The organism is Streptosporangium sp. NPDC053982, from assembly GCF_055585205.1.
In genome coordinates this window covers 111,901-154,944 of sequence record NZ_JBVJKQ010000010.1, presented here as the reverse complement: position 1 = coordinate 154,944, position 43,044 = coordinate 111,901, and the positions used below count along the sequence as shown (strand labels likewise).

43 protein-coding genes (1 of these 43 only partly in view) are annotated in these 43,044 nt (G+C 72.9%); 20 read left to right on the top strand and 23 right to left on the bottom strand.

Annotation, left to right across the window (positions count from 1 at the left end; translation table 11 throughout):
* Positions 1-599 precede the first annotated feature (599 nt).
* Positions 600-1,922 (bottom strand): MFS transporter, encoded by a 1,323-nt coding sequence (locus ACZ6W9_RS19760; protein ID WP_389968171.1) that lies wholly within the window; start codon positions 1,920-1,922, stop codon positions 600-602.
* A gap of 376 nt (positions 1,923-2,298) precedes the next feature.
* Here ACZ6W9_RS19760 and def point away from each other — a divergent pair, with 376 nt between their 5' ends.
* Entirely contained in the window at positions 2,299-2,778 is a 480-nt protein-coding gene (def, locus tag ACZ6W9_RS19755; protein WP_362937184.1) for a peptide deformylase, read from the top strand.
* A gap of 217 nt (positions 2,779-2,995) precedes the next feature.
* Positions 2,996-3,199, top strand: coding sequence for a cold-shock protein (locus ACZ6W9_RS19750; protein ID WP_179828083.1), 204 nt, complete (start codon positions 2,996-2,998; stop codon positions 3,197-3,199).
* A 151-nt stretch (positions 3,200-3,350) separates the two neighbouring features.
* Here the strand turns inward: ACZ6W9_RS19750 and ACZ6W9_RS19745 are convergent, their stop codons facing one another.
* Positions 3,351-3,878 carry an MBL fold metallo-hydrolase gene (locus ACZ6W9_RS19745; RefSeq protein WP_389968174.1) on the bottom strand — a complete coding sequence of 176 codons (528 nt, stop codon included), beginning with the start codon at positions 3,876-3,878 and terminating at the stop codon, positions 3,351-3,353.
* 182 nt (positions 3,879-4,060) lie between these two features.
* On the opposite strand from ACZ6W9_RS19745, the gene ACZ6W9_RS19740 reads away from it, so the two are divergent.
* Genes ACZ6W9_RS19740 through ACZ6W9_RS19730 form a run of 3 tightly spaced genes read left to right on the top strand, consistent with a single transcriptional unit; the run spans position 4,061 to position 6,301 of the window.
* Positions 4,061-4,990 (top strand): alpha/beta hydrolase, encoded by a 930-nt coding sequence (locus tag ACZ6W9_RS19740; RefSeq protein ID WP_470118954.1) that lies wholly within the window; start codon positions 4,061-4,063, stop codon positions 4,988-4,990.
* Positions 4,991-5,023: 33 nt separating this feature from the next.
* Positions 5,024-5,479: a GbsR/MarR family transcriptional regulator gene (locus tag ACZ6W9_RS19735; protein ID WP_189249131.1), complete on the top strand. Its 456-nt coding sequence runs from the start codon at positions 5,024-5,026 to the stop codon at positions 5,477-5,479.
* A gap of 9 nt (positions 5,480-5,488) precedes the next feature.
* Positions 5,489-6,301: a class I SAM-dependent methyltransferase gene (locus ACZ6W9_RS19730; RefSeq protein WP_470118952.1), complete on the top strand. Its 813-nt coding sequence runs from the start codon at positions 5,489-5,491 to the stop codon at positions 6,299-6,301.
* A 76-nt stretch (positions 6,302-6,377) separates the two neighbouring features.
* Here the strand turns inward: ACZ6W9_RS19730 and mshC are convergent, their stop codons facing one another.
* The 4 genes from mshC to ACZ6W9_RS19710 all read right to left on the bottom strand — a co-directional run bounded on the left by mshC (position 6,378) and on the right by ACZ6W9_RS19710 (position 9,773).
* The gene (mshC, locus tag ACZ6W9_RS19725) at positions 6,378-7,601 is read right to left on the bottom strand and encodes a cysteine--1-D-myo-inosityl 2-amino-2-deoxy-alpha-D-glucopyranoside ligase (RefSeq protein WP_389968181.1); all 1,224 of its coding nucleotides are present in this window, start codon (positions 7,599-7,601) and stop codon (positions 6,378-6,380) included.
* Positions 7,602-7,724: 123 nt separating this feature from the next.
* The gene (locus ACZ6W9_RS19720; RefSeq protein WP_362937164.1) at positions 7,725-8,486 is read right to left on the bottom strand and encodes an SCO1664 family protein; all 762 of its coding nucleotides are present in this window, start codon (positions 8,484-8,486) and stop codon (positions 7,725-7,727) included.
* Positions 8,483-9,064, bottom strand: a complete 582-nt coding sequence (locus ACZ6W9_RS19715) for a DUF3090 domain-containing protein (protein ID WP_389968184.1) — start codon at positions 9,062-9,064, stop codon at positions 8,483-8,485. The genes ACZ6W9_RS19720 and ACZ6W9_RS19715 overlap by 4 nt, the downstream gene beginning before the upstream one ends.
* A 10-nt stretch (positions 9,065-9,074) precedes the next feature.
* Positions 9,075-9,773 (bottom strand): histidine phosphatase family protein, encoded by a 699-nt coding sequence (locus tag ACZ6W9_RS19710; protein ID WP_389968186.1) that lies wholly within the window; start codon positions 9,771-9,773, stop codon positions 9,075-9,077.
* Between the two features lie 65 nt (positions 9,774-9,838).
* On the opposite strand from ACZ6W9_RS19710, the gene ACZ6W9_RS19705 reads away from it, so the two are divergent.
* Entirely contained in the window at positions 9,839-10,783 is a 945-nt protein-coding gene (locus ACZ6W9_RS19705; RefSeq protein WP_389968188.1) for an aldo/keto reductase, read from the top strand.
* Positions 10,784-11,026: 243 nt separating this feature from the next.
* Positions 11,027-12,037: a hypothetical protein gene (locus ACZ6W9_RS19700; RefSeq protein WP_389968189.1), complete on the top strand. Its 1,011-nt coding sequence runs from the start codon at positions 11,027-11,029 to the stop codon at positions 12,035-12,037.
* Between the two features lie 156 nt (positions 12,038-12,193).
* On the opposite strand, the gene fabI is transcribed toward ACZ6W9_RS19700, so the two are convergent.
* Positions 12,194-12,958 carry an enoyl-ACP reductase FabI gene (gene fabI, locus ACZ6W9_RS19695; protein ID WP_389968191.1) on the bottom strand — a complete coding sequence of 255 codons (765 nt, stop codon included), beginning with the start codon at positions 12,956-12,958 and terminating at the stop codon, positions 12,194-12,196.
* A 2-nt stretch (positions 12,959-12,960) separates the two neighbouring features.
* A complete protein-coding gene (fabG, locus tag ACZ6W9_RS19690; RefSeq protein WP_389968193.1) occupies positions 12,961-13,665 on the bottom strand; it encodes a 3-oxoacyl-ACP reductase FabG in 705 nt (234 codons plus the stop codon).
* 77 nt (positions 13,666-13,742) lie between these two features.
* Between fabG and ACZ6W9_RS19685 the strand changes: the two genes are divergently transcribed.
* Both ACZ6W9_RS19685 and ACZ6W9_RS19680 read left to right on the top strand, forming a co-directional pair.
* Complete coding sequence (locus ACZ6W9_RS19685) at positions 13,743-15,242, top strand: TldD/PmbA family protein (RefSeq protein WP_389968195.1); 1,500 nt, start codon at positions 13,743-13,745, stop codon at positions 15,240-15,242.
* On the top strand, positions 15,239-16,606 hold the full coding sequence (locus ACZ6W9_RS19680) for a metallopeptidase TldD-related protein (RefSeq protein ID WP_470118947.1): 1,368 nt from the start codon (positions 15,239-15,241) through the stop codon (positions 16,604-16,606). Before ACZ6W9_RS19685 ends, ACZ6W9_RS19680 begins: the two co-directional genes overlap by 4 nt.
* Positions 16,607-16,655: 49 nt before the next feature.
* Here ACZ6W9_RS19680 and ACZ6W9_RS19675 read toward each other — a convergent pair whose 3' ends face one another.
* Positions 16,656-16,868, bottom strand: coding sequence for a dodecin (locus tag ACZ6W9_RS19675; RefSeq protein WP_389968199.1), 213 nt, complete (start codon positions 16,866-16,868; stop codon positions 16,656-16,658).
* An 83-nt stretch (positions 16,869-16,951) separates the two neighbouring features.
* On the opposite strand from ACZ6W9_RS19675, the gene ACZ6W9_RS19670 reads away from it, so the two are divergent.
* Positions 16,952-17,263 carry a DUF3099 domain-containing protein gene (locus ACZ6W9_RS19670; RefSeq protein WP_362937134.1) on the top strand — a complete coding sequence of 104 codons (312 nt, stop codon included), beginning with the start codon at positions 16,952-16,954 and terminating at the stop codon, positions 17,261-17,263.
* 280 nt (positions 17,264-17,543) lie between these two features.
* Here ACZ6W9_RS19670 and ACZ6W9_RS19665 read toward each other — a convergent pair whose 3' ends face one another.
* The 5 genes from ACZ6W9_RS19665 to ACZ6W9_RS19645 all read right to left on the bottom strand — a co-directional run bounded on the left by ACZ6W9_RS19665 (position 17,544) and on the right by ACZ6W9_RS19645 (position 21,933).
* Positions 17,544-17,795, bottom strand: coding sequence for a DUF6457 domain-containing protein (locus ACZ6W9_RS19665; protein WP_470118945.1), 252 nt, complete (start codon positions 17,793-17,795; stop codon positions 17,544-17,546).
* On the bottom strand, positions 17,792-18,370 hold the full coding sequence (gene mobA, locus ACZ6W9_RS19660; protein WP_470119104.1) for a molybdenum cofactor guanylyltransferase: 579 nt from the start codon (positions 18,368-18,370) through the stop codon (positions 17,792-17,794). Before mobA ends, ACZ6W9_RS19665 begins: the two co-directional genes overlap by 4 nt.
* Complete coding sequence (moaA, locus tag ACZ6W9_RS19655; RefSeq protein ID WP_470118943.1) at positions 18,367-19,356, bottom strand: GTP 3',8-cyclase MoaA; 990 nt, start codon at positions 19,354-19,356, stop codon at positions 18,367-18,369. The genes mobA and moaA overlap by 4 nt, the downstream gene beginning before the upstream one ends.
* Positions 19,357-19,653: 297 nt before the next feature.
* Complete coding sequence (locus tag ACZ6W9_RS19650; RefSeq protein WP_470118941.1) at positions 19,654-20,841, bottom strand: RtcB family protein; 1,188 nt, start codon at positions 20,839-20,841, stop codon at positions 19,654-19,656.
* Between the two features lie 195 nt (positions 20,842-21,036).
* The gene (locus tag ACZ6W9_RS19645; RefSeq protein ID WP_470119102.1) at positions 21,037-21,933 is read right to left on the bottom strand and encodes a UbiA family prenyltransferase; all 897 of its coding nucleotides are present in this window, start codon (positions 21,931-21,933) and stop codon (positions 21,037-21,039) included.
* Between the two features lie 161 nt (positions 21,934-22,094).
* On the opposite strand from ACZ6W9_RS19645, the gene ACZ6W9_RS19640 reads away from it, so the two are divergent.
* From ACZ6W9_RS19640 to ACZ6W9_RS19630, 3 genes are read left to right on the top strand one after another with little or no spacing between them, the layout of a single operon-like run.
* A complete protein-coding gene (locus ACZ6W9_RS19640; protein WP_470118939.1) occupies positions 22,095-23,234 on the top strand; it encodes a type III polyketide synthase in 1,140 nt (379 codons plus the stop codon).
* A gap of 6 nt (positions 23,235-23,240) precedes the next feature.
* The gene (locus ACZ6W9_RS19635; RefSeq protein ID WP_470118937.1) at positions 23,241-23,798 is read left to right on the top strand and encodes an isoprenylcysteine carboxyl methyltransferase family protein; all 558 of its coding nucleotides are present in this window, start codon (positions 23,241-23,243) and stop codon (positions 23,796-23,798) included.
* Positions 23,795-24,808, top strand: a complete 1,014-nt coding sequence (locus ACZ6W9_RS19630) for an NAD(P)/FAD-dependent oxidoreductase (RefSeq protein WP_470118936.1) — start codon at positions 23,795-23,797, stop codon at positions 24,806-24,808. The genes ACZ6W9_RS19635 and ACZ6W9_RS19630 overlap by 4 nt, the downstream gene beginning before the upstream one ends.
* A gap of 96 nt (positions 24,809-24,904) precedes the next feature.
* On the opposite strand, the gene ACZ6W9_RS19625 is transcribed toward ACZ6W9_RS19630, so the two are convergent.
* Positions 24,905-25,720: a hypothetical protein gene (locus ACZ6W9_RS19625; protein WP_389968215.1), complete on the bottom strand. Its 816-nt coding sequence runs from the start codon at positions 25,718-25,720 to the stop codon at positions 24,905-24,907.
* A gap of 163 nt (positions 25,721-25,883) precedes the next feature.
* Entirely contained in the window at positions 25,884-27,719 is a 1,836-nt protein-coding gene (locus ACZ6W9_RS19620) for an AMP-dependent synthetase/ligase (protein WP_389968217.1), read from the bottom strand.
* 271 nt (positions 27,720-27,990) lie between these two features.
* Here ACZ6W9_RS19620 and ACZ6W9_RS19615 point away from each other — a divergent pair, with 271 nt between their 5' ends.
* Together ACZ6W9_RS19615 and ACZ6W9_RS19610 are read left to right on the top strand one after the other, a co-directional pair.
* Positions 27,991-29,499 carry a peptide MFS transporter gene (locus tag ACZ6W9_RS19615; RefSeq protein WP_389968219.1) on the top strand — a complete coding sequence of 503 codons (1,509 nt, stop codon included), beginning with the start codon at positions 27,991-27,993 and terminating at the stop codon, positions 29,497-29,499.
* 40 nt (positions 29,500-29,539) lie between these two features.
* Entirely contained in the window at positions 29,540-30,160 is a 621-nt protein-coding gene (locus tag ACZ6W9_RS19610; RefSeq protein ID WP_362944126.1) for a trimeric intracellular cation channel family protein, read from the top strand.
* A gap of 28 nt (positions 30,161-30,188) precedes the next feature.
* Here ACZ6W9_RS19610 and yczR read toward each other — a convergent pair whose 3' ends face one another.
* Positions 30,189-31,622: a MocR-like transcription factor YczR gene (gene yczR / locus ACZ6W9_RS19605; protein ID WP_389968222.1), complete on the bottom strand. Its 1,434-nt coding sequence runs from the start codon at positions 31,620-31,622 to the stop codon at positions 30,189-30,191.
* Positions 31,623-31,699: 77 nt separating this feature from the next.
* On the opposite strand from yczR, the gene yczE reads away from it, so the two are divergent.
* From yczE to ACZ6W9_RS19585, 4 genes are all read left to right on the top strand, one after another.
* Entirely contained in the window at positions 31,700-32,305 is a 606-nt protein-coding gene (gene yczE, locus ACZ6W9_RS19600; RefSeq protein WP_389968224.1) for a membrane protein YczE, read from the top strand.
* Between the two features lie 90 nt (positions 32,306-32,395).
* Positions 32,396-32,968 (top strand): IS607 family transposase, encoded by a 573-nt coding sequence (locus ACZ6W9_RS19595; protein ID WP_389968421.1) that lies wholly within the window; start codon positions 32,396-32,398, stop codon positions 32,966-32,968.
* A gap of 10 nt (positions 32,969-32,978) precedes the next feature.
* Entirely contained in the window at positions 32,979-34,112 is a 1,134-nt protein-coding gene (locus tag ACZ6W9_RS19590; protein ID WP_389968226.1) for a hypothetical protein, read from the top strand.
* A 19-nt stretch (positions 34,113-34,131) separates the two neighbouring features.
* Entirely contained in the window at positions 34,132-35,901 is a 1,770-nt protein-coding gene (locus tag ACZ6W9_RS19585; protein WP_389968228.1) for a glycoside hydrolase family 15 protein, read from the top strand.
* A gap of 108 nt (positions 35,902-36,009) precedes the next feature.
* Here the strand turns inward: ACZ6W9_RS19585 and ACZ6W9_RS19580 are convergent, their stop codons facing one another.
* Complete coding sequence (locus ACZ6W9_RS19580) at positions 36,010-36,933, bottom strand: hypothetical protein (protein WP_389968230.1); 924 nt, start codon at positions 36,931-36,933, stop codon at positions 36,010-36,012.
* Positions 36,934-37,029: 96 nt separating this feature from the next.
* A complete protein-coding gene (locus ACZ6W9_RS19575; protein WP_389968232.1) occupies positions 37,030-38,004 on the bottom strand; it encodes a S66 peptidase family protein in 975 nt (324 codons plus the stop codon).
* Between the two features lie 30 nt (positions 38,005-38,034).
* Between ACZ6W9_RS19575 and ACZ6W9_RS19570 the strand changes: the two genes are divergently transcribed.
* Positions 38,035-38,916 (top strand): sulfotransferase family protein, encoded by an 882-nt coding sequence (locus ACZ6W9_RS19570; protein ID WP_389968234.1) that lies wholly within the window; start codon positions 38,035-38,037, stop codon positions 38,914-38,916.
* Positions 38,917-39,016: 100 nt separating this feature from the next.
* Here the strand turns inward: ACZ6W9_RS19570 and ACZ6W9_RS19565 are convergent, their stop codons facing one another.
* The 4 genes from ACZ6W9_RS19565 to abc-f all read right to left on the bottom strand — a co-directional run.
* Entirely contained in the window at positions 39,017-40,888 is a 1,872-nt protein-coding gene (locus tag ACZ6W9_RS19565; RefSeq protein WP_389968236.1) for an ABC transporter ATP-binding protein, read from the bottom strand.
* 51 nt (positions 40,889-40,939) lie between these two features.
* Complete coding sequence (locus tag ACZ6W9_RS19560) at positions 40,940-41,749, bottom strand: enoyl-CoA hydratase/isomerase family protein (RefSeq protein WP_470118930.1); 810 nt, start codon at positions 41,747-41,749, stop codon at positions 40,940-40,942.
* 132 nt (positions 41,750-41,881) lie between these two features.
* Positions 41,882-42,097, bottom strand: a complete 216-nt coding sequence (locus tag ACZ6W9_RS19555) for a helix-turn-helix domain-containing protein (protein ID WP_030904785.1) — start codon at positions 42,095-42,097, stop codon at positions 41,882-41,884.
* A 114-nt stretch (positions 42,098-42,211) separates the two neighbouring features.
* Positions 42,212-43,044, bottom strand: the 3' portion of a protein-coding gene (gene abc-f / locus ACZ6W9_RS19550; protein WP_389968240.1) for a ribosomal protection-like ABC-F family protein. Its footprint extends 763 nt past the window's final position; only the last 833 of its 1,596 coding nucleotides appear in the window; the start codon falls outside the window, past its right edge; the stop codon is at positions 42,212-42,214.

The following is a 43,044-nucleotide window of genomic DNA, read 5'->3' as shown; positions in this document are numbered from 1 at the left end:
CTCCGCCGCTCCGCTCCCTGCTGATGGCGACACTGCGTGTCGCGGCTCGGGGCTCTGGATCCGGTGTCTTCCCTCGTCACTCCGTCGCTCCGCTCCCTGCTGATGGCGACACTGCGTGTCGCGGCTCGGGGCTCTGGATCCGGTGTCTTCCCTCGTCACTCCGCCGCTCCGCTCCCTGCTGATGGCGACACTGCGTGTCGCGGCTCGGGGCTCTTGATCCGGTGCCTTCCCTCGTCACTCCGCCGCTCCGCTCCCTGCTGATGGCGACACTGCGTGTCGCGGCTCGGGGCTCTGGATCCGGTGTCTTCCCTCGTCACTCCGTCGCTCCGCTCCTGCGTTCCTCAGTCCAGACACCGGCGCCCCTCGCGGCGCCCCTCAGTCCAGACACCGGCGCCCCTCGCGGCGCCCCTCAGTCCAGACACCGGCGCCCCCTCGCGGTATCCGCCCTCACAGGCGCGGGAGCGGCGGGTGAGATCGTCATGTGTCCGATGGTGCTTTCAGGCGGTTTCACCGCTGGGTCCCCTCTGTTACTGGTGTGCTACAAGCCGCCAACGCGGTTCACATCGGCGATCGACGGGTGTGAACCCTCCGTGGGCGGCTCAGACCCGGGCGGTGGCCAGGCCCGTCACCGGCCCGGCCGACCGCAGGTAGCAGGCCCACGTCAGCAGCGCGCACACCGCGTAGAAGCCGGCGAAGGCGGCCAGCGCGGCGCCCGCGCCGCCGGTCCCGGCGATCGAGCTGCCGAACCCGCGGTTGATGAAGAAGCCGCCGAACGCGCCGATCGCGGAGATGATCCCGACCGCGGCCGAGGCGTCACGCCGACCGGCTGCCAGGGCGGCCTCGTGGGCGGGGGTCCCGGGTGCGAGCCCCGCCGTGGCCTTGGCCCGGAAGATCGCCGGGATCATCCGGTAGGTGGAGCCGTTGCCGACCCCGGTGGCGGCGACCAGGAGCAGGTAGGCGCCGAAGAACAGGAGGAAGTCGTGCCGGGCCAGGCCCTGCCACACCAGCGCGGCCGCCGCCGCCATCGCGGCGAAGTTCACGAGCGTCACCCGTGCCCCGCCGAGCCGGTCCGACAGCCACCCGCCGGCCGGGCGGACCAGCGAGCCGAGGAGCGGGCCGAGGAAGGCCAGCCAGACCAGGGAGGCCCGCTCCGGGAACTGGCTCTTGATCAGGAGCGGCAGCGCGGTGGAGTAGCCGATGAAGGAGCCGAAGGTACCGATGTAGAGGAGGGACATGATCCAGGTCTGGGCCCGTCCGGCGATTCTCAGCTGCTCGCGCGCCGGGGCCCGGGCGGCCGACAGGTTGTCCATGAAGAAGAACGCGCCGAGCGCGGCGGCGACGATGAAGGGGATCCAGAACAGCCCGGCGGCGGCCAGCCCGAAGGCGCCGATCACCAGGGGCATGAGGAGCTGGACGGAGCTGACGCCGATGTTGCCGCCGGCCGCGTTGAGGCCGAGCGCCGCGCCCTGCCGTTCCTGGGGGTAGAAGTGGGTGATGTTGGCCATGCTGGAGGCGAAGTTGCCGCCGCCCAGGCCCGCGGTGGCCGCGATCACCAGGAACATCCAGTACGGCGTGGCCGGGTCGCTCACCGCGACGGCCAGCAACACCGCGGGGACGAGCAGGAGCAGCACGCTGACCACGGTGAAGTTCCGGCCGCCGAACCTCGCCGGGCCGAAGGTGTAGGGAAGGCGCAGCGCCGAGCCCACCAGGTTGGGCAGGGAGACGATCCAGAAGAGCTGGTCGGTGGAGAACCGGTAGGAGCCGAGCTGCACGGCGACGATGCTCCACACCGTCCAGAGTGTGAAGCCGAGATGCTCGGCGAAGATCGAGAAGACGAGGTTGCGCCGCGCGATCCTCCGCCCCCTATCGGCCCAGAACCCGGGGTCGTCGGGCCGCCACTCGGCGATCCAGCGGTTCGCCATCGTTCCTCCTGCTCGCTTCTGTCCTGTCGGACCGCCGGACGCGGTTCGTCCGGCAAGATCAGCCAGCATCCTAGGAGGGTTGGTTACTCACTTTCGTGACTCGGGATAGTGAGCCGGTTAAATACGGCTAACCGTGGAAATGCGCAACGCACGAGCCGCACGGATGAAACATCCCGGAAACCCGGCGGCGGTAGGGCCCGCCACCCGGCGGGCCGTGCCGGGCCGGAGCCGGATGCCGGGCGCGCGCGGAGAGGACGACCGGCGGGGGTTCGGCGGACCGCGGGGAGGACCCGGTGATCCGCGGTTGAGACGACGCCGGAGCGGGAATCGTCCGCCTGACCTTCCGCCTGTCGTTTCGCCGCCCCGGGGAGTGCGCGTGGCCGTCCAGCCGATCCGACTGTTCGCCGATCCCGTCCTGCGCACCGCCGCCGAGCCGGTGACCGCCTTCGACCGGTCCCTGCGGGAGCTGGTCAAGTCGCTCCAGGCCACGCTGCGCGCAGGCGCCGGCCGGGCGGGCCTGGCCGCCCCGCAGATCGGTGTCCCGCTGCGGGTCTTCGTCTACGACGTGGACGGCCGGTCCGGCCACCTGGTCAACCCGCGCGTCGAGGCGTCCGAGCGAACGGTGCTGGCCGACGAGGCGTGCCTGTCGGCGCCCGGCGTCTGGTGGCCGCTGGAGCGTTCCTACATGGTCACCGCCCGCGGGCGCGACATGTACGGCAAGCCCGTCACCCTCCGCGGTCTGGGCACGCTCGCGCGGGTCCTGCAGCACGAGGCCGACCATCTCGACGGCGTCCTGTTCGTCGACCGCCTGCCCGATGACGAGCGCGAACGATTCCTGCAGGAGATCTCCTCCTGAGTGTCGGTATCGTTCGCCGCCGGGAGCATGTAGAGTTGTGGTGTTGCAGTCGCAGTTCTTGATGACGCTTGACGACGTTTGTCAGCTCAGGTGTTCCGGGAAGCCGCCGACAACGGGCGCCCCATTTTCTCCGGTGATTCTGGCGGATACGAGGTGGTCCGCGCAGCCCCGAGCCGTCACCTGACGGATCGGTGAGACTAGATCAGGAGAAAAAGTTTTGTCTGAGGGCACCGTCAAGTGGTTCAACGCCGAAAAGGGCTTCGGATTCATCGCGCCGGATGACGGCAGCGCCGACGTCTTCGTGCACTACTCGGCCATCGCCTCCAGCGGCTACCGCAGCCTGGAGGAGAACCAGCGTGTCAGCTTCGTCACCACTCAGGGCCAGAAGGGCCCGCAGGCCGAGCAGGTTCAGCCTCTCTAATCAGGGCTGACCGCGCTCGACCGGTCTGGGCCCTGCTTCTGTGGATCCTCACCACGGTGAGGATCCACGAGAACAGGACCTGAGGGGGCCATGGGCTTCCATCCGGGCCCGCACCGCTTCGGCGGTGCGGGCCCGGACTCGTTCTCCGGCATCAGAGGGCGACGACGGCGCTCCGGCCGGGGCTCAGCAGGGTGAGCCGGTCGGCGAGTCCGGCCTGGCTGAACGCCTCACGCAGTTCGTCGCCGCCCTCGGTGAAGTGGCTCCAGCCCTCGAAGCGCAGCGGAACCACGTGCCGGGCGCCGAGGAGGGCCGCCGCCTCGGCGGCCTGGGCGCCGGTGAGCGTGCGGTGGCCGTCGATCAGCGCGGTCCGCGCCGCGCCCGCGAAGAGGACCGCCACGTCGATCGGGCCGGTCCGCGCGGCCATCTCGCGCACGATCCGGAGAGAGGCGTTGTCCCCGCCGACGTAGACGGTCGGCGGGTCCTCCCCCGACAGCACGAACCCGGCGACCTCGCCGACCAGGTGCTCGCCGCCCTCAGCCCCTCCCCGGCCCGAGCCGGCGGCCGGAACGGACGTCAGGGAAAGGGCGGATGGCGAGGTGCGGTGGTTCATGCCGACGATCGTCCCGTTCGACCGTGGTGCCCCGGGAGCGGCCTGAAAGCCATCCTGCAATAGGTTCACGCCACGCGAGAGCCGTGCGGGGACCGTGCGAAGGCTCGTTCCCCGTCACTCGTGGACACCGCCGATGCGCCGAGGTGACCAGCGGCGCGCAGCCCTCTTCCGTGGACGCAGCCTTCCGGATTGACATTGCTAGCTATTTCAGTCATGTTTGAAATAACTAGCCAACAAGCACGGAGCAGGCCATGGAACACGTGACCTTCAACAGCCTCGGCACCCGCTGCGCGGGCGATCTCTACCTGCCCGAGACGAGCGGCCCGGCCCCCGGGCTGGTGCTCGGGCACAGCGGGGTGATGGTCAAAGAGGCGCTGGCGTTCTTCGCGCCGCACTTCGTCAAGGCCGGCTTCGCGGTGCTGGCCATCGACTACCGCACGGTCGGCTCCAGCGAAGGCGAGCCGCGCGGCCTGGACCACCCGGAACGGCAGGTGGAGGACTTCCGCAGCGCCGTGTCCTACCTGCAGACCCGTCCCGAAGTGCAGCCGGAGCGGATCGGGGTGTGGGGGGTGAGCATCGGCGGCTCGGTGGCGGCCCAGGCCGCCGTGCTCGATCGGCGCATCAAGTGCGTCGTGGTGCAGAGTCCCAGCCTGTGGAACGGATGGCGGTACACGGAACGCCTCCTGGGTCGTGCCGGTGTCCACGCGCTGCGCGACCGGCTGCAGCAGGACTGGCAGCGGCGCTACGAAGGCGGGCAGAGCGCCCGCGTGCCGCACCTGACGCTGGAGGGCGACAGCGTGAAGGACACCCCGGACATGTCGACCCACCTGTTTCCCGCCTATCGCAACGAGAAGACCCTCGACTCAGCCGAGCACCTGCTCACCTTCGCACCGGAGAACCTCATCCACCGGCTCGCGCCGACGCCGCTGCTGATGATCGCCAACGGCGGCTGGGACCCGTACCACATGCTCGAGGAGGCGCAAAGCGCCTTCGCCAAGGCGGGCGAGCCCAAGCGGCTCGCGGTGCTGCCCTACGACGTGCTCGGCCTCTACACCGGTCCGGGCCTGGAGGAGGCGATGGCGCTCGCGATCGACTGGTTCGACCTCTACCTGCGCAGGACCCGGCTCGCGGACATCACCCCGGCACCCACCTACGAGTCGGTGGCCGCCATGACACAGTGAACCCGCACGCGATCGACAACGGAGGATGCGACGATGAGCACTGAGGAACAGCAGGACCGGCTGCTCCGCTGGGTGGAGCGGGTGGCCGCCTTCTGCGTCGAGGAGTGGGGGCTGCCGCCCATCACCGGACGCATCCTCGGCTGGCTCATGATCTGCGATCCGGCCGAGCAGTCCGCCGGGCAGATCTCGGAGGTCATCCAGGCCAGCCGGGCCTCGCTCACCTCGAACATGCGGTTTCTCACGGCCATCGGCCTGGTCAAGAAGGTGAGAAGACCCGGCGATCGCGTCTCCTACTACCGCATCGAAGACGACGCCTGGCAGAAGGTCATCCAGCGCAAGCTCGAAAGCCTGAGCGCGTTCGGCGAGATCGCCGACGAAGGGTTCGGCATCGCGGGCGGCGAGGGACACCGCACCGAGCGCATCAAGGCCGCCCACGACTCCCTGACGTGGCTGCAGAACCTCGCGGCCCGTCATCCGCTACGCCGTTGAGGAATCCCCATGCACCGCTGGCGACCCGAGCTCGGGCTGATCCAGGAAACGCTGCTGCTCACCCTCCACGCCAGAGCCCTGGACGCCGGGCGGCCCAGCCCGATCCTCGGCGACACGTTCTCCGCCGATCTGGCCGGCAAGATCGATTACGACTTCGCCAGGCTGCGGGTCAAACCCAGCCTCGTCCTCACCACGGCACTGCGCGCCAAGAAGCTCGACGGTGTCGTCCGCGCCTACGTCGCCGCTCACCCCGGATGCGTGGTGCTCGACCTGGGCTGCGGCCTGGACACCAGGATGCTCCGCTGTGATCCCCCGCCCGGCGTCGACTGGTACGACATCGACTTCCCGGAAGTGGTGCACCTGCGGGCCGGATGTCTGCCCGGCCGTTCCTACCTGGTCGGAGCCGACCTCACCCGCTCCGACTGGCTCACGGCCATCCCCGGTGACCGGCCGGCGATGATCGTCGCCGAGGGGCTGCTCCCCTTCATGCCCGGCGACTCCTTCCAGGCGATGACCCGCGCGCTGGCCGGCCGTTTCCCTTCGGGCGAGCTCGCGCTCAACGGCTACACCCGCTTCGCCGCCTGGGCCATGAAGTACCACCCGACCATCAAGGCGCTCGGCATCAAAGCCGCCCAGGGCTTCGACGACCCGCACGAACCGGAGTCCTGGGACGCCGGCCTCGAACTGATCGAGGAGCAGATCCTCACCCGCGCACCGGAAGTGGCCCGGTTCCCGCAACCCCTACGCGCGCTCACCCGTCTCACCGCCCGCAGTACGGCCTTGTCGCGGCAAGGGGCCCGCATTCTCCGCTACCGATTCTGACCGCCCCGGTCCCGCGCGGCGTCCGCGCGCGGGACCGGCGAGGCCGGTGTCAGCCCGGCCGGCCGGCGAGGCGGCTTCAGAGGGCGACGCCCAGCAGGGCGTCGGCGAGGTCGCGGACCAGGGCGGGCGCCTGCGGCTCGGCCCCGCCGCCCGCCAGGGCCTCCTCCACCCAGGCGTCGACCGCGGCGAGCGCCCCGGGGGTGTCGAGGTCGTCGGCCAGGCGGGCGCGGACCTCGCCGAGCAGGGCCAGGGCGTCCGGACCGGCGGGCAGCGCCGCGGCCGAGCGCCAGCGGGCCAGCCGGGCCTCGGCGTCCGCGAGCTGGCCGGCGGTCCACTCCCAGTCGGCGCGGTAGTGGCGGGCCAGCAGGGCCAGCCGGATGGCCATCGGGTCGGTCTCCTCGCGCAGCCGCGAGACGAACACGAGGTTGCCCTTGGACTTGGACATCTTCTCGCCGTCGAGGGCGACCATCCCCGCGTGGACGTACGCCCTGGCGAAGGGCCACTCGCCGCAGGCGACGTGCCCCTCGTGGGCGCCGCACTCGTGGTGCGGGAAGATCAGGTCGGAGCCGCCGCCCGCGACGTCGAAACCGCTGCCGAGGTTGTCCAGCGCGATCGCGGTGCACTCGATGTGCCAGCCCGGCCGGCCCGGCCCGAACGGCGAGGGCCACGAGGGCTCGCCGGGACGCTCGGCGCGCCAGAGCAGCCAGTCGAGGGGGTGCTTCTTGCCCGCCCGGCCGGGATCGCCGCCCCGCTCGGCGGACAGGGCCAGCATCGTCTCCTCGGAGTACCCGGAGACGGCGCCGAACTTGGGGGCGGCGGCGACGTCGAAGTAGACGTCGCCGTCGAGGTCGTAGGCGGCGCCCTTGTCGCGCAGGGTCTCGATGAGCTCGACGACCTGGCCGATCGCCTCGGTCACGGCGACGTACTCGCGCGGCGGGATGATCCGCAGCGCCTCCATGTCGGTGCGGAACAGCCGGATCTCCCGCTCGGCCAGGTCACGCCAGTCGACGCCGGTCTTCTCGGCGCGCTCCAGCAGCGGGTCGTCCACGTCGGTGGTGTTCTGGGTGAAGTGCACCTCGTGCCCGCCGTCCCGCCAGACGCGGTTGACCATGTCGAAGGCGAGATAGGTGTTGGCGTGGCCGAGGTGGGTCGCGTCGTAGGGCGTGATGCCGCAGACGTACATCCGCGCCGTGGGGCCCGGCCGGGTGGGGACGACCTCTCCCGCGGCGGTGTCGAACAGCCGCAACGGGACACCGGCACCGGGGAGCGGAGGGACCTTCGGCGCAGACCACGATTTCATATGACGAACCTATCCAGCAGACAGACCGCCCCGATCGCCTCGGGGCGGTGGACACACAAAGGGCAATGATGTCAACCGCGGTGACGCACCGGCTCATTCCGGCCGGGGCGGCATCGGGCGGCGTCAGATGGGGGGCCAGGGGATGGCGGGCCAGTCCTGGGAGGGCAGCGGGTGCAGGCCGGTGTCGAGGAGCCTGCGGACCCTGACCCAGGTGGCCTCGACCTCGGCGAGGGTGAGCAGCTCACGCAGCCGGCGGCCGAGGCGGCCCTGCTCCAGGTCGCGCTCCAGGCGGGCCAGGACGTTCATGGCCTCGCGCGACAGGGGCTTGCCGCGCCACTGCCACAGCACGGTGCGCAGCTTGTCGTCGGTGGAGAAGCAGACGCCGTGGTCGACGCCGTAGACGTGCCCGTCGGGCAGCGGGAGCAGGTGCCCGCCCTTGCGGTCGGCGTTGTTGATGACGGCGTCGAAGACGGCCATCCGGCGCAGGGCCGGCTGGCGTCCGCGGATCAGCGCCATCAGGTCGGCCTCGGGGTCGGCGTCGACCCACAGCTGGCACATGCCGGGGCCGAAGGGGCCCTCGCGGTAGACGGTCGGCGGCACGATCCGCCAGCCGGTCGCCGCCGACACCTCGAAGGCGGCCACCTCGCGGGCCGCCAGGGTGCCGTCGGGGAAGTCCCACAGGGGACGCTCCCCCCGCACGGGCTTGTAGACGCAGGCGGCGGTCAGCCCGCCGTGCCGGATCGAACAGTAGAGCGTCATGTTGGTCGCCTCGACCAGCCGCCCGGCGATCTCCATATGCCCCTCGCGGAGCAGACGCAGCGCGGTCTCGTCGTCCATTCCCGCCGTGGACGCCGCGCTCAGCGCAGGCTCGCTCTCGGCACTCATTCGCCTCCCTCGCCCGGTGAAACGCTCCTACCCCGATAACCGTTGAGACGCACGCAGATATGCCCCTCGGCGTCGAGAGGCTGGCCGCACAGCGGGCACGGCGGCCGCCCGGCCGCGACGAGGGCCAGGGCGCGCTTGCTGAACGCGCGGGCCGCACCGGGGGTGATGTGCACCCTCAGCAGGGCCGGCTCGGCGAGTTCCTCCTCGAACACCTCGCCCTCGGCGCCCTCGGCGGTGACCTCCTGGGCCTCGATGACCACCATGGAGGCGTCGGCGTCCCAGGCGAGCGCCATCGTGCCGACCCGGAAGTCCTCGCTGATGGGCATGTCGAGCGGGTCGTTGTCGGTGAGCGCGAGCGGCGCGGCGGCGGGCACCTCCGCGGTGCCCCCGCTGCGCCGCAGCACCTCGTCGAGAAGCTCGTCCAGGCGATCGGCCAGGGCCGTGACCTGGAATTTCTCCAGGGAGACGGTGGTCAGTCTGCCCTGTGCCCTGGCCTGGAGGAAGAAGGCGCGTGACCCCGGCTGCCCAACGGCACCGGCCACGAATCTGTCGGGCGGGTCGTAGTCGAAGACCGGCATAGTCCTGACCTTACGTCGTTCCGGCTCCGCCGCCGACGGCGGCGTCGCTTCCGGACGGGTTTTCTCCTCCGCCGGCGTCGTCCGCGCCCTCCGGGGGCCGCAGGCCGGCCACGTCTCCCCCGAGGTCGTTGAGCCTGAGCACGAAGGGACGCATGGGGGTGTAGCGGATCGCGGTGAGCGACGCCGGGTCGGCGGATATCCGCTGGAACTGGTCCAGGTGGAGCCCCATGGCGTCGGCCACGATCGCCTTGATGACGTCCCCGTGGCTGCAGACGAGGTAGACGGCCTTCGGGCCCAGCCGCTCGTTCCACTCCCTGACGGCGCTCACCGCGCGGTGCTGGACCGCCGCGAGGGACTCGCCGCCGGGGAAGGTGACGGCGCTGGGGTGGTTCTGCACGACCGGCCAGAGCGGGTCCTTGGCGAGCTCGCCGAGCGGGCGCCCGGTCCAGTCGCCGTAGCGGCACTCGCCGAACCGCTCGTCGGTCCGCACCGGCGTCTCCCGGCCGGCGGCGACCGCCAGGGCCGTCTCCTGGCAGCGTTCCAGGGGACTCGAGACGATCGCGTCGAGCTCCAGGGCCGAGAGCCGGGAGGCCAGCGCCCCGGCCTGTTCTCGGCCCCTGTCGCTGAGGTGGACTCCGGGGGTCCATCCGGCCAGCACCGGGCCGGTGAGGTGGGTGAGGCCGTGTCTGGCCAGCAGCAGGGTCGTCACGCGGCCAAGTCTTGCAGGCGGTGCTCCACTACTTTTAACTGGCCGGACGGTAACCTGGCCGGATCATGGAGCAGCGCTATGTGGGCCGGAGCGGGCTGTCGGTCTCCCGCCTCGGACTGGGGACGATGACGTGGGGGAGCGACACCGCCGCCGAGGAGGCCGCGGCCCAGCTCCGCGCCTTCGCCGAGGCCGGGGGCACGCTCATCGACACCGCGGACGTCTACACCGGCGGCGAGGCCGAGAAGCTGCTGGGGCGGCTGCTCCGCGACACGGTGCCGCGGTCGCGGCTGGTGCTGTCCACCAAGGCGGTGCTCACCCCGGCCGGCCGCCGGCCCCGGGACGCCTCCAGACGGCACCTGATCGCCGCCGCCGACGCCTCGCTGGCCCGTCTCGGCGTGGACGAGGTGGACCTGTGGCAGCTGCACGCCTTCGACCCGGAGGTGCCGCTGGAGGAGACCCTGGCCGCGGTGGACACCATCGTGGCGTCCGGGCGGGCGGCGTACGCGGGGGTGTGCGACTACACGAGCTGGCAGCTGGCGGCGGCCGCGGCCGGGCAGCGGGCGGTCCACGGCCGGGCGCCGATCGTCGCGGCGCAGGTCGAGTACTCCCTGCTGGCCAGGGACGCCGAGCGGGAGCTGATCCCGGCGGCCGAGCACTCGGGCGCCGGCGTGCTGGCCTGGTCCCCGCTCGGCAGAGGCGTCCTGACCGGCAAGTACCGCACGGGCGTCCCCGCCGACTCCCGGGCGGCGACCCCGCACTTCGCCGACTTCGTCAAGCCGTACCTCGACGAGCGGTCGCGCCGGGTCGTGGAGTCGGTGGCGACCGCGGCCGAGGGCCTGGGCGTCTCGCCGCTCTCGGTCGCGCTGTCCTGGGTGCGCGACCAGCCGGGGGTCGTCGCGGCCATCGTCGGCGCCCGGACCTCCGCCCAGCTCGCCGGAGCGCTCCAATCCGAGGAGCTGACGCTGCCGCTGGAGATCAGGGAGGCGCTGGACGACGTCTCGGCCGACTGAGGCCCGCCGGAGCGGGCACCGGCCGGGCACCGCGTGCGACGCCTCCCCGGGCCGGAGATCGGTGATGACGGCCCGCGCGGAACGGACGCCGACGAGTAGAACAAGAATCGATCTCGTTTATCACGCGTCAATACCGAATCGTCCCTTCATCTGGCGAGACCGGCCCTTCCCGCAAAACTGTCGATTAGCGCATCGGGAGGGGAGCCCGGTGGCCAGCGAGGCGTCGTCGAGCGAGGGGGACCGTTGCGAACTGCGATCTCGGCCGGTGCGCTCGTGCTCGCACTGATCGGGGCCGTCCCCCTGGCCGCCGCGGCGCCCGCGGGGGCCGCCGTGTGGCCGGCGCAGCCGGGCTGCGAGCACCGGGGGCCGCTGGGCGGCGTGACCGGCGGGCTGTGCGAGACCCTCGGCACCGTCGGCGACACCGTCGGCAGGACGGTGGACGGCGTCGGCGAGGCGGTGGACGGCGTGGGCGAGACGGTGGGCGGCGCCGTGGACCGCCCAGGCGAGACGGTGGACACCGGACGGTTCGGCGTCACCGCCGAGACCACCACCGGCACCGGTTCCGGCACCGGCGACACCGGTCTCGGCGTCGAGGTCGGCGTCACCACCGGCACCCGTACCACCGGCCCGGACACCGGCGCCGGGACGAAGACCTCCGACGCCGCTCCCCGGTCCGCCGGACCGGGCGACGACTCCTCTCCACCGGGAGACGGCGCGGCCGGACCCGCCACCGCCGCGCCGCGGGCCTCCGCCGGCCCCTGCGCCCCAGCGGTCTCCTCCCCGTGCGCGGAGGAGGCCGAGCGCTCCGGCCGGAAGCCTCCCCTCGGCAAGGTCCCGCCGACCGCGAGGCCGCTCCCCCGCCCCTCGCGGAGCGACGAGCCCGAGCAGGCCGTACGGCGGGACACGTCGTACGGCCCGCCCCGCCCGGAGGCGACCCCGCCCGTCCGCGACACGGACGCGGGGCCGGTGACCGCCGAACCGTCCCCCCCGGTGGCCGATCCCGAGGCTCCGCGGGTGGAGCTGCTGTGGCCGGGCGCCGGGATGCACGAGTTGCGCGACCGGATGCCCACGGACCGGCCCGTCAGGCCCACCCGGTCGTCCGACCCGGCCGGCACGGCGCTCACCACCGTGCTGCTCGTCGTGGCGATCCTCGCGGTCCGCCTGCTGTACGTCCGGCGGGGCGGCAGGGAGTCGATGCCCTTCGAGCCGCTGAGACTCGGCCGGCACCGGACGGCGCCGGCCTCCCGGCTCTGAGCGGCCCAGGGCTCCGCAGGGATCCCGCCGGATCCGGGCGGTTCACCGGCTCCCGACGCCGGAGAGCCCCGGAGACGTGGGTCCGCGAGACGCCGGAAAGCACGGGGGCCGGCGCCATGGACGCCGGCCCCCCGCTTCGGCACGCCGTACGGCCCGTCAGCCGCCGATCGCGTGCACGCCCCCGTCGACGTGCACGATCTCACCGGTCGTGGCGGGGAACCAGTCGGACAGCAGCGCCAGGCACGCCTTGGCCGCGGGCACGGTGTCGCCCAGGTCCCAGCCGAGCGGCGCCTTGCCGGGCCAGCTGTCCTCGAACTCGGCGAAGCCCGGGATGCTCTTGGCCGCCATGGTCCGCAGCGGCCCGGCCGCCACGAGGTTGACCCGGATGCCGTGCCCGCCGAGGTCACGGGCGAGATACCGGGAGCAGGACTCCAGGCCGGCCTTGGCCACGCCCATCCAGTCGTAGACGGGCCAGGCCTTGCTGGCGTCGAAGTCGAGGCCGACGATCGAGCCGCCCTCCTTCATCAGCGGCAGGCAGGCCTGGGCGAGTGCCTTGAACGAGAAGGTGGAGACGTGCAGGGCGGTGGAGACGTCCTCCCATGAGGTGTTGAGGAAGTTGCCGCCCAGGCAGCTCTGCGGGGCGAAGGCGATGGAGTGGACCACGCCGTCGAGCCCCCCGACGTGCTCGCCGACCCGGTCGGCCAGCGAGTCGAGGTGCTCGGTGTTCTGCACGTCCAGCTCGATCACCGGCGGCGGCTCGGGGAGCCGTCTGGCGATCCGCTCGACCAGGCTGAGCCGGCCGAAGCCGGTCAGCACGACCTGTGCCCCCTCCTCCTGGGCCAGCTTCGCCGCGGAGAAGGCGATCGAGGCGTCGGTCAGCACTCCGGTGACCAGGATGCGCTTGCCTTCGAGGATTCCCATGCTCAGTGCCCCATTCCCAGGCCGCCGTCGACGGGGATGACCGCCCCGGTGATGTAGGCGGCGTCTTCGCTCGCCAGGAACCTGACCACGCGGGCGACCTCGTCGGCGCTCGCGTAGCGGCCCAGCGGGATGTTCTTGCGGATCATTTCCTGGTGCGCCTCCTCCAGCTCCGCCGTCATGTCGGTCTCCACGAAACCCGGGGCGACGACGTTGACGGTGATGCCGCGCGAGCCGAGCTCACGCGCCGCGGAGCGGGCGAAGCCGATCATGCCGGCCTTGGAGGCGGCGTAGTTGGTCTGGCCGGCGGAGCCCAGCATGGCCACCACCGAGGAGATCAGCACCATCCTGCCGCGCCTGAGGCGCAGCATGCCGCGGGTGGCCCGCTTGACCACCCGGTACGCGCCGGTCAGGTTGGCGTCGATGACGTCGGTGAAGGTCTCCTCCTTCATCAACGGAAGCAGGGTGTCGCGGGTGATGCCCGCGTTGGCGACCAGCACCTCGACCGGGCCCTGCTCGGCCTCGACCTTCCCGAACGCCTCGTCGACGTCGGCCGCGCTGGTCACGTCGCACCGCACGGCGAGGAAGCCCTCCGGGGGCTCCCCGGAACGGTACGTCACGGCGACCGAGTCACCGGCCTTGGCGAGTTCGCGGGCGATCGCGAGGCCGATGCCGCGATTGCCGCCGGTTACGAGAACAGATCGAGCCATGTGAGCGACGCTATCGCCTACCGGGGGGTAAACCTCTTGTCCGCCAGGGACAAGATCACAGGGCTAGGATCGTCGACATGCGCCAGATCGACTCCGATTTCCTCGCCCTTCCCCTGAGACGGCTGGCCGACGCGGCCCTGCAGCGCGCCCGCGACCTCGGCGCCGAGCACGCCGACTTCCGGCTGGAGCGCATCCGGTCGGAGGTGCTTCGGCTGTCGGACGCCTCCTTGGAAGGTTCCATGGACGCCGACGACCTCGGCTACGCCGTACGGGTCGTCAAGGACGGCACCTGGGGCTTCGCCGCGGGCATCGACCTCACCCCCGAGGCGGCGGCGCGGGTCGCCGAGCAGGCGGTGGAGGTGGCGGCCGTCTCCGCGGCGGTCAACCGCGAGCCGGTCGAGCTGGCCCCCGAGCCGGTCCACTCCGACGTCACCTGGGTCTCCTCCTACGAGATCGACCCGTTCGAGGTGCCGGCGCGCGACAAGGCGGCGCTCCTCGCCGAGTGGTCGGACGGCCTGCTGCGCGACCCGCGCGTGGACCACGTCCGGGCCTACCTCAACCAGGTCAAGGAGCAGAAGTTCTACGCCGACACCGCGGGCACGGTGACCACCCAGCAGCGGGTGCGCCTGCACCCGTATCTGGAGGCGACGAAGGTCGAGGCCGACCGCTTCGACTCGATGCGCACCCTCGCCCCGCCGGTCGGCCGGGGCTACGAGTACCTCACCGGCACCGGCTGGGACTTCCCCGCCGAGCTGGCCGCCCTCCCCGAGCACCTCGACGGGAAGCTCAAGGCCCCCTCCGTCGAGGCCGGCGTCTACGACCTGGTCGTCGACCCGTCGAACCTGTGGCTGACGATCCACGAGTCCATCGGGCACGCCACCGAGCTGGACCGCGCCCTGGGCTACGAGGCCGCCTACGCCGGCACCAGCTTCGCCACCTTCGACCGGCTCGGCTCGCTGGTGTACGGCTCGCCGGCGATGAACGTGACGGGCGACCGCACCGTCGAGCACGGCCTGGCGACCGTCGGCTACGACGACGAGGGCGTGGCGACCCGGGAGTTCGACATCGTCTCCGGCGGGATCCTGACCGGCTACCAGCTCGACCGGCGGATGGCGCTGCTCAAGGGGCTGGGCGCCTCGAACGGCTGCGCCTTCGCCGACTCCCCCGGGCACATGCCGATGCAGCGCATGGCCAACGTCTCGCTGCGGCCCGCCGACGGCGGCCCCTCCACCGAGGAGCTGATCTCCGGCGTGGAGCGCGGCGTCTACGTCGTGGGCGACAAGAGCTGGTCCATCGACATGCAGAGGTACAACTTCCAGTTCACCGGCCAGCGGTTCTACCGGATCGAGGACGGCCGGCTCGCCGGGCAGCTCCGCGACGTCGCCTACCAGGCCACGACCACCGACTTCTGGGGGTCGATGGAGGCCGTGGGCGGGCCGCAGACCTACGTCCTGGGCGGCGCGTTCAACTGCGGCAAGGGGCAGCCCGGCCAGGTCGCCGCGGTCAGCCACGGCTGCCCGTCGGCGCTCTTCCGCGGCGTGCGCATCCTCAACACCCTCAAGGAGAGTGGCAAGTGAGCCCCCAGGAGATGATCGAGAAGGCTCTCGACCTCTCCACGGCCGACGACGTCGTGGTGATCGCGGACGAGAGCTCCAGCGCCAACCTGCGTTTCGCGGGCAATACGCTGACCACCAACGGCGTGACCCGCTCGACGCGGCTCACCGTGATCTCGGTGGCCGGGCGGGGCGTGGGCGTGGTGTCGCGGTCGGCGGTCCGCCTTGAGCAGCTCGCCGGCATCGTCGCCGAGGCCGACCACGCCGCCGAGGACGCCGCCCCGTCCGAGGACGCCCGCCCCCTGGTCGAGGGGTCCCGCTCGGCCGGCTGGGACGACCCCGCCGAACCCACCTCCATCGGAGTGTTCGGCGACTTCGCCCCCGCGCTGGGCGAGGCGTTCGCCGCCGCCGAGGCGGGCGGGCGCAGGCTGTACGGCTTCGCCGAGCACATCGTGACCACGACCTACGTCGGCACCTCGGCCGGGACCCGGCTGCGGCACACCCAGCCCACCGGCCGGCTGGAGCTCAACGCCAAGTCGGCCGACATGAGGCGCTCGGCCTGGACGGGCGTGGCCACCCGCGACTTCGCCGACGTCGACGTGGCGGCGCTGGACGCCTCGCTGGCCCGGCGGCTGAAGTGGTCCGAGCGGCGGATCGACCTGCCCGCGGGCCGGTACGAGACGCTGATCCCGCCGTCGGCCGTCGCCGATCTCATGATCTACATGTACTGGACGGCCGGCGCCCGGGACGCCCTGGAGGGCCGCACGGTCTTCTCCAAGCCCGGCGGCGGCACCCGCGTCGGGGAGTCGCTGGCCCGGCTGCCGGTCCGCCTGTACAGCGACCCGGCCGCGGCGGGCGTCGAGTGCGCGCCGTTCGTGGTGGCGCACTCCTCCGGCCGGCAGAGCTCGGTGTTCGACAACGGCCTGCCGCTGGCGCCCACCGACTGGATCTCCGGCGGCGCGCTGTCCGGCCTGATCCAGACCCGGCACTCGGCCGGGCTGACCGGCCTGCCGGTGACGCCGGCCGTCGACAACCTCCTCATGGAGGGGCCCGGGGGCGGGCGGTCGCTGGAGGAGATGATCGCCTCCACCGAGCGCGGCCTGCTGCTCACCTGCCTGTGGTACATCCGCGAGGTCGACCCGCAGAGCCTGCTGCTGACCGGACTGACCCGGGACGGCGTCTACCTGGTGGAGAACGGCGAGGTCGTGGGCGAGGTGAACAACTTCCGCTTCAACGAGAGCCCGGTCGGCCTCCTCGGCCGCCTCACCGAGGTCGGCGCCTCCGAGCAGACCCTGCCCCGGGAGTGGAACGACCACTTCACCCGCGCCGTCATGCCGCCGGTCCGGGTGCCGGACTTCAACATGTCCACGGTCAGCCAGGCCAGCTGACCGCCTCCGCCGTACGGCGGGGCCCCGGAGCCGGGGCCCCGCCGTACGGTCAGGCGTCCTCCAGGCGGAAGCCGATCTTCATCCCGACCTGGAAGTGCCCGACCTCGCCGTCGACGATGTGTCCCCTGACCTCGGTCACCTCGAACCAGTCGAGGTGACGCAGGGTCTGCGAGGCGCGCCGGACGCCGTTGCGGACGGCCGCCTCGATGCTCTCCTCCGAGGTGCCGACGATCTCGGTCACCCGGTACGTTCGATCCGTCATACCGTCCTCCTCCTGGCCATGATCGCACGGCCGTCCACGAGGCCCGGGTTGGACCCGCCCCGGCCGGGGTCTAGGTTGGATACGTGAAGGTATGGCACAGGCGCCAGACGGTCCACCAGGTCACCGATGCCCGCCCGTCCCTGACCGAGGACATCGGCAAACGCGAGAAAAGCTATCTGATCAAGATGGGGATCCGGCTGGCCTGCCTGATCCTCGCCTTCACCGTGCCCGCCCCGCTGCCCGTGCGGCTCCTTCTCTTCGCGGGGGCGATTTTTTTGCCGTACGTTGCCGTGATCGGGGCCAACGCCCCACAGAAGAGCACCCCGCTTGACCCTGACATGCACGAAACAGGACAGAGTGAAATACCCCGCCACCGACGCGAGATCGGGTCGTGACTAAGTCTTGACGCACCTTGGGGGTAGTAGGTGTACGCTTTAGCCAAGTGCCCTGGTCCCCCGTCGGGGCACTGGTGCCGGCGTTCCGGGCCCCCGTCGGAACGCCGATGAAGCGGCGCCGGGTGGTTTGCCCCCGTAACCACCCGGCGTCGCCTTTTCTCCCTCTTTTCCTCTCCCGTCCGCTTCTCCGGCGCGCATGCCCTCCGGCATGCGCGCGGAGACAGTCGGCCTCGCCGTCCCTCTCCGCCGCGCGGCGGTTCTCCTCGCGCGGAGGCGGTGACTAGGCGGTCTCGCCGCCGGCCCGCCGTTCCCAGTCCCTGGCCAGCTCGGTCAGCCGCTCCACCGCGTCCGGCGGCGCCGTGCCCGCGCCCTGGGCCAGCCCCAGGAGATACGCCGTCAGCGGCGCGGCCGGGCGGGTCACGCCGTGCGCGACCTCCTTGGTCAGGTCCAGCAGCGCGTCGCGGTCGACGACCGAAGGGTCGATGCCCAGCTCGCGGCAGGCCAGGGCGGTCCACTCCGTCAGCACGTTCACCTGTTCACTCCTCGTTCGAAAAGCGGCCCGGTCCCACCCCGGGCGCGCAGCAGATCGTCCATCGTGTCGCAGTCGAACCACGGCGAGCCTCCGAGACGGAGCCCGGCGGGCGCCAGGGGGGCGAGGAGCCCGCGCAGGGATCGCCCGTCGTAACGCGCGAGGGCCCGGGTGAGCTCCGCGGTGCGCCATGCCCCCGCGAGCCACTGCTCCCGGCCCTCGTCGTCGACGAGCACCGCCCCGGGGTCGGCCGCCTCCAGCAGCGCCCGGACGTGCCCGGCGGTGAGGAACGGCAGGTCGGCGGCGAGCAGCGCGACCAGCGGCGCGGTCACCTCGGCCAGCCCCGCCCGCAGCGCGGGGACCGGTCCGCCGCCGGGCGGGTCCTCCCGCAGGAAGACCGCGCGCGGCAGGCCGGAACGGGGCGGCCCGACGACGACGAGCCTCCCGGCGTCGGGGACGGCCGCGGCGACCGTCTCGATCAGCGGGCGGCCCGCGACGAGCATGCCGGGCTTGTCGCGGCCACCGAGCCTCCTGGCCTGGCCGCCTGCCAGCACGCACGCGTCGTAGCGCACACTCAGCCGCCGATGGCCGACATCGGCCGGGACGGCTGCAGGAACGCCGGGTCGTCGATGCCGTGGCCCGCCTTCTTGCCGCGGACCGCGGCCGTCCACCGCTCGGCGAGCTCGTCGTCACCGGCGCCGGAGCGCATGGCCGCGCGCAGGTCGGACTCCTCGGTGGCGAACAGGCAGTTGCGGATCTGGCCGTCGGCGGTGAGCCGTACGCGGTCGCAGGCGCCGCAGAACGGCCGGGTGACGGAGCCGATGACCCCGACCCTGGCCGGCCCGCCGTCGACGACGAACAGCTCCGCCGGGGCGCTGCCGCGCTCCACCGGGGAGTCGGGGGCCAGGTCGAAGGACTCCTTCAGCAGCGCGAGGATCTCGTCGGCCGTGATCATGTCATCCCGGCGCCAGCCGTGCTGGGCGTCCAGCGGCATCTGCTCGATGAACCGCAGCTCGTATCCCCGCTCCAGGCAGTGGCGCAGCAACGGCACCGCCTCGTGGTCGTTGACGCCGCGCATCAACACCGCGTTGACCTTGACCGGGCGCAGCCCGGCGGCTTCGGCGGCGGCCAGGCCGTCGAGGACATCGGCGAGCCGGTCGCGGTGCGCGAGCCGTTTGAAGGTCTCGCGGTCGAGGGTGTCGAGGGAGACGTTCACCCGGTACAGGCCCGCCGCGGCGAGCGGCGCGGCCAGCCGGGCCAGCCCGATGCCGTTGGTGGTCAGGGAGACCTGGGGGGCGGGGTCCAGCGCCGCGGTGCGGGTCACGATGTCGACGAGCTCGCGGCGGAGCAGCGGCTCACCGCCGGTGTAGCGGACCTCGGTGATGCCGAGGCGCTCCACGCCGATGGTCACCAGGCGGACGATCTCGTCCGCGGTCAGCAGCTCGGGTTTGGGCAGCCAGTCGAGGCCCTCGGGCGGCATGCAGTAGGAGCACCGCAGGTTGCAGCGGTCCGTGAGGGACACCCGCAGGTCCGTCGCCACCCGGCCGAACGAGTCCTGCAACATGGGACGTCACCTCCCTTGTCAGTGCTGACCGGACGGAAACCGGCCCGGTGCGCCCATGAAACCACGTCCGGCCGATGAGGACATCATCGGCCGAATCGCCGGTTCCGCGGGCGGACGCCCATTCTCCCGCACCGCCGCCGGACCGCCATCCCCTGATCGGCCCCGTACCTCCCCTGAAGCCCCGGCCGCCGCCGATCGGCGGCGGCCGTCCCCCGGGGAGGCCGGGGGGGCGGGCCCGGGAGAGGCCCGGGAGAGGCCCGTCACATCGCCGTCGTCCCCCGGCGCGGACGGGCCGCGTCAGCCCTTGACGCAGACGAGCTGGCGCAGCCGGGCGACGACCTCGACCAGGTCGGACTGCGCGGCCATGACGGACCGGATGTCCTTGTAGGCGCCGGGGATCTCGTCGATCACGCCGGTGTCCTTGCGGCACTCCACGCCGTCGGTCTGCGCCTTGAGGTCGGCGAGAGTGAAGGTCCGCTTCGCCTTGCTGCGGCTCATCCGGCGGCCGGCACCGTGTGAGGCGGAGTTGAACGCCGCGGCGTTCCCCAGGCCCTTCACGATGTAGGTGCCGGTCGCCATCGAGCCGGGGATGATGCCGAGATCGCCGGATCCCGCGCGGATCGCGCCCTTGCGGGTGACGAGCACATCCACGCCGTCGTACCGCTCCTCCGCCACGTAGTTGTGGTGGCAGGAGATCGGCTGCTCGAAGGTGACGCCGGGCAGCCGGCGCCGGAGCACGTCGCAGGCCAGGGCCATCATGACCGTCCGGTTGCGCCGCGCGTAGTCCTGCGCCCAGAACAGGTCGCGGCGGTAGGCGTCCATCTGCGGCGTGCCCCCGACGAACACCGCGAGGTCGCGGTCGGGCAGGTCCTGGTTGTGCGGCAGCGCCCGGGCCCGCCCGATGTGGTACTCCGCCAGCTCCTTGCCGATGTTGCGCGAGCCGGAGTGCAGCACGATCCAGATCCCGTCCCGGTCGTCGGCGCAGACCTCCAGGAAGTGGTTGCCGCCGCCGAGGGTGCCCATCTGCGCCTCGGCGCGCTCCCGCTTCGGGTGCACGGCCGGGGCGAGGCGCTCGAAGTCCTTCCAGAAGTCCTCCCAGCCGGCGGTCCGGACCCCGTGCAGCCTGGCCGGGTCGACCGGGGTCCTGTGCAGGCCGAAGCCGACCGGGATCGCCTGCTCCAGCTTCGAGCGCAGGCGGCCGAGGTCGTCGGGGAGGTTCGCGGCGGTGAGGGAGGTCTTCACCGCGGTCATGCCGCAGCCGATGTCCACGCCGACCGCGGCGGGCGAGACGGCGTCCCGCATCGCGATGACCGAGCCGACCGTCGCGCCCTTGCCGTGGTGGACGTCGGGCATCACGGCGACGCCGTGGGTCCAGGGGAGGTTCGCGACGTTGCGCAGCTGCCGCATCACCTCGGGCTCGATCCCGTCGGGGTCGGCCCACATGCGGATCGGGGCCCGCCCGCCGGCCACCTCGTTGTACGCCATCGTCACATCGCCTCCTTCCGTACGGCCTGCCGATCGCTGCCGATCGCTGCTGATCGCTCCCAATGACGCCAGAACGCCCGGGAAGCCGCAACCGATTAAAGATCCCCGCATCCGCCACCGGAGCCGCGGCCCACGGACCGGCCGCGGTGAACCGCGAGGTCAGGGCGGTGTCCGTGGCCTTCGGGGCGGCCGGGGTCAGACGGCGGTGATCTCGGTGCCGCGGGCCAGCAGCAGGACCACCCCGACCGCCGCCACCGCGATCGCCGTGGCGAACGGGACGCGCGGTGAGCGCCCGCCCAGCAGCGTCCCGGCGCCGGTGAGCGCGACGGCCGCGGCGAGGGCGGCCCAGCCTCCCGCGCCGGGCGGTCCCGGCGGGGCGAGGGCCAGCACCGCCGTGGCCGCCAGCAGCGGCAGCGGGACCAGCACGCGGACGCGGGCCTCGCCCAGCCGCTGCGGCCAGCCGCGGACCCCGGTGGCGAGATCGCCCGGGATGTCGGGCAGGACGTTGGCCAGGTGCGCGCCGCAGCCGAGCAGTGCCGCCGCCAGGACCGCCCACCAGGCGGGCCAGGGGTGGCCCGGCAGCCCGAGGGCCACGAACGCCGGAAGTGAGCCGAACCCCACGGCGTACGGCAGCCACGACAGCGCGGTGGCCTTCATCCCCAGGTCGTAGGCCCAGGCGGCGGCCACACCGATCAGGTGCGCGGTCCCGGCCGCGGGCCCGGAGGCCAGCGAGAGCGGCACGCACAGCGCCGCGGCCGACGCGGCGGCGGCCCACACCGTCCGCGCGCCCACCGCGCCCTCGGCGATGGGCTTGCCGGTACGGCCGGCGGCGACGTCCCTCCCGGCGTCCACCGCGTCGTTGCACCAGCCGATGGACAGCTGCCCGGCCAGCACCGCGGCCGCCGCCAGGACGCAGCCGGCGGCGTCGCGGCCGCTCGCCACGGCGAGCGCGGCCACCATGACGGTGACCGCCGCGGTCGGCCCCGGATGGCAGGCCCGCACCAGCGCCCACGCCACCCGGACCATGCCGGCCGGGCCCCGGCGGCCCTCCCGTCCGGCGGGGTGCCCGTGCTCCCGCGAATGCCCGCTCATCGTCACGGACCGATCGTAGAGGGGAGGGTCTCGCAGCGGCGCGTCGCCGCCTGGGGCGGGTGGGACGTCACACTACTGTTAGGGCGGGTGAGGCATGTCACAGACGTAGGTGGGCAAGGAAGCCGGTGACCGCTTTCCTCCGTGCGGGGGGTACCTGCCACATGACGCGAATCGCCGCCGTGCGCGGCGCGCTGCCACCGAACCGCTACTCCCAGGCCGAGATCACCGACGCCGTCGCGCGGATGTGCGGGCTCGAAGGCACCGGCCGGCGGCTGCTGGACCGGCTGCACGGAAGCGCCCGGGTCCGCTCACGGCACCTGGCCCTCCCCCTCGACGGGTACGCCAAGCTCGACGGGTTCGGCGCGGCCAACGACGTGTTCGTCGAGACCGCCGTGGATCTGGGCGCCGAGGCGGTCGGCGCGGCGCTGGACGCGGCGGGGCTCGAACCCCGCGACGTCGACATGATCATGTTCACCTCGGTGACCGGTGTCGCCGCCCCCTCGGTGGACGCCCGGCTGGCCGGCCGCCTGGGGCTGCGCCCCGACGTCAAGCGGGTGCCCGTGTTCGGGCTCGGCTGCGTGGCGGGGGCCGCCGGGATCGCCCGGGTGCACGACTACCTGCGCGGCTGGCCCGACCACGTGGCCGTGCTGCTGTCGGTGGAGCTGTGCTCGCTGACCCTGCAGCGCGACGACGCGTCTCCGGCCAACATGGTCGCCGGCGCGCTGTTCGGCGACGGCGCGGCGGCGGTGGTGGCCTGCGGCGACGGGAGGGCCGCCGGAGACGGCGGGGCAGCGGAAGACGGCGCCGGGGGCGGCCGGGGGGCGACCCCGGCGGGCCGCGGGGCGGACGGCGGGATGGACGGCGGGGCGGGCCCGCGGGTGGTGGCGACCCGCAGCCACCTGTATCCCGACTCTGGGCACGTGATGGGCTGGGACGTCCGCGACAGCGGCTTCAAGGTGCTGCTCGACCCGGGCGTGCCCGACGTGGTGCGCGCCTACCTCGCCGACGACGTGCACGGCTTCCTGGCCGAACACGGCCTCACCGCCTCCGACGTGACGGCGTGGGTGTGCCACCCCGGGGGCCCGAAGGTGCTGGAGGCCGTCTCCGAGGCGCTGGAGCTGCCCGCCGGCGCGCTGGACGTCACCTGGCGTTCGCTGGCCGAGGTGGGCAACCTGTCGTCGTCCTCGGTGCTGCACGTGCTGCGTGACACCATCGCCCTGCGGCCACCGCCGGGCACCCCGGGGCTGCTCATCGCCATGGGCCCCGGCTTCTGCTCGGAACTCGTCCTTCTGCGCTGGTAGGAACCGATGACCTGGGATCTCTCGATGTGGTACCTGCTGCTCGTCCTGCTCGTCGGAGTCGAACGGCTCGCCGAGCTGGTGGTCGCCCGCCGCAACGCCCGCTGGAGCCTGGAGCGGGGCGGGGTGGTGTACGGGCGGGGTCACTACCCGTGGATGGTCGCCCTGCACACCGGGCTGCTCGCCGGGTGCCTGCTGGAGGCCGGGCTGGCGGACCGGCCGTTCGTCCCGGCGCTGGGCTGGCCGATGCTGGCCGTGGTGGTCGCCGCCCAGGCGCTGCGCTGGTGGTGCATCGCGGCGCTGGGCCCGCGCTGGAACACCCAGGTGATCGTGGTCCCGGGCCTGCCGCTGGTGGAGCGGGGCCCGTACCGGCTGTCGTGGCTGCGCCACCCCAACTACGTGGCGGTGGCGGCCGAGGGCGCGGCGCTGCCGCTGGTGCACGGCGCCTGGGTCACCGCGGCCGTCTTCACCGTGCTCAACGCCGCGCTGATGGTGGTGCGGATCCGGTGTGAGGACGCCGCCCTGGCCACGGCGGCTCCGCCGGTGCCCGGGCGGGCCCCGGCGTGATCGACGTGCTGGTCGCCGGCGGCGGGCCGGCCGGCCTGGCCACCGCGATCCACGCGACGCTGGCGGGCATGGAGGCGGTCGTGGTCGAGCCCCGCCTCGCACCCGTGGACAAGGCGTGCGGCGAGGGGCTGATGCCGAGCGGCGTCGCCGCGCTGGGGGCGCTGGGCGTGCGGCCGCCGGGCCGGGCGCTGCGCGGCATCAGCTATCTCGACGGGAGGCACCGGGCGCAGGCGGCGTTCCGCGACGGACCCGGGCTGGGGGCGCGGCGCACGGAGCTGCACGCCGCGCTGTCGGCTCGCGCCGCCGAGCTGGGGGTGAAGGTCCTGCCCGGCAGGGTGGAGGAGGTCCGGCAGGACGGCGAGGGGGTAGCGGCCGCCGGGCTGCGCGCCCGCTGGCTGGTGGCCGCCGACGGCCTGCACTCCCCCGTGCGGGCCATGCTGGGGCTGGGCCTGCCCGATCCCGGGCCGCGCCGGTACGGCCTGCGGCGGCACTACCGCGTCGCCCCCTGGAGCGACTTCGTGGAGGTCCACTGGGCCGCCGACGGCGAGGCGTACGTGACGCCGGTGGGCGACGAGCTCGTCGGGGTGGCCGTGCTGAGCTCGCGGCGGCGCGGGTACGCCGAGCACCTGGCGGACTTCCCCGCGCTGCTGGAGCGGCTGGACGGCCGGGCCGTGACCCCGGTGCGCGGCGCCGGTCCGCTGCGTCAGCGGGTCCGGGCCCGCGTCGCCGGCCGGGTGCTGCTGGTCGGCGACGCGGCCGGGTACGTCGACGCGCTGACCGGCGAGGGGGTTTCCCTGGCGCTGGCGTCGGCGCGGGTGCTGGTGGGCTGCCTGCGGGCCGGCGTCCCGCAGGCCTACGAGGGCGCCTGGCTGCGGCTGTCGCGGCGGCACCGGCTGCTCACCGGGGCGCTGGTGTCGGCGCGCCGGCACCGGGCGGTGCCACGGCTGGTGGTCCCGGCGGCGCAGCGGCTGCCGGCCCTGTTCGGCGCGGTCGTGCACGCCCTGGCCTGAGCCGGCGCCGCGTCCGGCGCGGACGGCCGGCCGTACCCGTGCCCGTCTCCGCAGCGGGGCCCGGCGCGTGCCCGTGCCCCGCGGGGGTTCCGGGTGTCACCGGCCGCCGGTCGGGTGGATGACGCTCAGCCGGGCGGCGTGGCCGGACGCCCCGGCGTACCGGATCCGCCAGTCGCCTCCTCCCCCGCGGGCGGCTCCCGGCACCCGGCGGGTGAAGCGTCCCTGCCGGTCGGTGACGGCCGTGGCCGCCGTCGCCCAGCCCTCCCGCCCGTCCTCGCGGTGCAGGATCTCGACGGGCTGGCCGGGGAACGGGGCGTAGTCGAGGTAGCCCTGCGGATCGACCCGGTTCAGCACGCCCGTGACCCTCACGTCCCGGCCCTCCCGGGCCGCCTCGATCGAGCTGAACCGGGTGGCGCGCTTCACTTCGAAGCGGGCGTACCCGGTGGCGGAGGCGCCGCCGGCGCCCCTGGCGGTGGCGATGACCATCCAGGGCCCGGTGGGGTACCAGCGGTTGAGCTGCTTGTCGGGCAGGAACCGCCACGTCTCCCATCCGCCGCCGGTCCTCCGTACGGCGGGCGCCCGGGAGGCGGCGGGACGCGAGAAGACGGCGTGGGCCGGGATCGGCGTCCCCCACTGCTGGAGGGTGGGCGGCAGGGGTTCGGGCCGGAGCACCGGGCCGCCGGCGGGCGGGGTTCCGGGCTCGACCCGGACGGCCACCGCGTCCGGCCCGGCGGCCCCGCGGGCGACCACGTCGATCACCAGGCGCAGGGAGCCGGTCGGGCCGACCACGGGGGTGCCGGGGCGCAGGGTCACGGAACGGATCACCGGCTCCTCCGCGGCGGTGGCGGGCCCCGCCTGCGCGGACAGGGCGGCCCCCGACGCCAGGAGCGGCAGAAGGAGTCTCATTGCCATGCCCAGGACGTTAGGAAACGCCCGGTAACGACCGGGCAGGCGACACACGCCCGGTTGGCAAAACGACGGCTCCCGGCGGAGATCGCGACGCTCCGGCCGGTGGCGGGTGCCGTCCCCGCCGCGCCCGCCGTCCCCGCCGCGCCCGCCGTGCCCGCCGTGCCCGTCAGTCGCGGTACAGCTCGTCGATGACCTCGGCGTACTTGGCGTGCACGACCCGGCGCTTGAGCTTGAGGCTGGGGGTCAGCTCCTCGGTCTCGGCGGTCCACTCGGCCGGCAGCAGCCGCCAGCGCTTGACCTGCTGGACGCGGGCCAGGCGCTCGTTGGCGGCGGCGACGGCGGCCCCGACCTCCGCCAGGACCTCGGGATGCCCGGCCAGGCCGGCGAGGTCGGTGGGCGGGATGCCGCGGCTGTGCGCCCAGCCGGGGGCGACCTCGCCGTCGAGGGTGAGGATCGCCACCGGGTACGGCCTGCCGTCGCCGTAGGCGAGGGCCTGGCCGATCAGCGGGTGCTCCTTGAGGTGGTTCTCGATGTTGGCCGGGGAGATGTTCTCGCCGCCGGCGGTGATGATGAGCTCCTTCTTGCGGTCCACGATGCGGACGAAGCCGTCGTCGTCGATCGTGCCGATGTCGCCGGTGTGCAGCCAGCCGTCCTCGTCGATGAGCTCGGCGGTCGCCTCGGGGCGGTTCAGGTAGCCGCGGGTGTTGGCGGGGCTGCGGGTGAGGATCTCCCCGTCCTCGGCGATGCGGACCTCCACGCCCGGCCCGGCCTGGCCGACCGTGCCGAGTTTGTAGCGGTCCGGGGCGTTGGCGGTGAAGGCGCCCGTCGTCTCGGTCATGCCGTACACGTCCAGCACGCACATGCCGAGGCCGGCGAAGAAGCGCTGGACCTCCAGCGGCATCGGCGCGGCGGCGCTGCCCAGCCAGGCGGCGCCGCCGAGGCCGATCATGGAGCGGATCACCGACAGCAGCCCGGCGTCGGCCCGCTCGTAGGCGGCCCGCACCTCGGGCGAGGGCTTGCCGCCGTACTGCCCGGCCTCCAGGTAGGCGAGCCCGGCGGCCATGGCCTCGCGCACGTCGCGCTGCCGCTCCTCCGGCTGGGAGACCAGCAGCGCCTGCAGGCGGGCCATCATCTTCTCCCACACGCGCGGCACGCCGAAGAACAGCACCGGCGACACCTGGCCGAGGACCGTGCCGAGACGGGTCATGTCGGTGCAGAAGTGGGTGTGGGAGATCTTCAGCAGCGGCAGGTAGAGGCTGAGGACCCGCTCGGCGATGTGCGCGTAGGTGAGGTAGGAGATCTGCGTGCCCCGCTGCGGCAGGTCGGCCATCCGGGTGGTCGCCGCCACCTCGAACAGCACGTTGGCGTGGGTCAGCGGCACGCCCTTGGGGTTCCCGGTGGTCCCGGAGGTGTAGAGCACGGTCAGGACGTCGTCCGGCCGGGCGGCCTCGCAGCGGGCCTCGACGGCGCCCGGGTCGGCGGCGAGCCGCTCGCGGCCCAGGGCCAGGAAGTCGTCCCAGGAGAGGAACCTCCTCCCCGCCGGGGCGTCCTGGAGCACGATGACCTTCTCCAGGGCGGGGAGGCGGTCCAGCACCGGCTCCCACCTGGCCAGTTCCGCGGGGCCGCCCAGCACCGCGATCCTGGCGCCGACGTCGTCGGCGACGAAGGCGACCTGCTCGGGGGTGAAGGTCGCGTAGACCGAGCAGGAGACGCCCCCCGCGTGCACCGTGCCCAGGTCGGCCAGAACGTGCTCGCTGCGGTTGACCATCATCAGCGCGACCGCCTCACCGGGCCGCAGTCCCAGGGCGGCGAGGCCGGCGGCGATCTCCAGGACGCGGCGGCGGGCGTCGCCGTAGGTGAGGGTGACCCAGCCGTCACCGTCCGGGTCGGAGTAGGCGGGGGCGTCGGGATGGTGCTCGGCCGCCTCCCGCAGCAGGTCGCAGACCGTACGGCCGCCGATCTCCCGCTCGATCTCCGCGCGCTCTTCGAGGACACCCGCCATGACGCCTCCGCACCGTGTTCGCAACGTGTTCGCGACGTGTTCACCCGCCCGGTTGGGATGCATCGCACCACACGCCACGGACCTGGGACAAGGCCCAAAAGCGAGAAGCGCCCCGGCCCGGGGCGGGCGGCGCCGCCGGCGCCGCCCACGGAAGCGGAAACCGCTATGACCTGTGCGAACGCCTCGAAACGGGCACCCCCCGCCGGGTCGGGCCACCCCCCTCCGCTACGTAGGGTGGAGTGTCATCACGCGACGAGGCCGGGGGGCTCACATGTCCGCGGAGACCCGCACCGAGGAGAAGACCTTCTTCGGGCATCCACGTGGCCTGGCCACGCTGTTCGGCACCGAGATGTGGGAACGCTTCAGCTGGTACGGCCTGCGCGCCATCCTGGCCACCTTCATGGCCGCCTCCCCCGTCGCCGGGGGCCTGGGGCTGTCGCAGCAGACCGCCACGGCGCTCGTCGGCGTCTACGGCGCGCTGATCTACCTCGTGGCGTTGCCCGGGGGCTGGATCGCCGACCGGGTCCTGGGGGCCCGCCGGGCGGTGCTGTGGGGCGGCTTCATCATCATGTGCGGCCACATCAGCATGGCGATCCCGGTGAGCGGGGGCGTGTTCGTCGCCCTGGGCCTGCTGCTCATCATCACCGGCACCGGGCTGCTGAAGCCGAACATCTCCGCGATGGTCGGCAAGCTGTACCCGGAGGACGACGACGCGCGGCGGGACGCCGGCTTCTCGATCTTCTACCTCGGCATCAACATCGGCGCCTTCGCCGCGCCGCTCATCGTGGGCTGGCTGGCCTCCGGCGACCGCTGGCACCTGGGCTTCAGCGCGGCGGCCGTCGGCATGGCGCTGGGGCTCGCGCAGTACGCGGCGGGCCGCCGCCACCTGCGGGGCGCGGGCGACGCGCCCGGCCACCGGCTGACCCCGCGCGAGCGGCGGCGCTTCACCGCCGTGGCCGGGGGCGCCGTCGCCGCGGCGGCCGTCGCGCTGGCGCTCTGGGCGGTCTCCGGCACGTTCAGCCTGGGCGCGTTCTCACTGGTGGTGACCCTGCTCATCGTCGCCGTGCCGGTGGGCTACTTCGCCTACATCCTGCTGGGCAGCCACAACCTGACCGAGGACGAGCGCTCGGGGATGAAGGCGTACGTCTGGCTGTTCACCGCTGCGGCGATCTTCTGGATGCTCTACGACCTCGCCCCGACCGTGCTGCTGTTCTTCGCCCAGGACCGCACCGACCTGTCGCTGTTCGGCGTCAGGATCACCGCGGCGACCACCCAGGCGTTCAACCCGCTGTTCATCGCGCTCCTCGTCCCCGTCTTCGCGGCGCTCTGGGTCAGGCTGGGCAACCGGGTGACCACCCCGCACAAGTTCGCCATCGCCCTGTTCATGAACGGGCTGAGCTTCGTGGTCATGGCGCTGGCCGCCAAGCTGGCCGAGCAGGGCAGGATCTCGGTGTGGTGGCTGGTGCTGGTCTACCTCGTGCAGGTCTTCGGCGAGCTGGCGCTGAGCCCGATCGGCCTGTCGATCACCAGCAGGCTGGCCCCCGCGGCGTTCAAGGGCCAGATGCTGGGGGTGTGGTTCATCGCCATCGCGGTGGGCGACGCGGTGGGCGGGCAGACCGCGCGGCTGCGCGACTACGTGTCGGAGCCCATGTACTTCCTCACGCTGGCGCTGATCGCGCTCGCCGCCGGGGCGCTGATGTTCGCGTTCGTCCCCCGGCTCAACCGGCTGATGCGGGAGCATCACGGGGAGGGGGCGGCGGCCGGCTCACCGTCCGCCTGAAACGGTGACCACATATATCCGGTCATGGGATGATTAGACGGTGATTCACGCCCTCGATCTCATCGGGATCTTCGTCTTCGCGCTCTCCGGGGCGCTGGTCGGCGTCCGGCGGCGGCTGGACGTGGTCGGCATGACCGTGCTGGCGGAGATGACCGCCCTCGGCGGCGGGATCCTGCGCGACCTGATCCTCAACGTGCGGCCCGCGGCCTTCTCCAGCACCGGCTACGTGGTCGTGCCGGCCGTGGCCGCGGCGATCGTGTTCTTCTGGCATCCCCAGGTGGAGCGGGTCATGCCCGCGGTGGACGTGCTCGACGCGGCGGGGCTGGGCCTGTTCTGCGCGGTCGGCACCGAGAAGGCGATGAACTACGGCCTCAGCCCGCTGCACGGCGCCCTGCTCGGCGTCACCACCGCGGTCGGCGGCGGCATCCTGCGCGACGTGCTGGCCGGGCAGATCCCCCTCCTGCTGTACGACCGCCAGCTGTACGCGGTGCCGGCCATGCTCGGCTCCGCGGTCATGGCCGCGCTCTACACCCTCGACCTGCACGGCTGGCCGGCCACGCTGGCCGCGGCGGTGCTGGCCTTCGGGCTGCGCATCGCCGCCATGAAGCTGCGGCTGCGCGCGCCGCTGGCCCGGGGCGTGGCCTCCGACCAGGGCCCCTGATCCCGCACCCGATCCGGTTCGGGGCGGCTCAGAGGACCGGGGTGAGCGGCTCGGCGGGGCGGGCGCCGTACGGGCCCCTGACCCTGGCCTCGGCGATGCGCGCCACCGCCTGGGTGAGGACCGCGGGCGGCTGGGTGAACGGCAGGCGCAGCCGGCCCTCCAGCGCGCCGTTCATCCCGAACCAGGGGCCCGGGGCGAGCCGCACGCCGTGGCAGGCCGCCGCGTCGGCGAGCGCGACGGCCGACGGGCCGGGCAGCCGTGCCCACAGCGCGCCGCCGCCTGCGGGCACGGTGAAGGTCAGGTCGGGCAGGTGCTCGGCCAGCGCGGCGACCAGGGCCGCGCGGGAGGCGCCGAGGGTCCGGCGGCGATCCGCCCTGGTCTCCTCGATCCTGCCGAACAGCTCGGTCACCACGAGCTGCTCGAACACCGGGCTGGCGATGTCCACGGCGGCGCGCAGCACGGCCAGGCGGCGCACCATGGCGGCGGTCGCGCGGATCCACCCGATCCGCAGGCCGCCCCACCACAGCTTGGACGCCGACCCGATGCTGATCACCCGCCCGTCGGTGTCGAAGGCGGCCAGCGGGACCGTGCGGGGCACCTCGTCGATGGCCAGTTCGCTCCAGGTCTCGTCCACGATGAGGACGGTGTCGTGCCTCCTGGCCGCGCCGACCAGGCCGGCCCGGACGGAGTCGTCCATCAGGTGGCCGGTCGGGTTCTGGAAGTCGGGGATCACGTAGGCCAGGCGGGCGGCCGACTGGCGCAGCGCGGAGGTGAGCAGGTCGAGGTGCCAGCCGTCGTCGGGGACGCCGACCGGGACGATCCGCGCGCCACGCGCCCTGGCGGCGTCGATCGCGTGCGGGTAGGTCGGCGACTCCAGCAGCATCGGATCGCCCGGCGCCAGCAGCATCGCCATCACCAGGTGGATCGCCTGCTGGGCACCGGTGGTGACGAGGATCTGCTCGGGCCGGGTGGCCAGCCCCCGATGGGTGTAGCGGGCCGCGACCGCCTCGCGCAGCGGGGTGATCCCGGGGGGCTCGTAGCCCGTGCCGAGCATGCGGCACGGATAGCGCTCGGCGGCGGCCGCGACGGCCTCGGGCAATATCGGGGGGGCCGGCGGCGCGGCGATGTGCAGCGGCAGCAGGCCGTCCTCCTGGGAGGCGATCCAGGGGTTGTCGGGACCCATCTCGGAGGGGCGCGGCAGCGCCGTCCAGCTTCCCGCGCCCTGCCTGCTGTCCAGGTAGCCCTGCTCGCGCAGGCGGTCGTAGGCCGCGGTCACGGTGGTGCGGCTGACGCCCAGCTCCTGGGCGAGGTGGCGTTCGGCCGGGAGGCGGACCCGCACGGGGAGCCGCCCGTCGAGGATCAGCGCCCGCACGGTCTCGGCCAGCGCCCGGTAGTACGGCCGGGCTCCGGGGTCGAGCGCCACCAGGCGGGCCAGCTGCGGGCCGCTCAGATACCGGTTCACGCATGCCACTGTAAGGCCATTTATCGATGATTGGCCCTTTTGCCGTGGATCAGTGGCCTTGAAGAATGAAGGCCATTATGAGTGAAGCATCCATCTCATCCCTGGGCTCCCTGCCGAACCGCCTCCTGCGTCTGTACGCGGGGCTCGCGCTGTACGGCGCCGGCATCGCCCTGCAGATCGAGTCGAGCCTCGGCGGAAGCCCCTGGGACGTCTTCCACCAGGGCCTCGCCGTCCACATGGGCCTCTCGGTCGGCACGTGGATCATCATCGTGGGCGCCCTGGTCATGCTGCTGTGGATCCCGCTGCGGCAGAGGCCCGGGATCGGCACCATCAGCAACGTCATCCTCGTCGGCGTGTTCGCCGACGCGGTCATGTGGCTGGTCCCCTCGCCCGGCCCGCTGGCCGCGCGCTGGGCCTGCCTGCTGACCGGGGTCGTCGTCACCGCCGCGGCGACCGGCCTGTACATCGGCGCCGGCCTCGGCCCCGGCCCGCGCGACGGGCTGATGACCGGCCTGAACCGGCTCGGCCTGAGCATCCGGGTGGCCCGCACCCTCGTCGAGATCACGGTGCTGGCCGCGGGCTGGCTGCTCGGCGGCGTCGTGGGCGTCGGCACCGTGGTGTTCGCCCTGGCCATCGGGCCCCTGACGCAGTTCTTCATGCCGTTCATGCGGCCGCGCGGCTGATCCGCCGCGGCCGGGGTTCAACCTGCTCTCGAATAAGTGTCCATGAGTGTCCTTTGGATGCGATGAGTGACTTATGATCTCGCGTATGAACTGACGGAATGGGCGCGCGCACAAGGGATCGCCCCGCGTACCGCGTACCGCTGGTTCCGCGAGGGCATGCTGCCGGTCCCTGCGGAACGAGTGGGACCGCGCACGATCCTGGTGAACATCGACGCGAACACCTCCCCACCGGTGACCGGTGGCGTGGGCCTGTATGCCCGAGTCTCGTCCCACGATCACAAGGCCGACCTGGACCGGCAGACGGCACGTCTGTCGGCGTGGGCCGCGAAGGCCGGGCACAGGATCGTGCGCATCGAATCCGAGATCGCCTCGGGCGTGAACGGCCGCCGCTCGAAGGCCGGGCGCCTGCTGGCCGATCCGAAGGTGACCACCGTGGTGGTCGAGCACAAGGACCGCCTCGGCCGGATGAACGTCGAGTTGGTCGAAGCCGCCTTGTCCGCCACGGGTCGTCGCCTGGTCGTGCTGGATGACGGCGAGGTCGACGACGATCTGGTGCGGGACATGGCAGAGGTGCTGACGTCGTTGTGCGAGCGCCTGTACGGTCGCCGGTCGGCGAAGAGGCGGGCCCGTAAAGCGCTGGAAGCGGCGGCTGCCGATGAGTGAGCGTAAGCGGTTGCGTGCCATCGACGCGCCGTTCGTCGCGCCCGGCCCGGCCGGTGTGGCGATACGCGACCGTCTCAAGCATCTGACGCCCGAGGACGACACGGTGTTGCGGCTGGTCGGCGAGCATCTCGGCCGCTTGGCGTCGCTGGATCTCAAGGCCCGCCGCATCGATGGCGCAGATCACAGCCCGGGCACCTGGGCGGCCCGCAAGCAGGGCCTGACGGCCGAATCGTCGTCCCGCTGGGCGGGCAGCATCACCAAGGCCACCCACGATCAGTGGGCGCTTTGCCGGCGCTGCCGGCTCGCTCACATCCAGGGCCTGCAGGCCGGTGTCGGCATCCTGATGCACCGCCTGTCCCGGCCGATCGGGGAAAAGGGCACCAAGCAGGCGCCCGGCGGATACCGCTCCAAGGGCGAGTGGTTTCACAAGTCCCGCCGCCTGGCGGCCCTGCAACGCCGCCTCGATGTCGCCCGGGATGAGCGTGAGGCCCACGTCGTGCATGTGGTGCGCGGCGGGCGTCAGTTGCTCAACAACCGTCACAACCTCCAAGCCGCCCGGCTCACCGAACCCCAGTGGCGTGAGCGTTGGGAGGCCGCGCGCTGGTTCCTGTCCGCCGACGGCGAGTCCGGCAAGCACTTGGGCAACGAGAAGACCCGCGAGAAGCATGGCCGCAAGAAGCGATTGCGGCAGATCATCTCTGGAATCCCGACCGGCAGGCTCAAAGCCCGGCTGGTCTCGATGGCTGCCGAGCGGGACCTCGCCATCGTCGCAGTGGATCCGGCGTATACCTCGATGTGGGGCGATGAGCACTGGCGCAAGCCCCTCACCAGCGGCAAACGAAAGATGTCCCGACACGATGCCGCCGGCATCGCGATCGGGCGACGCGCCCTCGGACACCCGATCCGGCGACGGGCGGCACCGCCCCGCGACGACCAGAGTGATCGTCGCGGGCATCGGACCGCCCAGGCCCGACCGGGTGACCGAGAGCGTGAGGGAACCCGCCCACTCGTCACGGAACCTGCACACGATGCACGCCGCCGGACGAGGACTCAGCGAACGCGGGAGACCAGCGCGTCCAACACCGTTCGGGATGCGCGCGGTTCCGGAAGCCGGCATCAGATGCCGCTCCTGGACACTGCCTAGGAACGGTAGCGTCGGAGCCATGCGGATCGAGGACTACGCGCTCATCGGCGACATGCAGTCGGCCGCCCTGGTCGGGCGGGACGGCTCCATCGACTGGCTCTGCCTGCCACGTTTCGACTCCCCGGCGTGCTTCGCGGCGCTGCTCGGCGACAAGTACAACGGGCAGTGGTGGCTGGGCCCGTCCGGCCCCGGGCGGCCGCCCGCCACCCGGCGGCGCTACCGGGGCGAGACGCTGGTCCTGGAGAGCGAGTGGGACACCCCCACCGGCACGGTCCGGGTGATCGACTTCATGCCCGCCAGGCACGCCAACCCCGACCTGGTCAGGATCGTGGAGGGCGTGTCGGGGACCGTCGAGATGTCCACCGAGGTCCGCGTCCGCTTCGACTACGGCCGCATCGTGCCCTGGGTGCGCCGCACCGACGGGCTGCTGCACGCCGTCGGCGGCCCCGACTCGATCTGGCTGCACTCCCCCGTCCCGCTGCACGGCGGCGACTACGCCCACCGCGCGAAGTTCTCCGTCTCGGCGGGCGAGCGGGTGCCGTTCGTGTTCACCTGGCACCCCTCCCACCAGCCCCGGCCCGTGGAGATCGATCCGCTCGAGCAGCTCACCGAGACGGAGGGGCTGTGGGAGGAGTGGGTCGAGCAGTGCACCTACCAGGGGCCCTGGCGCGAGGCCGTGGTCCGCTCCCTCATCACGCTCAAGGCCCTCACCTACGAACCCACCGGCGGAATCGTCGCCGCCCCCACCACCTCGCTGCCCGAGAACATCGGCGGGGTCCGCAACTGGGACTACCGCTTCTGCTGGCTGCGCGACGCCACCATGACGCTGGACGCGCTCATCGGCGCCGGCTATCTCGGCGAGGCCCGCGACTGGCGCGCCTGGCTGCTGCGGGCCATCGCCGGCCGCGCCCAGGACCTGCAGATCATGTACAGCGTCTCCGGGGAGCGGCGGCTGACCGAGCTGGAGCTCGACTGGCTGCCGGGCTACGAGGGCTCCCGTCCGGTCCGGATCGGCAACGGCGCGGTCACCCAGCTCCAGCTCGACGTCTACGGGGAGGTGATGAACTCCCTGCACCTGTCGCGCGCCTCGGGCATGGAGCCCGACGACCGGGCCTGGACCATCCAGCTGGAGCTGATGGACTACGTGGAGGCCCACTGGGACGAGCCCGACGAGGGTCTGTGGGAGGTCCGCGGCCCGCGGCGGCACTTCACCCACTCCAAGGTCATGTGCTGGGTCGCGGTCGACCGGGCCATCAGGCAGGCGGAGGACTTCGGCCGGCCGGGGCCGGTGGAGCGGTGGAAGGCGCTGCGCGAGCAGATCCACTCCGAGGTCTGCGACAAGGCGTTCGACGCGGCCCGCAACACCTTCACCCAGTCGTACGGCTCGCGGGAGCTGGACGCCGCGCTGCTGATGATCCCGATGGTCGGGTTCCTGCCGCCGGGCGACCCGCGGGTCGTCGGCACGGTCGAGGCGATCCAGCGGGAGCTGATGACCGACGGCTTCGTGATGCGCTACCCGGTGTCGGATGACGGCAACCTCGACGGCCTGCCCGGCGGCGAGGGCGCGTTCCTGGCGTGCAGTTTCTGGCTGGCCGAGGCGCTGGCGATGATCGGCCGCAGGGACGAGGCCGTGGAGCTGTTCGAGCGCCTGCTGGCGCTGCGCAACGACGTGGGCCTGCTCGCCGAGGAGTACGACCCCCGTCACGGCCGTCAGGTGGGGAACTTCCCGCAGGCGTTCAGCCACGTGCCGCTGATCCACGCCGCCCGCGCGCTCGCCGGGGACGACTGACCGGACGCGGCCGCCCGGCCGGGCACGCGAGGGGACGGGCCCGCCGTACAAGACGTGCCGGGAGGGCTGGCGCCCGGTGGGGCGCCGGGCCCGCCGTACCGGTGCGGGTCAGCGCTCGGGGGTCTCGGCGTCGGTGTCGGTGTCGGGCCGAACTGCCAGGGCGGCGATGACGCGGGCGAACTCCGGTGGCGGGGCCACCACCAGGCGGACCTGCCCGTCCTGGGCGACCAGGTCGGCCCGGACCAGGGCGAGCCCGCCGCCGTGCCACCAGTAGACGTGCGGGCTGAGGGCGCCGGCGCGCCGCTCGAACTCCCGCTGGGCGAACAGCCGCAGCCGCTCGATCGCGCGGACCACGCCGAGGCCCTCGACCGGGTGGACGACCACGGTGGCCGGCCCGGTCAGCGCGACCAGCGCGCCGTCGGCCGGGAGTGGCAGGTGCTCGTCCAGGCGGCGCAGGCAGGAGGCGGCGCCCGCGCCGTCCAGGTTCAGGACCGCGACGCCGCCGAGGTCGGCCTCGTTCACCGCGGGCCGTCCGCCGCGGACGTTGGCCGCGGCCAGCTCCAGCGCCTGGGCCGCGGTGACCGGCCAGCAGCCGGCCTCCTCGGGGCGGACCGGCCGCTCGGCCGCGCCGTGCCCGACGGTCAGCACCTCCACCAGGTCGGCGGCCAGGTGGCGGCCGACCACGAGGCCGTCGTCCAGGCCGTCGTCGAAGCGGACGCGGGTGCCCAGCAGCGGGCCGGCCTGGGCCAGGTCGCAGGCGTCGAACGGCTCGCCCGCCGTGGCCAGCACGTGGGAGAGGTGCCCGGACACCAACACCGGCCAGTCCTCCCGCGACCGGCGGCGCGCCTCGGCGCGCAGGCCCGCCAGCCGTACCTCGATCGTGCGGGGGCCCGACAGGGTCAGCGTGGCGCCGCCGGGCTCGAAGGAGCAGCCGTAGCCGAGGGTGTCGGCGACGAGGGCGAGCAGGGAGTCGAGATCGACCTCCTCGACCGGGCGGGCCGGCCCAGGCGGGGCCGATCTCGCCGCGTTCACCGTTTTCGCCGAGTCCACCGGGTTCGCCGAGGGCGCAACCCGCCGATCACGGTGCCGCCGGAACAGCCTCACGCACTTTTCCCCTCTCCCGTCCCCCTAGGTCTGCACCCAGGGTGCCTTCCCGGGATCGGTGAGTGAGCCCGTCAGAGAGCACGATTCTGCATCAATAGCACCAAGTGCCCCCAACTGCACACTGAACTGTGGTGTCCCATGGCCCACGGGAAGCCCGGCGACCACCGGCGCCCCGAGCGGCGCGAGCCGCTCGACGAGCGTCGGGTAGGGGTCGCCGCAGCCCACCCAGGACCCCAGGGCGAACCCGGCCGCGCCGTCCAGGGAGCCCGAGCGCAGGAGCTGGGTGAGCATCCGGTCGACGCGGTAGGGCTCCTCGGCGATGTCCTCCAGCAGGACGATCCGGCCCCGGGCCCGCATCTGGTGCGGCGTGCCGCACAGCGCGGCCAGCAGGCTGAGGTTACCGCCCGTCACCGGTGCGACGGCCCGTCCGGGGACGATGACCCGGTCCCCGGTGATCGGCCCGGGCTCGCCGAACAGCGCGGCGGCGAGGTGCTCCAGGGTCCGGGGCTCGGAGCCGGCGGGGCCGCTGAGCGCGTCGCAGGCGGCCATCGGGCCGAACAGCGAGGCCACGCCCAGCTCGACGGAGAACGCCTGGTGCAGCGCGGTGACGTCGCTGGAGCCGACGAGGGTCTTGGGCCCGGCGGCCCGCATGGCCTCCCAGTCGAGCAGGTGCAGGATCCGTGAGGCCCCGTAGCCGCCCCGGCCGCAGAACACCGCGGCGACCGCCGGGTCGCACCAGGCCCGCTGCAGGTCGGCGGCCCGGCCGGCGTCGGAGCCGGCGAGATAGCGGTCGCGGTCGAGGACGTGCTCGCCCATGACGACCTTCAGTCCCAGCTCCTCCAGCACACCCGCGCCGCGCCGCAGCTGCGCCGGGTCGGGCGGGCCGCACGGGCAGACCACCGCGACGGTGTCGCCGGGGCGCAGCCGGGGCGGGACGACGGCGGGCCGGACGGCCGCGCCGTCCGTGAGGGATGGTGTGGGCAGGGCCGGTTCGTTCACGCTGGAAACGGTGCCACACTGGGCACACATATGCGACCTCCGCCCCACATCCTCGTGGTCAACGGCATCAAGGTCCGTCAGCCGGTGTTCGTGCTCGCCGCCCCGCACTCCGGCTCGGACCTGCTGGCCCGCGCCCTGAAACGCTCCCCCGGTTTCCACGTCACCATCGGCCGCGCCCCGGTCGCCCACGTGGTGTACGCCTTCGCCCGGCGCCCGTCCATCGCGGGCCGGGGCATGGGGGCCACCCGGGTGCTACGCGACGCCCTGGCCGAGTCCTGGCAGATCCTCCCCGGCGCCTGCGGCGAGTGCCCGGCCGCCTGCCGGGAGGCGGGCGGCGTGACCGGTGCCGGGCCGTGCGCGGCGCCGGGCGCGGTGGCGCGGTTCGGCGATGCCAGCCCCGACCTGATCTACAGCGCCCAGGTGCTGCTCCAGGCGTTCCCCGACGCCCGGTTCGTCCAGCTGATCAGGGACGGCCGGGACGTGGTGGCCGACATGCTGGCCGACCCGGCGGCGCTGGCGTGGTTCAAGCCGGCCATGCTGAGCGAGGAGACCGAGTTCCCCAACCCGTTCCTCGGCGTCAAGGCCGCCGAGCACCGCGACCGCTGGAAGGAGATGCCCACCGCGGGCAAGTGCGCGCTGCGCTGGCGCAGCGCGGTCCGGCTGTCGGCCGCGCTCCACCGCGACCTGCCGCGCGGGCAGCTGCTGACCCTCCGCTACGAGGAGCTGGCCTCCTCCCCCGCCCGGACCGTGGAGGAGCTGTCGGCCTTCCTCCAGGCCCGGGTGTCCAAGGTCGCCCTGTACGGCGGGCACGCCCCCAGGGCGGGCGTGTGGCGGAGCAGGCTGCACGGCGAGGACGCCGCCCTGGTGGAGAAGGTGGCCCGCACCGAGCTCACCCGCCTGGGCTACCGGTGACCGCGCCTCCGGCCCGGTCCGTCCCGGATCCGCGGGTTCCCTCAGATCCCCGGGCCGCCGATGGTCCCCGTGCGGCCCGCCGCCGGGCCGCACGGGGAGGTCAGTCGCCGCTGAACTGGGTGCGGTAGAGCTCGGCGTAGACGGCGCCGCCGGCCAGCAGCTCCTCGTGGCGGCCCCGCTCCACCACCTGCCCGTCGACGATCACCAGGATCTGGTCGGCCTCGCGGACGGTGGACAGCCGGTGCGCGATGACCAGGGAGGTCCGGCCGTCCAGCGCTGTCTTCAGCGCCCGCTGGACCGCGGCCTCGGACTCGGAGTCGAGGTGGGCGGTGGCCTCGTCGAGGACGACGACCCGGGGCGCCTTGAGGAGCAGCCGGGCCAGGGCCAGGCGCTGCTTCTCCCCGCCGGACAGGCGGTAGCCCCGGTCGCCCACCACGGTCTCCAGGCCCTCGGGCAGCGCCTCGACCAGGTCGGCGATCTGCGCGGCGCGCAGGGCCTCCCAGATCTCCTCGTCGCCGGCCCCGGGCCTGGCGTAGGCGAGGTTGGCCCCGATGGTGTCGTGGAAGAGGTGGGCGTCCTGCATCACCACGCCCACGGTGTCGCGCAGCGACTCGAAGGTGGCGTCGCGCACGTCCAGGCCGTTGATGCGCACGGCCCCCTCGTTCACGTCGTACAGCCGCGAGACCAGGCCGGTGATGGTGGTCTTGCCGGCGCCCGACGGTCCGACCAGCGCGATCATCTGACCCGGCCGGGCGGTGAAGGAGACGTCCCGCAGCACCTCCTGGCCGGGCCCGGGGTCGGGGCGGGCCACCGACTCCAGCGAGGCCAGCGACACCTCGGAGGCCGCGGGGTAGGTGAACCGGACGCCGTCGAACTCGATCGAGGCCGGACCGTCCGGGACGGACCGGGCACCGGGCCGCTCGGCGACCATGGGCTTCAGGTCGAGCACCTCGAAGACCCGGTCGAAGCTCACCAGCGCGGTCATCACGTCCACGTGCACGTTGGACAGGCTCGTCAGCGGGCCGTACAGGCGCATCAGCAGGGCCGCGAGCGCCACCAGGGTGCCGAGCTCGAAGGCGCCGTCGATGGCCAGCAGGCCGCCCCCGCCGTACACCAGCGCGGTGGCCAGGGCCGCGACCAGGCCGAGCGCGACGCGGAAGAACGTGCCGTACATGCCGACGGTGACGCCGACGTCGCGCACCCGCCCGGCCCGGCTGCCGAAGTCGGCGGCCTCCTCGTCGGGGCGCCCGTACAGCTTGGCGACCATGGCGCCGGCGACGTTGAACCGCTCTGTCATCAGCGAGCTCATCTCGGCGTCGAGCTGCATCTGCTCACGGGTCAGGCCGGACATCTTGCGGCCCACCCAGCGGGCCGGGAAGAGGAAGACCGGCAGCAGCACCAGGGCGACCAGGGTGATCTGCCACGACAGCGCCAGCATCGCGCCGAGCACCAGCACCAGCATGACCACGTTGGACACCACCGACGACAGGGTGCTGGTCAGCGCCCGCTGGGCGCCGATCACGTCGGTGTTCAGCCGGGAGACCAGGGCGCCGGTCTGGGCGCGCATGAAGAACGCCACCGGCATCCGCTGCACGTGATCGAAGACCTCGGTGCGCAGGTTGTAGATCAGTCCCTCGCCGACGCGGGCGGAGAACCAGCGCTGGCCGAGGGTGAGGGCCGCGTCGGCGAGCGCCAGGGCCGCGATCACCCCGGAGAGGGCGAGCACCACGCCGGGCCGCTTCTGGGCGATGCCGTCGTCGATGATCGCCTTCATCAGCAGCGGGTTGGCGATCACGATGACCGAGCCCGCCACGACCAGCACCAGGAACGCCGTGATCTGCCGGGCGAACGGCCGCGCGTAGCGCGCTATGCGCCTGACCGTGCCCGGCGCGAGGCGCTCCTTGGTCACCGAGCTGTCGCGCCGCAGCGAGCGCATCGCCTGGGGGCCGAACCCCCCGCCCATCATCGCCATGTGGCCTCCTCCACCGGGAGGAGCGCCGGCCGGGTTCCTTCCATTCCGGCGTCAGCTTCCGGCGAACAGCGCCTTGACCCGGGCGACCTGTTCGCGCCGTTCGGCGGCGGCCTGCTCCTCCAGCGTACGGCCCGCGGCGCCCTGGAGCAGGCGCTTGGTGGCCGTCGCGGCGTCGCGGTCCACCGCCAGCAGCGCGGCGGCCAGGTCGCGTACGGCGCCGGCCAGCTCGTCCGGGGCGACCACGAGTTCGGCCAGGCCCAGCCGGACGGCCTCCTCGGCTCCCACGGTGCGGGCGGTGAGGCAGATCTCCAGGGCCCTGGGCAGGCCCACGATGTCGACCAGCGGCTTGGTGCCGGTCAGGTCGGGCACCAGCCCGAGGGCGGGCTCCTTCATGCACAGCTTGGCGTCGTCGGCGAGGACGCGCAGGTCACAGGCGAGGGCGAGCTGGAATCCGGCGCCGATCGCGTATCCCTGGACGGCCGCGATCGAGACGACGCCGGGGCGGCGCAGCCACAGGAACCCCCGTTGCGCCTGGGCTATCCGCTGTTCGAAGACCGAGTCGTCGAGCGTCGCCGAGGACGCGAACGATCCCTGGCCCGGCACCCCTTGCGGGGTGAACATCCGCAGGTCGATCCCTGCCGAGAAGGACGGTCCCTCGCCCCTGACCACGACGACCCTCACCTGCTGCGGCAGGCGGTCACCGATCCGGGCCAGCGCCGACCAGGTCGCGAACGTCTGAGCGTTCCGCTTGTCCGGCCGGTCCAGCGTGATCGTCGCGATCTCGCCGTCCACCTCGTAACGCAGACCGGCCTCCTCCGGGGAGGGCCCCTCCGCGCTTCCCGCGAACACCGCTTCCGTCATGGCTCGCTCTCCCAGCTGCCGTCTTCCGTCTCGCCCGAGCCTATCGATTCTCCAGAACGAGGTTCTACAGGCCCGAGCGGGACGTCTCAGCGTGGGGGACGAGCGGCTGCGGTCGCGCGTTCCGAGGCGGTGTCAGCGCTTCGACTTACCCCGGGTGGCGCCGCCGCGCCCTCGCAGAGTCACACCGGACTCGCTCAGGATGCGGTGGATGAAGCCGTACGACCGACCGGTCGAAGCGGCCAGGGCGCGGATGCTCTCACCCGCGCTGTAGCGCTTCTTCAGGTCGGAGGCCAGCTTTTCACGGTCGGCCCCGGTGACCCGGGTGCCTTTCTTGAGAGTCTCGGCCACGAGTACCTCCTGTAGTGCCAGACTTCCGCAGCGTTACTCACGCCATGATCAGTCATTTCAGCGCGATCGGCTACCTACTCCATGGGAAAAGATCCGTACCCGCTCAAATTAAGATCAGGCAAGTGCCACAAGATCGGAAAATTCATCACTCCAAGCATCTTCGACTCCGTCAGGTAGCAAGATCACCCTATCGGGTCGTAGCGCCTCGACTGCACCCTCATCATGCGTGACGAGCACAATCGCCCCAGAATAGGACTTTAGTGCAGTGAGGACCTGCTCACGGCTGGCGGGATCGAGGTTGTTCGTGGGCTCGTCGAGCAGCAGCACGTTGGCCGCGGACAGCACCAGGGTGGCCAGGGCCAGCCGGGTCTTCTCCCCGCCCGACAACACCCCGGCCGGCTTGTCCACGTCGTCCCCGGTGAACAGGAACGACCCCAGGACCTTGCGCAGCTCGACGTCGGCCAGCTCACTGGCCGAGCGCATGTTCTCCAGCACCGTCCGGTCCGGGTCGATGGTCTCGTGCTCCTGGGCGTAGTAGCCCAGCTTGAGGCCGTGGCCGGGCTTGACGGCGCCGGTGTCCGGCTGCTCCAGGCCGCCCAGGATGCGCAGCAGGGTGGTCTTGCCGGCGCCGTTCAGGCCGAGGATGACGACCCTGCTGCCCCGGTCGACGGCGGCGTCGACGCCGGTGAAGACCTCCAGCGAGCCGTAGGACTTCGACAGGTCCTCGGCGGTGATCGGCGTGCGGCCGCAGGGCGCGGGCTGCGGGAAGCGCAGCCGGGCGACCTTGTCGCCCTGCCGCTCGGCCTCCAGGCCCGACAGCAGGCGCTCGGCACGGCGCTGCATGTCCTGGGCCGCCTTGGCCTTGGTGGCCTTGGCGCGCATCCGGTCGGCCTGCGACATCAGGGCCGCGGCCTGCTTCTCGGCGTTGGCGCGCTCGCGCCTCCTGC

Excerpts from the sequence above, each read along its gene's own strand:
- ACZ6W9_RS19740 (WP_470118954.1), top strand. The coding sequence starts at position 4,061 with ATGGAACACGTGACCTTCAACAGCCTCGGCACCCGCTGCGCGGGCGAT.
- fabG (WP_389968193.1), bottom strand. The coding sequence starts at position 13,665 with ATGGCTCGATCTGTTCTCGTAACCGGCGGCAATCGCGGCATCGGCCTC.
- ACZ6W9_RS19685 (WP_389968195.1), top strand. The coding sequence starts at position 13,743 with ATGCGCCAGATCGACTCCGATTTCCTCGCCCTTCCCCTGAGACGGCTG.
- ACZ6W9_RS19735 (WP_189249131.1), top strand. The coding sequence starts at position 5,024 with ATGAGCACTGAGGAACAGCAGGACCGGCTGCTCCGCTGGGTGGAGCGG.
- moaA (WP_470118943.1), bottom strand. The coding sequence starts at position 19,356 with ATGTTGCAGGACTCGTTCGGCCGGGTGGCGACGGACCTGCGGGTGTCC.
- ACZ6W9_RS19650 (WP_470118941.1), bottom strand. The coding sequence starts at position 20,841 with ATGGCGTACAACGAGGTGGCCGGCGGGCGGGCCCCGATCCGCATGTGG.
- ACZ6W9_RS19635 (WP_470118937.1), top strand. The coding sequence starts at position 23,241 with ATGACCTGGGATCTCTCGATGTGGTACCTGCTGCTCGTCCTGCTCGTC.
- ACZ6W9_RS19705 (WP_389968188.1), top strand. The coding sequence starts at position 9,839 with ATGGAGCAGCGCTATGTGGGCCGGAGCGGGCTGTCGGTCTCCCGCCTC.
- ACZ6W9_RS19675 (WP_389968199.1), bottom strand. The coding sequence starts at position 16,868 with ATGACGGATCGAACGTACCGGGTGACCGAGATCGTCGGCACCTCGGAG.
- ACZ6W9_RS19620 (WP_389968217.1), bottom strand. The coding sequence starts at position 27,719 with ATGGCGGGTGTCCTCGAAGAGCGCGCGGAGATCGAGCGGGAGATCGGC.
- ACZ6W9_RS19565 (WP_389968236.1), bottom strand. The coding sequence starts at position 40,888 with ATGGCGATGATGGGCGGGGGGTTCGGCCCCCAGGCGATGCGCTCGCTG.
- ACZ6W9_RS19730 (WP_470118952.1), top strand. The coding sequence starts at position 5,489 with ATGCACCGCTGGCGACCCGAGCTCGGGCTGATCCAGGAAACGCTGCTG.
- ACZ6W9_RS19615 (WP_389968219.1), top strand. The coding sequence starts at position 27,991 with ATGTCCGCGGAGACCCGCACCGAGGAGAAGACCTTCTTCGGGCATCCA.
- ACZ6W9_RS19625 (WP_389968215.1), bottom strand. The coding sequence starts at position 25,720 with ATGGCAATGAGACTCCTTCTGCCGCTCCTGGCGTCGGGGGCCGCCCTG.
- ACZ6W9_RS19715 (WP_389968184.1), bottom strand. The coding sequence starts at position 9,064 with ATGCCGGTCTTCGACTACGACCCGCCCGACAGATTCGTGGCCGGTGCC.
- yczE (WP_389968224.1), top strand. The coding sequence starts at position 31,700 with ATGAGTGAAGCATCCATCTCATCCCTGGGCTCCCTGCCGAACCGCCTC.
- mshC (WP_389968181.1), bottom strand. The coding sequence starts at position 7,601 with ATGAAATCGTGGTCTGCGCCGAAGGTCCCTCCGCTCCCCGGTGCCGGT.
- ACZ6W9_RS19560 (WP_470118930.1), bottom strand. The coding sequence starts at position 41,749 with ATGACGGAAGCGGTGTTCGCGGGAAGCGCGGAGGGGCCCTCCCCGGAG.
- ACZ6W9_RS19760 (WP_389968171.1), bottom strand. The coding sequence starts at position 1,922 with ATGGCGAACCGCTGGATCGCCGAGTGGCGGCCCGACGACCCCGGGTTC.
- fabI (WP_389968191.1), bottom strand. The coding sequence starts at position 12,958 with ATGGGAATCCTCGAAGGCAAGCGCATCCTGGTCACCGGAGTGCTGACC.
- ACZ6W9_RS19570 (WP_389968234.1), top strand. The coding sequence starts at position 38,035 with ATGCGACCTCCGCCCCACATCCTCGTGGTCAACGGCATCAAGGTCCGT.
- ACZ6W9_RS19645 (WP_470119102.1), bottom strand. The coding sequence starts at position 21,933 with ATGAGCGGGCATTCGCGGGAGCACGGGCACCCCGCCGGACGGGAGGGC.
- ACZ6W9_RS19585 (WP_389968228.1), top strand. The coding sequence starts at position 34,132 with ATGCGGATCGAGGACTACGCGCTCATCGGCGACATGCAGTCGGCCGCC.
- ACZ6W9_RS19720 (WP_362937164.1), bottom strand. The coding sequence starts at position 8,486 with ATGAGTGCCGAGAGCGAGCCTGCGCTGAGCGCGGCGTCCACGGCGGGA.
- ACZ6W9_RS19640 (WP_470118939.1), top strand. The coding sequence starts at position 22,095 with ATGACGCGAATCGCCGCCGTGCGCGGCGCGCTGCCACCGAACCGCTAC.